Annotated in this window: 35 protein-coding genes and 1 pseudogene (1 of these 36 only partly in view); 28 read left to right on the top strand and 8 right to left on the bottom strand. The window is 70.6% G+C overall.

Annotated elements, in window-relative coordinates; all coding sequences use genetic code 11:
• From ACFC09_RS07495 to ACFC09_RS07470, 6 genes and pseudogenes are all read left to right on the top strand, one after another.
• A pseudogene (locus tag ACFC09_RS07495) lies at nt 1-183 on the top strand (ABC transporter ATP-binding protein); the annotation flags it as partial.
• Nucleotides 183-1541, top strand: a complete 1359-nt coding sequence (locus ACFC09_RS07490; RefSeq protein ID WP_376524716.1) for an ABC transporter permease — start codon at nt 183-185, stop codon at nt 1539-1541. The pseudogene ACFC09_RS07495 and the gene ACFC09_RS07490, both read left to right, overlap by 1 nt.
• 447 nt (nt 1542-1988) lie before the next feature.
• A complete protein-coding gene (locus ACFC09_RS07485) occupies nt 1989-2165 on the top strand; it encodes a hypothetical protein (protein WP_376524715.1) in 177 nt (58 codons plus the stop codon).
• 554 nt (nt 2166-2719) lie between these two features.
• Nucleotides 2720-3496 carry a polysaccharide lyase family 7 protein gene (locus ACFC09_RS07480; protein ID WP_376524714.1) on the top strand — a complete coding sequence of 259 codons (777 nt, stop codon included), beginning with the start codon at nt 2720-2722 and terminating at the stop codon, nt 3494-3496.
• A 147-nt stretch (nt 3497-3643) separates the two neighbouring features.
• Entirely contained in the window at nt 3644-4516 is an 873-nt protein-coding gene (locus ACFC09_RS07475) for a prephenate dehydratase (protein WP_376524712.1), read from the top strand.
• A gap of 195 nt (nt 4517-4711) precedes the next feature.
• Nucleotides 4712-6856 (top strand): SpoIIE family protein phosphatase, encoded by a 2145-nt coding sequence (locus ACFC09_RS07470; protein WP_376524711.1) that lies wholly within the window; start codon nt 4712-4714, stop codon nt 6854-6856.
• A 53-nt stretch (nt 6857-6909) separates the two neighbouring features.
• Here ACFC09_RS07470 and ACFC09_RS07465 read toward each other — a convergent pair whose 3' ends face one another.
• Complete coding sequence (locus ACFC09_RS07465) at nt 6910-7254, bottom strand: ArsR/SmtB family transcription factor (protein WP_376524709.1); 345 nt, start codon at nt 7252-7254, stop codon at nt 6910-6912.
• A gap of 214 nt (nt 7255-7468) precedes the next feature.
• Here ACFC09_RS07465 and ACFC09_RS07460 point away from each other — a divergent pair, with 214 nt between their 5' ends.
• A complete protein-coding gene (locus tag ACFC09_RS07460; protein WP_376524707.1) occupies nt 7469-8644 on the top strand; it encodes an MFS transporter in 1176 nt (391 codons plus the stop codon).
• A gap of 216 nt (nt 8645-8860) precedes the next feature.
• Entirely contained in the window at nt 8861-12313 is a 3453-nt protein-coding gene (locus tag ACFC09_RS07455) for a phosphodiester glycosidase family protein (protein WP_376524706.1), read from the top strand.
• A 320-nt stretch (nt 12314-12633) separates the two neighbouring features.
• Here ACFC09_RS07455 and ACFC09_RS07450 read toward each other — a convergent pair whose 3' ends face one another.
• Nucleotides 12634-13434, bottom strand: a complete 801-nt coding sequence (locus ACFC09_RS07450) for a GNAT family N-acetyltransferase (protein WP_376524705.1) — start codon at nt 13432-13434, stop codon at nt 12634-12636.
• 255 nt (nt 13435-13689) lie between these two features.
• Between ACFC09_RS07450 and ACFC09_RS07445 the strand changes: the two genes are divergently transcribed.
• Nucleotides 13690-14472, top strand: a complete 783-nt coding sequence (locus tag ACFC09_RS07445) for a hypothetical protein (RefSeq protein WP_376524703.1) — start codon at nt 13690-13692, stop codon at nt 14470-14472.
• Nucleotides 14473-14546: 74 nt separating this feature from the next.
• Here ACFC09_RS07445 and ACFC09_RS07440 read toward each other — a convergent pair whose 3' ends face one another.
• The 3 genes from ACFC09_RS07440 to ACFC09_RS07430 form a co-directional block, all read right to left on the bottom strand.
• On the bottom strand, nt 14547-15413 hold the full coding sequence (locus ACFC09_RS07440) for an LLM class flavin-dependent oxidoreductase (protein ID WP_376524702.1): 867 nt from the start codon (nt 15411-15413) through the stop codon (nt 14547-14549).
• Nucleotides 15414-15517: 104 nt separating this feature from the next.
• Nucleotides 15518-15712 (bottom strand): DUF2180 family protein, encoded by a 195-nt coding sequence (locus ACFC09_RS07435; protein ID WP_376524701.1) that lies wholly within the window; start codon nt 15710-15712, stop codon nt 15518-15520.
• A gap of 52 nt (nt 15713-15764) precedes the next feature.
• Nucleotides 15765-17237 (bottom strand): catalase, encoded by a 1473-nt coding sequence (locus ACFC09_RS07430; protein WP_376524699.1) that lies wholly within the window; start codon nt 17235-17237, stop codon nt 15765-15767.
• A 763-nt stretch (nt 17238-18000) separates the two neighbouring features.
• Here ACFC09_RS07430 and ACFC09_RS07425 point away from each other — a divergent pair.
• The 4 genes from ACFC09_RS07425 (at nt 18001) to ACFC09_RS07410 (ending at nt 22862) form a co-directional block, all read left to right on the top strand.
• Complete coding sequence (locus tag ACFC09_RS07425) at nt 18001-18960, top strand: GlxA family transcriptional regulator (RefSeq protein ID WP_376524697.1); 960 nt, start codon at nt 18001-18003, stop codon at nt 18958-18960.
• Nucleotides 18961-19148: 188 nt separating this feature from the next.
• Nucleotides 19149-19982, top strand: a complete 834-nt coding sequence (locus tag ACFC09_RS07420; RefSeq protein ID WP_376524696.1) for an endonuclease/exonuclease/phosphatase family protein — start codon at nt 19149-19151, stop codon at nt 19980-19982.
• A 248-nt stretch (nt 19983-20230) separates the two neighbouring features.
• Nucleotides 20231-20989: a hypothetical protein gene (locus ACFC09_RS07415; protein WP_376524694.1), complete on the top strand. Its 759-nt coding sequence runs from the start codon at nt 20231-20233 to the stop codon at nt 20987-20989.
• Nucleotides 20990-21515: 526 nt separating this feature from the next.
• On the top strand, nt 21516-22862 hold the full coding sequence (locus tag ACFC09_RS07410) for a hypothetical protein (protein WP_376524692.1): 1347 nt from the start codon (nt 21516-21518) through the stop codon (nt 22860-22862).
• Here ACFC09_RS07410 and ACFC09_RS07405 read toward each other — a convergent pair.
• Nucleotides 22792-24918 carry an AAA family ATPase gene (locus tag ACFC09_RS07405; RefSeq protein WP_376524691.1) on the bottom strand — a complete coding sequence of 709 codons (2127 nt, stop codon included), beginning with the start codon at nt 24916-24918 and terminating at the stop codon, nt 22792-22794. The two genes, ACFC09_RS07410 and ACFC09_RS07405, sit on opposite strands and share 71 nt — an antisense overlap.
• A 569-nt stretch (nt 24919-25487) precedes the next feature.
• Between ACFC09_RS07405 and ACFC09_RS07400 the strand changes: the two genes are divergently transcribed.
• The 4 genes from ACFC09_RS07400 to ACFC09_RS07385 all read left to right on the top strand — a co-directional run bounded on the left by ACFC09_RS07400 (nt 25488) and on the right by ACFC09_RS07385 (nt 31958).
• Nucleotides 25488-28697: a hypothetical protein gene (locus ACFC09_RS07400; protein ID WP_376524690.1), complete on the top strand. Its 3210-nt coding sequence runs from the start codon at nt 25488-25490 to the stop codon at nt 28695-28697.
• A 4-nt stretch (nt 28698-28701) separates the two neighbouring features.
• Nucleotides 28702-29736, top strand: a complete 1035-nt coding sequence (locus ACFC09_RS07395) for a hypothetical protein (protein WP_376524689.1) — start codon at nt 28702-28704, stop codon at nt 29734-29736.
• 270 nt (nt 29737-30006) lie between these two features.
• Complete coding sequence (locus ACFC09_RS07390) at nt 30007-30981, top strand: zinc-binding alcohol dehydrogenase family protein (RefSeq protein ID WP_376524688.1); 975 nt, start codon at nt 30007-30009, stop codon at nt 30979-30981.
• Between the two features lie 53 nt (nt 30982-31034).
• Complete coding sequence (locus tag ACFC09_RS07385; RefSeq protein ID WP_376524686.1) at nt 31035-31958, top strand: MIP/aquaporin family protein; 924 nt, start codon at nt 31035-31037, stop codon at nt 31956-31958.
• A 29-nt stretch (nt 31959-31987) separates the two neighbouring features.
• Here the strand turns inward: ACFC09_RS07385 and ACFC09_RS07380 are convergent, their stop codons facing one another.
• Nucleotides 31988-33466: a multicopper oxidase family protein gene (locus ACFC09_RS07380; protein WP_376524684.1), complete on the bottom strand. Its 1479-nt coding sequence runs from the start codon at nt 33464-33466 to the stop codon at nt 31988-31990.
• Nucleotides 33467-34140: 674 nt separating this feature from the next.
• On the opposite strand from ACFC09_RS07380, the gene ACFC09_RS07375 reads away from it, so the two are divergent.
• The 4 genes from ACFC09_RS07375 to ACFC09_RS07360 are packed head-to-tail and all read left to right on the top strand — an operon-like array spanning nt 34141 to nt 38286.
• A complete protein-coding gene (locus ACFC09_RS07375; protein ID WP_376524682.1) occupies nt 34141-35121 on the top strand; it encodes a GNAT family N-acetyltransferase in 981 nt (326 codons plus the stop codon).
• Nucleotides 35118-36461 (top strand): ABC transporter substrate-binding protein, encoded by a 1344-nt coding sequence (locus tag ACFC09_RS07370; protein WP_376524681.1) that lies wholly within the window; start codon nt 35118-35120, stop codon nt 36459-36461. The genes ACFC09_RS07375 and ACFC09_RS07370 overlap by 4 nt, the downstream gene beginning before the upstream one ends.
• A complete protein-coding gene (locus ACFC09_RS07365) occupies nt 36455-37420 on the top strand; it encodes a carbohydrate ABC transporter permease (RefSeq protein ID WP_376524679.1) in 966 nt (321 codons plus the stop codon). The genes ACFC09_RS07370 and ACFC09_RS07365 overlap by 7 nt, the downstream gene beginning before the upstream one ends.
• The gene (locus ACFC09_RS07360) at nt 37417-38286 is read left to right on the top strand and encodes a carbohydrate ABC transporter permease (RefSeq protein WP_376524678.1); all 870 of its coding nucleotides are present in this window, start codon (nt 37417-37419) and stop codon (nt 38284-38286) included. The genes ACFC09_RS07365 and ACFC09_RS07360 overlap by 4 nt, the downstream gene beginning before the upstream one ends.
• A gap of 13 nt (nt 38287-38299) precedes the next feature.
• On the opposite strand, the gene ACFC09_RS07355 is transcribed toward ACFC09_RS07360, so the two are convergent.
• Complete coding sequence (locus tag ACFC09_RS07355; RefSeq protein ID WP_376524676.1) at nt 38300-39805, bottom strand: PucR family transcriptional regulator; 1506 nt, start codon at nt 39803-39805, stop codon at nt 38300-38302.
• A gap of 189 nt (nt 39806-39994) precedes the next feature.
• Between ACFC09_RS07355 and ACFC09_RS07350 the strand changes: the two genes are divergently transcribed.
• The 7 genes from ACFC09_RS07350 to soxR form a co-directional block, all read left to right on the top strand.
• Nucleotides 39995-41545, top strand: coding sequence for an APC family permease (locus tag ACFC09_RS07350; protein WP_376524674.1), 1551 nt, complete (start codon nt 39995-39997; stop codon nt 41543-41545).
• Nucleotides 41542-42255: an SDR family NAD(P)-dependent oxidoreductase gene (locus ACFC09_RS07345; protein WP_376524672.1), complete on the top strand. Its 714-nt coding sequence runs from the start codon at nt 41542-41544 to the stop codon at nt 42253-42255. The genes ACFC09_RS07350 and ACFC09_RS07345 overlap by 4 nt, the downstream gene beginning before the upstream one ends.
• 2 nt (nt 42256-42257) lie before the next feature.
• Entirely contained in the window at nt 42258-43031 is a 774-nt protein-coding gene (locus ACFC09_RS07340; protein WP_376524671.1) for an SDR family NAD(P)-dependent oxidoreductase, read from the top strand.
• Nucleotides 43019-43990 carry an agmatinase gene (gene speB, locus ACFC09_RS07335; RefSeq protein WP_376524669.1) on the top strand — a complete coding sequence of 324 codons (972 nt, stop codon included), beginning with the start codon at nt 43019-43021 and terminating at the stop codon, nt 43988-43990. The genes ACFC09_RS07340 and speB overlap by 13 nt, the downstream gene beginning before the upstream one ends.
• Entirely contained in the window at nt 43990-44865 is an 876-nt protein-coding gene (locus tag ACFC09_RS07330) for a polysaccharide deacetylase (protein WP_376524667.1), read from the top strand. Before speB ends, ACFC09_RS07330 begins: the two co-directional genes overlap by 1 nt.
• Before the next feature lie 222 nt (nt 44866-45087).
• Nucleotides 45088-46566: an MFS transporter gene (locus ACFC09_RS07325; RefSeq protein WP_376524666.1), complete on the top strand. Its 1479-nt coding sequence runs from the start codon at nt 45088-45090 to the stop codon at nt 46564-46566.
• A 30-nt stretch (nt 46567-46596) separates the two neighbouring features.
• Nucleotides 46597-46805, top strand: the 5' end (the start) of a protein-coding gene (gene soxR / locus ACFC09_RS07320; protein ID WP_376524664.1) for a redox-sensitive transcriptional activator SoxR. 277 nt of this gene lie beyond the right edge of the window; 209 of the gene's 486 nt are visible here — the first part of the coding sequence; its start codon is at nt 46597-46599; the stop codon falls past the right edge of the window.

The raw sequence follows: 46805 nt of genomic DNA, 5'->3' as shown, positions 1-46805 counted from the left end.
GTGGACGAGGCCGGTCCCCGGCAGGACGGCGGCGTACTCGTCGTCCGCGCACTGGTGCCCGCCCTCGACGACCTGGTGGTGAAGCTCGTGCAGTCGGGTGTCGCGCTGCGCGAACTCGCCCCCGTCATCTCGCCCCTCGAAGCCGCTTTCCTCGCCCTCACCGACCAGCAGGAGGCCAACTGATGACCGCGATAGCCGCCACCGGCGACGTCGCTGCCGCGCGCCGCGTCCCCGTGACGCGCGGCTACCGCTTCGAGCTGGTCAAGCTCGTCTCGCAGTGGCGGATCCGCCTGCTGGTACTGGCCTGCTGGATCGCGCCCGGGATCTTCGTGACGGCGGTGAGCCAGCAGAGCACGCTGCCCACCGACACCCTGTTCGGCCGCGAGATGCACGCCACGGGATGGGCCGGACCGCTGGTGCTGCTCGGTTTCGCGGGCACCTGGGCCCTCCCGTTGCTGACCTCGGTCGTCGCCGGCGACGTGTTCGCCTCGGAGGACCGGCTCGGCACCTGGCGCCACCTGCTCGTGGCGGTCCGCTCGCCGCGCCGGATCTTCCTGGCGAAGACGCTGGCCAGCCTCACCGTGATCCTGCTGCTCGTGGTCGGGCTCGTCGCCTCCAGCGTGGTCGGCGGGCTCGCGTCCGTCGGCAACCAGCCGCTGGTCGGTCTCGACGGCCATCTGCTGTCACCGGGAGACGCCGCGACCGGCGTCCTGCTCGCCTGGGCCTGCGCCCTGGCCCCGACCCTGGCGCTCGCCGCGATCGGGCTGCTCGGCTCCGTCACGCTGGGACGCTCCCCGATGGGGCTGCTGCTGCCCGCACTCGTCGCACTGGCGATGCAGCTCGCGCAGATGCTTCCGCTGCCCGTCGCGGTGCGCCTCGCCCTGCCCGGCTACGCCTTCATCTCCTGGAACGGCCTGTTCACCGAGCCGGGGCAGCTCGGCCCGCTCCTGACCGGCATCGCGGTCAGCCTGGTCTGGGCCGTGACCGCGACCGTACTGGCCTACCTGCTCTTCGTGCGCCGCGACTTCACCAACCTGACCGACGAGGGCTCGGGCCGCCGGGCGATCCTCGCCGGAGCCCTGCCGCTCGCCGGCCTGATCGCAGTGGCGGTCGCGGTTGTCGCCGCGTCGACCGGGGCCACCGGCTCCGGGATCGACAAGGACAAGGTGCAGCGCTCGGTCGCCACGGCCTTCGCCCACCTCTACCGCCAGCAGACCGATCAGCTCCACCGGCCCGCCGTCACCGAAGCGCAGCTGAAGGCAACGGCGGCCTGCGACAAGGGCAGCATGGACGCCGCGGCCGAAGGTCCGGGCAACGACTGGCACTGCGTCGTCTCCTGGAATCTTCCCGGTGTCAAGGTCACCGGACAGGCCATCTACCAGCTCGACGTCGCTTCGGACGGGCGCTACGTCGCCGACGGGGACGGGCCGAAGGAAGTGAACGGCTACTTCCTGCTGCGCACCCCGACCGGGGACGCGCCGAACCCGCTGTGGCAGTTCGACGGCAACGTCGAACTGCTCCCCTCCGATCACCAGGGATGACTCCCCGACCGCTACGGCGCCCGGCCGGCCGCAGCGCCACGCCCTGCTGACCTGAGCGCAAATCCTCCTCCGGGCCCCTGGCCGACGCATTCCGTCGCCAGGGGCCCCTTTGCGCCCCGTACTCCGCGCACCGGGACCGGCCGCCGGCCAGGATGTTGCCCGTCGACACACCGTACTGGCGGTTCTACCGGCTCTCCCCCGGCTGACCGTCGCCGAGGCGGCGACCCGGTACGACGGAGACGACCCCGGGACCTTTCCCGAACGCGGGCGGCCGGAAGCTGATCGGACGCGTGTGGTCGGGAGGGGCTATTCCTTCTCCTGGCGTGAAATGGTTCACGCATATGTGACGGAATGACGGCTTCGTCGTTGGCGCTTTCCCGATCACTCACGTGATCAACCGACAGGCGTGCGCCGCCCCCAGGGAGCCGCGCACCGACGGGAGCAGTCTTGAAACGACCTGAACCCACCCACGAGCCCGCTCGTCTGCGCCGCGTCCGGATCCCCGGTACGGTGATCGCCCCGCCCCGCCGGTCGCGCCCGCGCCCGCGCCCGCGCCCCGAGAACGTCACCGGCGCGAACGCCGCCGCCCCGGCCACCGACGTTCCCCGGACGACCGATGAGTGACCGCTGCGCCGGTGGGGCGGACCGCGCGGCCGGGCCCGAACCTGCGCAGTCCGGCTCGCCGTCGAGCATGCGGCGGTTGTGCTCCGCCACGAGGACAGGAGGCCGCCGCCCGTGACGTAACAGGCCGGCGCAGTCGACGACGGGGGCATCGCCCGCCCACAGGCAGGGGCACCGCACCCACCTTGTTGACAGGTTTGGTTCAGACCTTTACGGTCACCGCACGCCACCTATTCACAGGTACGCCCGTCATTCATATATGTGAAGACGCCTTCCCTCACCGTCTCCTCCAGACGAAAGGCTGATCACATCCATGAGCCGACACTCCCGTCGTTGGTACCGCCGCTACGCGGCAGGCAGCGAACTCACCACGGCACACCTCTCCTTGACCACAGGTGTCGGCAACACCACGGAGTCCGGCTGACGTTCCGGTCCGCCCATCGCGACCGCGACCCCCCTGTTCCGGCCACCCCGCCGCCCACCGCTCCGACGAGGACCGGGCCGGCCGGAAGCACCGCAGCGTCTTCGCCGATCACCCCGGCTGAAAGGAGCCTCCCGTGATCCGCTCCAAAGCTCTGGCCACGACCTCCGTCGCGGGCCTCGTCGCCGCCCTGACCCTGCTGAGCGCAACCGAGGCCGGTGCCGCGGACCCCGGCAAGGCGCCCGGCGGCAACTTCGACCTGTCCGTCTGGCAGCTCCAGGAGCCCGTCGGCTCCCCCGGAAAGCCCACCACCATCCCGTCGTCCCGGCTCCAGGGGGCGAACGGCTACCAGGACGACTACTTCTACACCGACAAGCGCGACGGCGCGATGACCTTCTGGGCGCCCGAGAAGGGCGTGACCACACCCAACTCCAAGTACGCCCGCTCGGAGTTGCGGGAGATGAACCGCAACGGCAGCGCGGCCGACTGGCCCCTCCAGGGCAATCACCGGCTGAGCGCCACCCTGCGCGTGGTCTCGGTGACCTCCAACGTGTGCGTCGGCCAGATCCACCTCGGCTCCGGGGGCAGCTCGACCAAACCCCTGGTGGAGCTCTACTACCGCGCCGGCGGTGACATCGTGGCCGGCATCGAGAACTCGCCCGACGGAGGACAGACGCCGCACACGGTGGGGCACGTCGCCATCGGCAAGACCTGGACGTACACCATCGCCGTCTCCGGCGGTCGTACCATCGATCTGACCGTCAACGGCAGCACCACGCACTACACCATCCCCACCTCGTTCGACCCGTACAAGCAGTACTTCAAGGCCGGCTCCTACAACCAGTCGTCCTCCGACAGCACCACGAAGGGCGCACGCGTCGCCTTCTACGGGCTGACCGTCTCCCACGGATGACGGCCACGAGGGTCCGGCGCCGACGCGGAACCGGGCCCTCCGGAGTCTCTCGTTGTGGACAGCACGCCCGTGACCGGCACCGGCTGGCTACGGTGGACCTTCCACCGAACGACGACCCAGACTCCCCCGGCTGAAAGGTGACACAAGGTGACGATCGTCGCATATCAGGGCGAACCCGGCTCCAATTCGGCGACCGCCACCCAGATCCTGTACCCCGCAAGCAACGAGCTGCCCTGCACCGGCTTCGAGCAGGCCCTGGACGCCGTGACCCTCGGCACCGCCGACCTGGCGGTGATCCCGGTGGACAACTCCGCCGCCGGACGGGTCGCCGACGTCCACCGCCTCCTCCCGGAATCCGGCCTGTTCGTCATCGCGGAGTACTTCCTGGCCATCCGCTTCGACCTCATGGGCGTCCCCGGAGCCGCACTGAGCGACGTGGAATGCGTACGCAGCCACGTGCACGCGCTCGGGCAGTGCCGGAAGGTGCTGCGGGAAGGCGGCTGGCGCACACTCGTCAGCGACGACACGGCGGGGGCGGCCCGCGAGGTCGCGGAACTGGGCGACCTGCGGCACGCGGCGCTCGCCCCGCCGGCGGCCGCACAGCGCCACGGCCTGGAGGTGCTGCGCGCCGGCGTCGAGGACGACCCGGACAACACCACGCGCTTCATCGTCCTCTCCCGTGAGTCCGCCGTCCCGCCACTGACGGCCGAGCCGACGATGACGAGCCTGTTCTTCGCCGTACGCAACATCCCGAGCGCCCTCTACAAAGCGCTCGGCGGTTTCGCAAGCAACGCGGTCAACCTCACCAAGATCGAGAGTTATCAGCTGGGCGCCGGTCTCAACCCAAGCTGTTTCTACGTCGAGGTCGAGGGCCATCCCGACGCGCCGGGCGTCGCGCTCGCCATGCAGGAACTGCGTTTCTTCTCCTCCGAGGTGCGCATCATCGGCGTGTACCCCGCCCACCCGCACCGACTGCGGGAAACCGCCCCTGACGGATTCCCCGGCGATCCGACTCGCTGAGGCGTGATCCCGGCCGGTGCGGATTCCTGACGTCGCGCCGCGCACTGACGGCGACGCGTTCCGTCCGGCGACGGCCAGGCGCGTGTCGCCGGCCGTTTCACCGCTCTGTCCGCGAACCGGTGCGCGCCGACGTGTGCGCTGAAACGCCGACATCGCTAAAATGGATGGTCCGTTCCCCACCCGCTGGCAGGCACCATGGACGACGGCCACGGTATCGACGCCGAGGGAACCCCCACACCTGAGGACAGCATCCGACACGCTGCCGAGGTGATGCTTGAAACCGTGCACCGACTCGGGGCGAGCAGCTCGGCGATATACCTCGTCGACGAACTGGAAACGACGCTGACCCCTGCCCTCGTCGTCGGCGGACCCATTTCATTGTTCATCACGCCGGACCATGTCTCGACGTCCGACGAGCGCTATACCCTGGCAACCGCTTTTCAGGCCAGACGTCAAATGGTAAGGGATTTCCCGGGAGCCGCGGCACGCAATATCACCATTCCCTTTCCTTATCTCGTGGCAGCGACTCCGATGATGCGCGAATATTCCCCCAATGCAATTCTCACGTTCGTCTGGACCATGCCGAAAGAGCGACGGACGATCACCATCGAGGACACCGAAATCTGCGCTGCCACGGCTGAAGGACTGAGGCACGAGAAGGGACTTTTCACCGCACTGGCGGAGACTCCCAATCCGCGCTTCTTCCTGGCTTCCAGCGGCGACGAGTCGAGGGACGCGACGGGCACGTCGTGGCTCTTTCGGACGCGCACACTGGAGTCGGCGCTGTCGGGGGCGACGGGACTCAGGGACGTCGTCAGCGCTGTCATAGAGCGCATGGCCCGACCGAGCGGCGCGGAGAAGATGGCCCTCATGTCCGTCGAGGGACACCGGGTGCGGGTGGTCGGCCAGAGCGGCTTCCCGCAGACGATGACGCAACCCCTCTTGGAGGCCAGGGAAACCGGCCTGGACCTGCCGGTCACGGGGCGTGGCCTCTTCCACGAGACCGAGAAGAGCGTCCGGGCGTCCGGGCTGAGCCCCGGGCTCAGGACCGGCCTCCGGGCGGCCGCCGTGCTGCCGCTGCTGAGCGGTGAACGGACCATCGGGGCCGTACTGCTCGGTTTCACACGCCCCCACCCGTTCTCCGCGGAGGAGCGAGCCTGGCTGGTCACCATGGCCGATCTGGTGTCGGCGGCATGGGAACGGGCGTGCCTGTTCGACGCCTCGCAGGCGACGGCCCAGGAGTTGCAGCAACGGCTGCTGCCCAGGCGCCTGCCCCAACTGACCGACCTGGACATCACGGCCCGCTACTTCTCGGCCTCCACCAGCGCGACCGGCGGCGACTGGTTCGACGTCCTGGCACTGCCGGACGACAAGGCCGGTCTCCTGGCAGGCGACGCCGAGGGCCACAACGTCGCGAGCGCCGCGCTCATGGGCCAGGTCCGCACGGCGTTGCAGGCGTACGCGGCCGAGGGACACGGTCCCGCCGAGGTGCTCACCCGGGCCAACACCCTGCTGTGGCAACTGGGTGCGGACAGGTTCGTCACCTGCTGCTGTGTCTGGGTCGACCGCATCCAGGGGACGGCGGAGATCGCGTGTGCCGGGCATCCCGGTCCCTTGATCCGTACCGCGCAGAACGACGTCTTCGCACTCCACGAGGAGCTCATCGGACCGCCGCTCGTGGTCGCGGAGAACACGGTGTACCAGGCCACGCAGGTGACGCTGCGGACCGGGGCCACGATTGCGCTGTTCACCGACGGGCTGGTGCACTCCCATTCGCCGGACTACTCCACGGGTCTGGCGGAGATCTCCGGACTGCTGTCCACGTCACAGGGATACCTGGAGGACATCGCCGACCGCATCTGCGCCCGTGCGGCAGGGGCACGGTACCGCGAGGACGACGCCGCCCTTCTCCTGGCCGGCTACCGGGACACCCTGCCGACCGTCGGGCACCGCGTGGTGCATCTGCGGGTGGACCGGCACGACCTTGAGGCGCCGCGGAGGGTGCGCCGGTTCGTGCGGGACCAACTCGACGCGTGGGGCTGGGGTTCGAGGAGCGACGAGGCCGAACTGCTCGCGACCGAGCTGGTGACGAACGCCCTGGTCCACGCCGACAGCGACGTCGACCTCTGGCTGCGCGAGCACCCGGACCGCATCCGGGTCGACGTCTGCGACTGGGACCCCAGGCCGCCGGTCCCGGCCCCGATCACCTTCACCGAGGAGTTCGACAGCGAGGCGGAGCACGGCCGGGGCCTGCTGATCGTCGAGGCCCTGGCATCGTCCTGGGGCAAGGCCCCGCGCGGACGCGGCAAGTCGGTGTGGTTCGAACTGGACCAGCCCTGAACGGGTCGCCCACACGGGCCACCACCCACCCGACACCGACCGCCCACCCCCGCTCACCGGCCGGAGACGACCTGCCGCCCCTGCGGAATGACGAGGTCGAGCAGTCCGGGGAAGCGCACGTCGAGATCGTCTCGGCGTAGTCGGTTCAGGCGCCTGGTGCCCTCGTCGCGCTGGCGGATCACGCCCGCTTCGCGCAGGACTTTGAAGTGGCCACTCTGGGTGGATTTGCTGACCGGCAGCTCGAACGTCGTGCACGCCTGTTCACCCTCGGGTCCGAGGTCAGCGAGCCGTACGACGATAGCCAGCCGGACCGGGTCACTGAGGGCGGCCAGCACGGTGGTGAACCGCAGTTGGTCGCGTTCGGGGTGGACGAGCTCTGTCGCGGTGCGGCTGGCCATGCCCACAGCATACTGCGCAATGTTCGACACTTCCGAACATCTGCTATGTTCGCATTTCCCGAACATGATGCCGGAGGAACGGATGCCACTCAGGCGCCTCACTGCCGCCCACGCCGACCGACGACCACAACTCGCCCGCCGGGCCCTGCGCTCCGGTCCGCCGCCGGATTCGCGTGGGCAATCGACCCCAGGCCGGCGATGGCGGTTCTGGGCCATGGCCTACACGTTGTTGATCCTGCTCACCGGCACCAATCTGCCCACGCCGCTGTACCGGGGCTACGCGGAACGTTTCGGATTCTCACCTCTGTTCGTCACGCTGGTCTTTGCCGCATACGTGGCCGTACTGATCCCTTCCTTGTTGTTCGCCGGGCCAGTCGCGGACGCGGTGGGCCATCGCGGCGTGCTGTTTCCCGCGGTCGTCGTGGCCGCCCTGGGATCACTGGCCTTCGCCCTCGCCGAGACCACGTGGTGGCTGTTCGCCGCCCGCGTCCTGCAGGGCCTGGCACTCGGAACGGCATCGGGGCCGCTCACCGCGGCGCTCACGGAACTCGAACCGACCGGCGACCACCGCAGAGCGGCCCTGGTGTCCACCGTTGCCTCCGTCGGCGGTCTCGGGCTCGGCCCGGTGCTGGCCGGACTGCTCGCCCAGTACGCCCCGGCCCCGAGCGTCCTGCCCTTCGCGGTCGAGATCGTCTTACTGGCGCCCGCGGCGGCTGCCGTCCTCGTCCTTCCCGCATCCCGCTCCAGGCGGCCGTGGCGCTCCCGCCGCCCCGAGATTCCCGGCACCATGCGTACGGTGTTCGCCACGAGCGGGGCGGCCGCCTTCCTGGCGTTCGCCGTGATCGGACTGTTCCTCACTCTCGTCCCCACGTATGTGGCGACTCTCTCGGACAGCGACAACCTGCTTCTGGGCGGTGCGGCCGTGGCGCTGATGCTGACTTGCTCCGCCCTCGCCCAACTCATCGGCCACAGCGCGCCGGCGCGGACCCTGGAGTTGCTCGGTCTGCCGCTGCTGGCCGCCGGGCTGGTGCTGCTCGCCGTCGCGGGCGGCTCCGCCTCCCTGATTCTGCTGCTCACCGCGATCGTGATCGCCGGCACCGGTCAGGGCCTCGCGTTCCTCGGCAGCCTGACCGCGGTCAACCAGGCGGCGCCCGCCGACCGCCGGGCCGGCGTGCTGTCCGGTTTCTACGTGATCGTTTACCTCGGCGTCGGCCTCCCCGTCATCGGCGCGGGTTTCCTGGCCGCCTCCGCCGGACTGCTCGCCGCCGTGCGGTACTTCGCCCACGGCATCGCCCTGCTGTGTCTCGTGGTGCTGTTGCTGCTCGCTCGGGCACACCGCCGCCTACCGGTCGCGCCGCCACCGGCCCCTGATGACGCCGCCGTCGGCTGATCGGAGTTCCGTCCGTCGGATGTGCGCGGTGCCCTCTTGAGAGTCTTTTCAGCTCATGAAAGTTGATTTTTGCTGCAACTTGACCAAATGCGGTGCTGGGGAAGTGCTGATGGTCATCTGCGTCACCCGGAACGGAAACCTGTGATCCGCCGGACAGGTGTGCGGTGGCTGTGTGCGCCGGGTTCACCGGCGCACACGTCTGTAAGGAAAGACGCAATGAGACTTCGTGCACAGAGACCCGCGGGGGTCCGCGTTCGCCGTACCGCGCTGGTGACCGCGGCTGCGTTGGCGCTCGCCGGTGCCGTGACCGGCACGCAAGCCGCCTTCGGTGCCGCCGGTGCCACGGCCGCGGACAGCCGTCCGGCGACGGGCCGGAACTGGCTTCCGGACACACCGGAGAACTGGCCGCAGGTGGTCGACTACACCCGTACGCCGGCCGAGACGGTCACTCACGGTCTGCAGCACTACAGCGAAACCTATGACACCGTCGGCGGCCGGCAGCACATCCAGGTGCTCAAGGCCGACCTCGGCGACCCGAACCTGCGGGTCGGCACGGTGGAGGCCGGCAACACCCTCACCAACCCGGCGGACGAGACCCCGTCGTCGATGGCCCACCGCACCCACGCGGTGGCAGGTGTCAACGGAGACTACTTCGAGATCCACGCGAGCGGACGCCCGCTCGGCGGCATCGTCTCCGACGGGCACATGCTGAAGAGTCCCAAGCCGGGCTTCGCCTCCCAGTTGGGCATCAAGCCCGACGGCAGCATGGTGATGGGACCGGAGACCTTTTCCGGGACGATCACCGACGGTTCCGCGACCCACTCGCTCACCTCGGTCAACACCGTCAACGACATGGCCACCGGTGGCATCACCGAAGTCACCCCTGACCTCGGCGAGACCCCGGATCTTGCCAAGGCGTCCACTCTGGTGCTCGGCCACGCCACTGACGGCGGCTTCGTGGTCGACGGCGTGCAGACCGGCGTCACCACGGTGCCGCGGCTGACCACCGGTCAGCTCGGTCTCCTCGGCGCGGGCGACGGCGGACAGTGGCTGGGTGACAGCCTGCACAGCGGCGACAAGGTGGGCATCACCACCCGGCTCTCACCCGATAACGGTGTCACCCAGCTGGTCAGCGGTGTCGACACGCTGGTGCAGGACGGCAAGGTCTACAAGGATCCGACCGGTACTCCGCCGAGCGGCGCCAACCCGGAGACCGCCGTCGGCATCACCAAGGACGGCAAGCACGCCATCGTCGTCGCCGTGGACGGCCACGGCGGTGCCTCCACGGCCTTCGGCGTGACGTCGGACCAGGTGGCCGGCTACATGGTCGCCCACGGCGCGTACTCCGCGATGCTGTTCGACGGCGGTGGCTCCACCACCATGGTCAGCCGCGCTCCCGGCGCGGACCGGGCCGACGTCGTCAACACGCCCTCCGACCTGCCCGGCAACACCGAGCGTCCGGTCGCCAACGGCATCTTCTTCTACTCCACCGCCAAGCAGGCCGGAAAGGCCGTCAAGGTCGTGGTGAACGGCGGCAAGACGGTCACCACCGTCAACGGCGGCTCGATCCCGCTCCCGGTGTACTCCCTCGACAAGCTGGACAACCCGGCGGCCGGCCAGGTCCAGGTGCGGATCGAGCCCTCGAACCTCGCCACGTACGAGAACGGCAAGCTCACCCCGCACCGCACCGGCACGGGCCGGATCATCGCCTCCGACGGCAGGGCCTCCACCTCCGAGAAGCTGGAGGTCGTCAGCGGCCTCAAGTCCCTCACGGTCTCGCCCGGCCAGGTGGACCTCGACAACGGCGCCACCCAGCAGCTGGCCCTGTCCGGAACCGCCAAGGACGGCGCCACGGTGCAGATCCCCGCCGAGGCGGCCACCTGGAAGGTCACCCCGGACGACCTGGGCGGCGTCGACGCGCACGGCCTGTTCACCGCGGACGCCGAGAACGGCGGTCTCGCCGGGGTGAGCGCGACGGTCGCGGGCACGACGGCCGGGACCTCCATCGCCGTCGGCAGCGTCACCAAGACCATCGACCCGATGACCAGCACGGACGTCTGGCAGCTCAGCAACAACACCACCGGCCGGCCCGCCGCGCTGACCGCCGACCCCGGCGTGGTGCCCCCGGGTTCCACCGCGTCGGGATCGCTGAAGCTCGACTACTCGATGCCGGCCGGTTCCGGTGTCAAGCAACTGGTGCTCTCGCCGAAGACCACCCTGAAGACCGACACGAACAACGGCCAGGTCCCCACCGGAATCGGTGTGTGGATCAAGGGTGACGGCAACGGTATCGAGCTGGCCGAGAAGTACATCGGCGTCAACGGCTCCTCGACCACCCTCTACCCGACCACCGTCACCTGGAAGGACTGGCACCTGGCGGTCGCCCAGCTGCCGGCGGGCATGCAGTTCCCGCTGACCATCAGCTTCATCGACTTCCTGGCAATCAGCCCGAGCACCTCCTACAGCGGCTCGCTCAGCCTCGGGGGCCTGGAGGCGCTGTACTCGCCGCGGCCGGTCACGACGCCCGCCTACCAGGCCGTCCCGCAGAACCCGAAGTGGCTGTCCTTCGAGGAGGACTCCGCCGACTTCGCCAAGCGCGGCACCACCCTGCTCAGCGGCGACGACGCACACATGCTCGCCAATGACCCGGGCTCGGTCAGCAGCAACGTGATGGACTCGATCGCGGGGCGGCTGCCCACCCTCACCCCGCAGGCCGAGCCGGACGCCGCCCAGTTCCTCGGCGACATGTCCGACGACGGCAAACTCGCGGACCTGCAGTTCGCCAAGTCCAAGATGGACGCCCTCGGGATCCCCGAGCGGGACATCGTCGGCAACCACGAGATCACTCAGGGCGCCGACTCCGAGAACGGCAACTACAGCGCCACCTTCGGTGACACCCACTACGCCTACACCGAGGGCGCGGCGCGGCTGATCGTCACCGACAACTCGCACGGCAGCCTGCAGTCCTCGGACCCCTTCCAGGATCCGGCGGGCGAGCAGTACCCCTGGCTGGTCAAGCAGTTGACGGACGCCACCGCCAAGGACGTACTGGTCATCACGCACATGCCCGCGTACGATCCGCACCCGGCCGCGAACAGCCAGTTCACGGACCGCTGGGAGGCGCAGATGTATCTGCGGCTGGTGCAGCGCTACCAGGAGACGCACCCGAAGCAGCACGTGATCATGATGTACGGTCACGCGCGCGGCTTCTCCGAGCAGATCCTGAACCCCGAGGGGCAGAGTGTGACCACCGCCGAGGGGGGCATCCCGCAGTTCACCTTCGCGGACCTCGGCATGCCGGCCTACGCCCCGGCAGACCAGGGCGGCATCTACCACTTCGGTCTGATTAGGATCGGTGACGACGGCAACCTGCAGTACTCCGTCGAGCCCGCGCTCGCGTCGATCGGTGTCAAGGCCCCCACGGACCCGGTCGACAAGGGTGCCCACGTCACGGTGACCGCGACCGGCGACCAGGTCGCCGGTGACAACATCGCTCCGCTCACCATCCCGATCGCGGACCCGGCCTCCCACGTCTGGACCTCCAGCAACCCCAAGGTGGCCTCGGTGGACCGTGCCACCGGAGTCCTGACCGCCCACCGCGCCGGCACCGTCACCGTCTCGGTGACCTCCGGCGGTGTCACGGGCAGCGCCAAGGTCACCGTCAAGTGACCTGACCCATGGCAGGGTGCCCGAGCGACTTCGGGCACCCCGTCGGTGTTCGTGTCAGCACGACCGATGGGCGGCAATCCCCTTATTTCCCGGCACGGTGCCGGGGTTCTCCGACGCCGGATTCACCCCCGTGATCGACTGGGTGATCCCGGACCGCGCACAACTGGACTTCTTCGTCTCTCTCCTGTCGGCTCGGCAGGTCCTGTTCGTCGTTCTGGCACCGGGCATCGACCACAGGTCAGTCCCGCGAGCCACAGGTCAGGTCCTCCAGGCCCTTGGTCAGTCCGGCAGGCCGTTGGTCAGTCCCGCAGGCCCGTTGGTCAGTCCCGCAGGCCGTAGAAGTGGATCGGCGAGTTCGGCTCGAAGCCGATACGCGGGTACACGGGAGCGCCGGCGGCGGTCGCGTGCAACGTGGCGCGGGTCAGTCCGGTGGCCCTGGCCCCTTCATAGAGCGCCTTGCGGGTCACTGCCTCGCCGTAGCCCCTGCGCTGCCACTGCGGGTGGGTGGCGACGAGTACGACGAAGAGGCGGCCCGCCGCCTCGACCGTGCCGGCGCAGGTCACCGGGACACCGTCCCGCAGGCCCAGGTAGGCATGGACCTCGTTCTTCCACCGTGCCGATCCGGCGAGCCCGTCGCGGCCCGTTTCCAGGGGGAAGCCGTAGCCGCGCGAGTTGAGGTCAGCGTAGGCGCGCAGGTGCTCGTCGGTCGTGACACGTACGAAGGTCAGATCGGGGTGGTCAGGTTCGGGGATCGGGAGCAGGTCACCGGCCATGCCCGTACCGGCGAAGGCGTATTGCAGGCCGGCCCGCTCGGCCGCTGTCTCCAGTGCCGGGCGGGCCTCGTCGTCGAGCAGGTCTTCGAAGACCCACAGGAAACCCTGGTGCTTCTTCGCGCGCATGATGTCCGTCGCCTGGCCGAGCCGTCGTCCGAGGAGGGCCGCGTCCGTGCCCACGTCGGTCAGGGTGACGCAGTTCCAGAACGCGAACCGGCAGTCGGCCCAGCGGACGGCGATACCGGGGAGGTCCCGGACATCGGCGCCGGCGTCACGGTCGAGCACCATGGCACGCCAGACCACGGCGAGTTGCTCCACCGATTCGACGGACTCCGCACGATCAGTCACCCGTAACTCCCACATGTTGTCGAGCCGACGGAAACTCCTGGTCAAGTAGTATCCGACTCCGGCGGCTCCGCGCCGGTGGTTTCCTCCGTACGGCCTCGTCATTCGGGGTGTCCCGGTCGTGCAAGGGGCGCGGGTCGACCGGAATGCGCCCTCAAGCGGTGGGTCACCAAGCGAAATCACAGCGAAACCAAAGCGGTCTCACATGACCGGGCAGCACCCTGTGCGGTGTTCGTTACTCGACCGAGGAGCGGCCCCATGCTTGACAATGACATGACACAACACGAGCCCGCTGGAGCACCCCTGGCGCCCGCGGCCCCGCGGGCGCGCCGAGGCGGCGCGCCGCGCGTGCTGTCGAAGAAGAAGGGCGCGTGGATCGTGGCCGCCGGGCTCACCTGCGCGCTGGCCGGTGTCGCCGGCATCAGCACGTCGGCCGCGGCGGCCACCCCGACCGCGGCGACGGTGCTGCCGTCCGACACGCCCACCCCGCCCGGCGGTGGTCCCCGGTCCGACCCGTCCGACGGGGGCGCGACCGGCATCGTCGACGCCGTCTCCGACTCCGGCTTCACCTTCGCCACGGCCACGGGTGTGGAGGTGACCGTCGACGAGACGTCCACGACCACCTACGCGAAGAAGAACCGCGACGCCTCCGCGAAGATCGTGAAGGAGGGCGAGAGCGTCCTCGTCCTGGGCCTGGTCGACAGCGCGACGATCACGGCGACGCACGTCGTCGTCCAGCCCGGCGGCGACGGCGGCGCCGCGGCGGCCGAGGCGGCCGGCGTGATCGCCTTCCAGCAGGGCACCCCCTCCCCCGACAAGTCGGTCGGCCAGATCCCCGACTACACCGAGGGAGAAGGCACCATCGTCAACGGCACCACGGCGTACAAAGCCACCAAGGCCGCGCAGGCCCTCGTACCCGGAGGCATCGCCGACCGCGTGGTGCAGCTCAGCAACGGCGAGTACGAGGTCCACAACATCGCCATCAACTGGCCGCACCACGTCTTCGTCAGCAAGGACTTCAAGCTCCTCGGCTACAACTGACCGAAGGGCTCCGGCCTCGTCCGCCTGCCGTGACACGGCGCCCCTGGTGAGGTGCCGCCAGGGGCGACCGGGCGTCACAGCACCGGCGGGCCCTGCTCGATGCGGCGCAACACCGGTGTGAGCCGGTCGAGGGAGTCGCTGGTCTGGATCTGCCGCTCGTCCCACCAGGTGGCGCCCGCCTCGGCCAACGGGCCGATCAGAGCACGGGCCTTGGCGGTGTCTTCGCCCGGCGTGGCACCGCCCAGGACGATCTCGAAGGGCGCGCCGGACCGGTCCTGGCACTGTGTGCGAACGTATGCAACCAGGTCACGGACCTGATCGACGGGCGGCACGTGGCCGTGTCGGGCATCCGTGAACAGCGGCACCACGCCGTCCCAGCGAGCGGCCCGGCGCATGGGCGGGCGGTTCGGCCAGAAGCCGGCGACCCAGACCGGCGGCCGGGGACGTTGCACGGTGGCGGGCGGCAGCGTCACGTCCCGTACCCGGTAGTGCCGTCCGTCGTGGCTCACCGGATCACCCGACCAGTAACGCCGCAGCAGGTCCAGGCCCTCGTCCAGCCGCTCGGCCAGGACCTTGGGGTCCGTGGTGTCGCCAAAACTCCCGTACTCGTCCTCGATGGGCCCGCCCAGCCCCGCGCCGAACGTGACCCGACCACCGCTCACGGCGTCCAGGGTCGCCACCTGCCGGGCGAGTTGCTCCGGACGCCGCCGGGCGACCGGAGTGACCAGCGTGCCCACCCTGATCCGGGAGGTCGCCAGCGCGGCGGCCGTCAGCAGCATCCAGGGATCACCGAAGGGCCTGCCCGCGTGCTTGCGATGCAGTACGTGATCCCAGACGAACAGCCCGTCCCACCCGGACTCTTCCGCTGCCGCTGCCACCTTCGCCACGGTCCTTGGATCGGCGAAGTCACCGAAGTTCGGGATGTTGACGGAGAAGCGCATCCCCGCATCCTTCTGCACGGCAGCGGGACGGGCAACCGATCAGCTGATCCGCCGAGAATCGCTCGACCGGGCTGCCCGACGGTCACCGGAGCGTGCTGCGGGAATCAGGCGGCCGTCTGAACCCCGGAGCACGTGTTGCACGCCACCAGGCGTGTCACCACGACCACGCCCGCCGTGTGTTTGCCGGCGGCCGTGTCGACCCTTGCGTGGGTGGCGCAGACGGCCAGACCGCAGAAGGAACAGATTCCGATGGCGGACCTGCCTCCCGCCCCTGTCCGGGCGCAGTCGTAGCAGTTCATCTCTACCTCCTGTTGGCGTGGGGGCGCTGGGCATCCGGGCCGCGACCCCGGTTCAGCGGCGCCGTTCCTTGACCGCCGCCTCCAGACGGCTGCCGAGGTCCGAGTCCGCCTGGCGGAAGTTGTCCACCGCCCGCCTGACGATGTCGTCGCGGTCGGCCGAGACACCTCCGATGGCATTCGCCAGGTTGTCGATCAGGCGTTCCTGCTCGGCCCCGGACATCAGGCGGTAGAGGTTGCCCGCCTGCACGAAGTCGTCGTCCTCGGCGTGCGCGGGTGCCTCGTGGGTGCCCGTACCGCCGGACACCGCCGTGGACTGCCACAGCGGACGGTCGGTCTGGGCCGGACCGCCGAAGCTGTTCGGCTCGTAGTTCTTCGCGCCCTTGTGGCGGCCGTCGTACAGGTGGCCGTCCCGGGAGTAGGTGCGCGCCTCGGCGGCGTGCGGGCGGTTCACCGGGAGGTGGTCGGCGTTGATGCCGACGCGGTAGCGGTGGGCGTCGCCGTAGGCGAAGAGGCGGCCCTGGAGCATCTTGTCCGGGGACGGGCCGATGCCGGGCACGAAGTGCGCCGGGCTGAAGATCGACTGCTCGACCTCGGCGAAGACGTTCTCCGGGTTGCGGTTCAGCTCCAGCCTGCCGATCTCGACCGGCGGGTAGTCCTCGTGCGGCCACACCTTGGTGAGGTCGAACGGGTTGAAGCGGTACGTCGCCGCGTCGGCCGCCGGCATGATCTGCACCTGCACGGTCCAGCTCGGGAACTCCCCGCGCTCGATCGCCTCACGCAGATCCCGCTGGTGGCTGTCCGGGTCCTTGCCCGCCAGCACCGCCGCGTCCTCGGCGGTGAGGTTCTCGATGCCCTGGTCGGTCTTGAAGTGGTACTTGACCCAGAAGACCTCACCGGCCCCGTTCGTCCACTGGTAGGTGTGCGAGCTGTAGCCGTTCATGTGACGGTACGAGGCCGGGATGCCACGGTCGCCGAACAGCCAGGTCACCTGGTGCGTGGCCTCCGGGCTCAGGCCCCAGAAGTCCCACACGTTGTCGGGCTCCTGCGAACCGGTGTACGGGTCGCGCTTCTGCGTGTGGATGAAGTCCGGGAACTTCAGGGCGTCCTTGATGAAGAAGACCGGGGTGTTGTTGCCGACGAGGTCGTAGTTGCCGTCCTCGGTGTAGAACTTCAGCGCGAAGCCGCGCGGGTCACGGACGGCGTCCGCCGCGCCCAGGTTGCCGGCCACCGTCGAGAAGCGGGCGAACACCTCGGTCTGCTTGCCGACCTCGGAGAGGAAACCGGCGCGCGTGTAGCGGGTGACGTCGGCGGTCACGGTGAACGTGCCGTACGCGCCGCCGCCGCGCGCGTGCACGATCCGCTCCGGGATGCGCTCCCGGTTGAAGTGCGCCAGCTTCTCGAACAGCAACTGGTCCTGGACGAGCAGCGGTCCGCCGGGACCGGCCGTCTCGGTGTTCTGGTTGTCTGCGACAGGCGCGCCCGTCTCGGTGGTGAGCGTGGGACGCCGTCCCTCGTGAGTGGTCATCTTCTCTGCCTGCCTCGTGTGGGGGTGCGGATCGGGGAAGCGGGTCGACGAGCGCTGCACGGTGTCGGTCCCGGGCGCCCCCGGTCGGCCGGGGCCGGACGTGTCCGGTCGGCCGGGGCCGGACGTGTCCGGTCGGCCGGGGCCGGACGTGTCCGGTCGGCCGGGGCCGGACGTGTCCGGCGGTGACCGCTTCCGGCCTGGTCGTTCGGGTGGGTCGGAGTTCTCCCCGGCCTCGGAACAGGCGCGTCGGAATCAGGGTGCGTGATGAGCCCGCACATCGGTCCTGACGTTCCCGCAGGCGGTGTCGGGACGGTCCTTGTCGCCTTCGGTGAACGCAGTGGTGAACGAAGTGAGGAGTTGGTTCGCGAGGTCCCGGCGCTTCCCGGCATCCGGCCGCGGGTGCGCCGCGACGACCGACGCGGGGTGAGCGGCCGGGACCTGAGACCACCGATCCCCCGGATGTCCGGCCGGACACCGCGGGTGACCAGCACGGTCGTGGGTGCCGGGTACGGCCGCCCCCGTCCGCGCGGCGCGGTCCCGCAGGCAGACCCGCCCGGGGCGGCGGACCGGCGGCGAGCGGGGAGACATCGCGGAGCGGTTCCGTAGCCTCCCGTGCCGGGGCGGCGTACCGGATCGCCACGTCCGCGATCGCTTCGCACATCGTTCGTCTGCCTCCTTCCGGGACCGGTGATCTGCCTCCAGGGTTCCGTGACGGCGTAAGCTGGGCCATGTCTCTGCTGCCAGGAAAACCACGGATTCGGACATGACGCATCGGGTTGGCTTTGTGGTCTTCGAGGGGATGACCATGCTCGATGTCAGCGGCCCGTCGGAGGTGCTGCACCAGGCGAGCCGGCTCGCTCCCCCGTACGAGCTGGTCATGGTCTCCCCGGACGGTGGAACGGTCACCACCTCCACCGGGCTCGCGCTGACCGGCACGGTCCGGGCGGCCGACGCGGGCCCGGTCGACACCGTCGTGGTCGCCGGGGGCGACCGACTGGCCACGCAGCCGATCGAGGAGGGCTTGCTGGCCACGGCCCGCGACCTCACCTCACAGGCCCCGCGCGTCGCCTCGGTGTGCACCGGTGCCTTCGTCCTGGCGGAACTGGGGCTGCTCGACGGCCGCCGAGCGACGACGCACTGGCGGCACGCGGCCATGTTCGCCCTCCGCTACCCCCGGGTACACGTCGAGCCGGACGCCATCCACATCCGCGACGGACGGTACGTCACCTCCGCGGGCATCAGCGCGGGCATCGATCTCACCCTCGCCCTGGTGGAGGACGACCACGGTGCCGACACGGCACGGGACATCGCCCGCGAACTGGTCGTGTTCATGCAGCGTCCGGGCGGGCAGTCGCAGTTCTCCACGGCCATCACCACGCCCCCAGCCCGCGGTGACCTGCTGCGCTCGTTGATCGCGTCGGTGCTCGCCGATCCGGCCGCGAACCACAGTCTGCCCGCGATGGCCGCGTCCGCCGCCATCAGCCCGCGCCATCTGGCCCGGCTGTTCCGCACCGAACTGGGTACCACACCCGCGCGCTGGGTCGAACGGGTCCGGCTCGACCGCGCCCAGCAACTGCTGCTCGAAGGGCACAGTGTCACCTCGGCGGCGCAGCGCAGCGGGCTCGGTACGGACGAGACCCTCCGCCGCGCCTTCGCCCGCCATCTGGGCACCACACCCACCCACTACCGCAAACGCTTCGCCACGACCCGCCAGGAGCAGTAGGTGCCCCTCCGGGGAGACCGACCCCGCTCGGGCGGGACCCCACTCTGACGCCCTTCCCGAACGGCCTCCCGGAGGGCATCGGACGTGCTTCGGGCTCGGCAAGGATCTACCTGACGCCATACGGCCTTCCGGCTCGACGAGGCCGATGATGGAAGACGGCGGCCCGGCAGCGCGAAGAAGGGGGACACGTGCGGGTGTTGACATGGAACCTGTGGTGGCGGTTCGGCCCCTGGGAGCAGCGGCGCAAGGCGATCCTCGCCGTGCTGCGTGAGCTGCGACCGGACGTCGTCGGGGTGCAGGAGGTGTGGGCCGGCGGCGGGGAGAACCTTGCGCGATGGCTGGCGGACGACCTGGACATGCACTGGGCCTGGGCCCCTTCACGGGCCCCGCAGATCTGGCAGCGCAGGCTCGGCGATCAGACGTTCGACATCGGCAACGCCGTTCTCAGCCGGTGGCCCATCGCGGAGCGGGCCGTGGCACAGTTGCCCCACGGGCCGGGCATGGACGACGGACGTCTGGCCCTGTACACACGACTGGCCGCCCCCGGACACGACGTGCCGTTCTTCACGACACATCTGACGTCGTCCACGGACGCCTCGGCGGTGAGGTGCGCACAGGTCCGGGATCTCGCGCGGTTCGTCGCCGCCCACCGCACGGGAACCGCGTTCCCACCGGTCGTCACCGGAGACTTCAACGCCTGGCCGGACTCCGACGAGATCCGCCTGTTCGGAGGCTACAAGACTTCACCCGCGGCCCCCGGGCAGATCTTCTACGACGGCTGGGAATACGCGGACCCCGCACAAGCCTCGGCAACCTGGAACCCGGCCAACCCCTTCGTCGCGCCCGGCGACCCCGAAGTCCGCGTCGACTACATCCACGTGGGACCGCCGGGTCCAGGCGGCCTCGGACACGTCAAGACCATCCGTCGCACCGGCGACCGGGCCGTCGACGGCGTCTGGCCGTCCGACCACGCGGCCGTCCTCGCCGAGTTGGAACTCCCGATCGGGAGCGCCCACGCGTAGGCCGGGAGATTCCGGGAGACATGAGGTGGGGATGTCTCTGACGGCGACCGCCTCGGCCGTACGGGGCGCAGTCAGACCGATCCCAGCCGAGTTCCAGGACCGACCACCCTGGTGACCAGAAACTCCGACAGGAGCAGTACATCCCGGTGGCAGGTGACAGCGGCTACCTGGCCCGCTGCGAAGGGCCACAGGACGATTCGCTCGCCGTCGGAGCGTCCGATGTCGTACAAGGCAGGAGAACGAAGCCGATGACCAGCTACAAGAACCAGGCGGACGGCACGGTCTGGGACCCGTTCGGTACGCTGCGGGGCGCGTTGTGGATCGGGGGCGGTCAGTGGGCCGGTAAATCGACCGTGGCCCGCCTGCTGGCGCACCGATACGGTGTCACCGCATACCACTACGACTACCACGACGCTCGCGCTCACCAGGATCGCCGGACCGCCCGTCGTATCAGCCTCGGAGAGCCCGCCGGCGAGGCCGATCCGGACAAGGTGTGGGTCCGGACACCCCCGGAGGAGATGGCGGCCGACACGCTGGCCGGCTTCCCCGCCCGGTTCGAGTGGGCGCTGGACGACCTGCGCGCGCTCGTCTCCGGCCGTCCGATCGTCGCCGAGGGCTGGGGGCTGCGCCCCGAACTGGTCGCACCCATCGTCGACTCGCCCCGCCGGATGGTCGTCATGGTCCCCACACCGGAGTTCCGCCGACGCCAGATCCGCGAACTGCCACGAGCCGCCGCGCTGGAGCACCGCGTCAGCGACCCGGCCCTGGCCCAGGCCAACCGGCTCGCCCGCGACCGGCTCGTCGCCGAGGACGCCACACGCGCGGCTCGTCGGCTCGGCATTCGCGTGATCGAGGTCGACGGCTCCCTCGACGCCGTCGGCGTCGCGGAGACGGTCGCCGACCACTTCGGTCCCTGGCTCCCGCCCCGGCAGGACAGCGAGACCGACCGCCCCGCTGCCCGTACGGCCGGCCACTCGGCCTGGGAGCCGCCGCACCACGCTGGTTAAGGTGGGCCTGCTCGATCACATCGCCCCTTCAGGAGGTGCCCCATGAGGCCAGCCGAGCCTCTTCCGATACGGGTGCCGATCGGAACGGGCTCCCGGCAGTGGGTCAGCCGGCACGTGCGCCGGCACGTGCTGCTGGTGGTGCACAACGTCACCTCCGCCGGACGCCTGCTCGATGTGCTCCCCCTGTTCCACGACGACTTCCGGGTACAACTGCTGGTCACCTCGACCGGGTCCTCGGTGTTCCAAGGGGGAGTCCACGAGTTGTTCGGCGAGCTGGGCCTGCCCGTGCTCCCCTGGGCCCAAGCGCTCTCGACGCCCGTGGATCTCGCGATCTCAGCGAGCTTCGGCGGGCAACTCCCCTATCTTCATGGCAAATTGTCTGTCCTGTCGCATGGTGTCGGATACACTAAAAAACTCGCCACGCCGGGAGCCGGGAGCCGGGAGCCGGGAGCCGGGAGCCGGGAGCCGGGAGCCGGGAGCCGGGAGCCGGGAGCCGGGAGCCGGGAGCCGGGAGCCGACCTTCGGTTTGTCGTCGCAGTGGCTCCTGGCCGATGGCAAGCCCTTCGTGGACGGCCTGGTCCTGTCCCACCCGGAACAGTTGGAGCGGTTGCGCCGTGCCTGCCCCGAGGCCGTCGAGGCTTCCGTGCTGGCCGGGGATCCCTGCTTCGACCGGATGCTCGCCGCCCGCGCTCACCGAGCCCGCTTCAGGCGGGCATTGGGTGTACGGCGGGGCCAGCGGCTCGTCGTCCTGAGTTCCACCTGGAACCCGGAGGGGTTCTTCGGCGACGGCGGTCAGGACGTCCTGCCGGGCCTGCTTCCGCGACTCGCGGCCGAGTTGCCGGCCGACGACTACCGACTGGCCGCGGTGCTGCACCCGAACATCTGGTACGGACATGGACCGGGGCAGATCCGCGCCTGGCTGGATGATGCCTGCCGCAACGGGCTGGCGCTGGTCGATCCCGTGCACGCCTGGCGACAGGCCGTTCTCGCGGCGGATGCCCTCATCGGCGATTTCGGGTCGGTCTCCTACTACGCGGCGGCTCTGGGTGTGCCGGTGCTGCTGGCGGCCGAGGGCCGAGACCGGCTGGACCCCGAGGCACCGCTCGCGGCCTTCGTCCGGCAGGCGCCGCGCCTGGATCCGCACGGCCCCTTGCGTGCCCAGGTGGAGAAATTGCCGACCGAGCAGCCTTCGGCGGTCGGCACGGCGGAGTTCGTCACGTCGGTGCCAGGCGCTTCGGCGACACTGCTGCGACGGCACTTCTACCGGCTGCTGGACCTGCCCGAACCGTCGGCTCCGGCGCTCTTGGAGCCGCTACCGTTGCCCGCGTACGATCCACCGCGCCGAACGGCCCTGCTGCGTGTCCGGACATGTGTCGACGGGCCGGAAGTGCGGATCGAGCGGTCCGCGGAGGCCCCGTACCACGCGAGGGGCGACCTGCATGTCGCCGTGCACGAGGACACCCGGGATCCGGGCGGCCTGGAGGTGGCCGACGTGATCGTGCGTGACGGGCAGCCGGACGATCCCCGCCTGGGCGGCTGGCAACTGTGGACGGCGGAGGTGCTGCGCCGCTACCCGCAGTGCGCCATGGCGGCGTTCGTCGGCGGCCCGGACGAGTGTTTCGTACGGACTCGGGACGGCGGCGTGTTCCGGTTGTCCGCCGGCCCGGATGCCGACGCCGATCCGGCGGCCTACGCCTCGTCGCTCCACGCGTGGCTGTCGGCAGGCAACCGTGTTCCGCGCGACGGCTGCACACTCCGGGTGCACGCGGCCGGAGACGGACACCCGGTGGCCGTGGTACCCGTCACCCCGCGGCCTCGCAGCGCAGCCGCAGACCTGCGAGGTACTGAAGGTGCGGGACCGCGGCCGGCGTGAGCAGGCGTTCCGCCGCGGCGATCCTCGTCAGCGCCTCGGTGTTCTCGCCCGCGTCGTGGAGGGTTTCGGCGAGGTCCGTGAGCACCCGTGCGGTGTTGTACGCCTCCCCTTCCCGCTCGAAGAAGTCGACGGCCGACTGCAGCAGGTGCCGGGATTCCTCCAGGCGGCCCATGCCACGCAGCGCGCGCCCTTGGTGGCGCTCGACCAGCGCGAGGGCGCGGGGCAGGTCCGCGGCGCCTTCCTGGCCGGAAGTGATCTGCTGGTAGACACGGCGGGCCTCGGTGAAACGCTCGTACGCCGCCGGAAAGCGGAACCGGTACAGACCGAGCAGGCCCTGTAGTTCGACGGCCGATGCCTCTCCCCGCAGATGCCCTGCCGCCTGCTCGCAGTCCACGGCGGCGCGCGCCTCGCGGTTCGCTTCGTCCAGGTGGCCCAACTGGTCCAGGCAGAAGGCCAGTTGGAAGTGGAGCGCCCCGGCCATCCGGGTGCGGGGTCGGTGTACGTCGGCGCAGCGGGCCGCCACTCTCAGTGCGGGCAGTGCCTCGTCCTTGTGTCCGGCCTTCAGTTGCAGCGGCCACAGGGTGCGGGCCAGGCGGAGGGCCGTGGTGATGTGCTGGTGCTCCTCGGCCAGTGACACCGCCCGGACCACGTTGCCCGCTTCGGCCGCGAGGACCGCCAGCCCCTCCGCCTCGTCCTGGCAGGCGGTCCCGCTCTGCGGTTTCGGCTCGGTGCGCCAGCTCTGCGGAAGGGCGGCGTGCGCGGCGTGCAGGGCCCGGTTCAGTACGGCGTCCAGGGTGCGGGTGACGGCGGCGGAGCACTCGGCGATGCCGTGTTCCGGTCCCGCGGTGTCCACCAGGTACCGGCGTACCTCGGGCCGGAATCGGTAGCGTTCGTCCGCCAGCGGCTCCAGCAGTTGGGCGTCGGCCGCTTCGGCGAGCATCAGGGCGGCTTGTTCCGGCCCGGTGCCCGCCGCGGCCGCGGCCAGGTAGGGGTCGAGGCTGGGCCAGCCGCCCAGCGCCGCGAGCCGGCACAGGCGCACGGTCGACGACGGCAGGCGACTGCCGGCCCGTTCCACCGCCTCGCGCACCGGGTCGTGCAGGTCGGGTCCCGCAGTCGGCCGCGGGAGGGTGGAGTGATCGGATTCGGCCGCCAATTGCATCGCCGCGGCCTTCAAGGCGAACGCGTTGCCCGCGCACCGGTCGAGCAGGTACGGCATCCGTGCCCTGGCCCGGGTGATCTTCTCCCGCCCGGCCAGGTTCCGCATCATCCGCACCGCGTAACGATCGCTCAGCGGCTGGACTTCGACGCGCTCCGCCTCCAGGGCGAAGGGCCGTCCGGAGACGACCACGAGCAGGAGCACGTCGGGTGTGCCGGGCGTGAGGCTGCGGACCTGGGCGAGTGAGGTCGCGTGGTCGACGACCACCAATGCCCGGCGGCCCGCGGTGAGTTGCCGGTAGAGCCGCTCCCGGTCCGCTCCGGTGGAGGGGATGTCCTCGGGCTCGACGCCCATCTGCCGCAGCAGACGCGCCAGGACCGCGGACGGTTCGAGTCCGCTGTCCGACGCTGTATCACGCAGGTCGACGTAGAACTGTCCGTCGGGGAACCGGGCGTGGTGCGCGGCGCCCAGGTGCAGGGCGACAGCGGTCGTGCCGATGCCGGGCGGCCCGTGGAGCAGCGCGACGCGGGGGCGGCCCGCGGCGGGCCGGGTCGCTTCCCTCGCCAGTTGCTTGAGGACTTTCTGACGGTTGGTGAAGTGATGGGGGGCGGGCGGCAGTCCGGCGGCGCGGGAGAGGGTCGCCGCCTGCTGGGTGTGGGTGCGCAGGAGGAGTGCCCATTCGCCGGCCAACCGGGCGTCATGACCCAGCCGCGCGTGCACCAGGCCGGCCAGTGCCGCCTGCTCCTCCGGGTCGGCCGGCAGTGGTGTCTGCTGTCCGGTCGTCCTTCTGAGCAACGCTCCTGTGGACAGGAGGAGTTGTCTGCCCATCTCCCCCGCGGCGCCGTTGCCCACTGAGGTGAGAAACGCGGTGAGCGCGCTGAGCGCCACGACCTCCAGCACGTCGGCCCCTCCTGGTCCCCGATCCCGGCCCTGGCCGGACTGTATCCCCGGATCAGCGGTCCCGGAGAACATTTCGGCCTTCGGGGTGCAGGTCCTGTCGGCGCACACCGGACGGGGCCCGCGATCTCCTGCTCGGCGTCCACGCCGCGCAGACCGGCGAGTGCGCGGGCGACGTCGATCACCGCTTCGGCACCGCCGAGGAGACTGCCGCCTCCGCCGTCCGGGCGGCCCGCTTCTTCCTCATGGTCCACATCTACGTCACCGGTCGGGTCGTCACGGCCGACGGCGGCGAACCCCTCTTCCGGCTCCGGCCGCGTGGCGGGCTCCGGCCCCGTGGCGGTTCCGGCCCCGTGGCGGTTCCGGCGCCGGCCTGGGGCGGCATGCACCGCCGGGCCGCGCACGCACCGACTGAGATGCCCCTGTCAAGACAGAACGGTCCTTCGGCACCGAGGAACACTCACGAGAGTGAACTTCAGCCCTGGGCCCGGTGGACCACCGCATAGTGAGTACGCCAGAAGGCGCCGGATCGGGCTGCGAACGGCGCCTGGACACCCCCCGCAGGAGGCACCGTGGAACCTCTTTTCCGTCTGGCCCTGTTACGTCCCGCCATTGCGCAGGACCCCGAGAACCCGAGCGTCGAACTGTCCCAGCAGACCGACTTCCAACGGGCCCTGTCCGTCGCGTCGAGCACGCCGGACCCCCGCCCCGAACTGCGGCGGGTGGTCGGCGAGTACGTCGCCGGTCCACTGTTCGTCGGGAAGCCCGAACAGGCCCCCCTCGCCAAGGAGACGGCCAGGTTCGCGGCCACGCTCGACCGGCTGCCCGCCCTGGCCTCGGCGAGAGCGGCGGCGGCAGCGGTCGAGACCCGTCCGGGCCCTGCCGCGCCGTCACCGCCCTCGCTGCGGGACACGGTGATCGCCGCCGTCCGGGACGCGTTCGGCGTGGCCCCGGCGGACGTCGTGCAGAGCGCGCCGTACAAGGATGCCGTGGCCCGGCTCCGGGACAGTGTGCTGGCCATCAAGTACCTGCCCGCCGAGCACACCAGACCGCTGGAAGAACTCGTTCGCCGGCTGCGTCACCTGGAGATCGTCTCGCGCCTCGTGACGCACACCGCCTTCCCGGCCGGCCCCCAGGAGTTGCGGCGGGCCCGCAGGCGTCCGCTGCGGCTGCCGGGTGCGACCGGGCTCGAACCCGTTCTGTCCACCCTCCAGGCCCGACGCAGGCAGCGGGAGAAGGAGGCCGAGGCCGCCGGGGTGCGGCGCGCACGGGCGGAACAACTGCTCAGCGTCTACCGGCAGTTGCGTACGGCGATCGGCGAACTCACCGGCCTGGGCGGCGAGCACTTCAGCGTCTCCGCGCAGAGCGAGTCGGCGGAGGTGCTGCCGCCCGCCGACTACACCCCGCCCGCCGAACTGGCCCGTCAGATCAGCTTCCACAGCCGTCTCGCGGAGGCCAACCTGCGGGCCCTGGGCGCTGGTACGGGAACCGGCGGCGGCGCGGTCGGCGGCACCAGCGCTGAAGCCGCGGCCGAGGAGCCCCCGCCGGATCCCGCGCAGCCCACGGTCGTGGCCGGGGCCGCGCAGCTCGCCGGCGAGGTCTTCGGCGCCAAGCCGGACCTGCTCGCGGGCAGCCCCGGCTTCATCCCGGCGGTCCTCAAGGAGCTGAGCTTCCGGCTCGGCCCCAACGCGGCGCAGCAGTTGTCGGAGGCCACCCGGACCCTGCTGACGGCACGCGGCATCGACGTGAGCGCCCAGCCGCTGGACCGGATCGTCGCCCTGCTCCAGAGCGAGGTCGACCGGACGGCCGCCGAGTTGGAGAAGCTGTTCGGGAAGCCGGCCAGACGCAGCGTGCGGCGCATCGGCGGCACGCTGGTCACCACCTCGACACCGCTGCCGTCGGTGTGGAACGCGATCACCGTCAGCGAACTGGATCCGATCGAGCAGATCCCGCTGGAGGGTGAGCGCGTTCCGGCCACCCAGGGCAGCGTGAAGCCGTCCGGAGTCGCCGATCTCCTCGTGGTCCGGCAGCAGTTGATCGGCTACGAGGGCGCGGACATCGCCCACATCGAGAACGTGCTCAAGGGCGAGACCAAACTGCGCGAGCACACCCGGCGGGAGGAGACCGAGCAGATCACCGTGCGGGAGACGGAGACGACCACCTCCGAGGAGCGTGAGCTGGAGTCGACCGACCGCTTCGAGATGAGCCGGGAGTCCAGTGCCGTCATCAAGGAGGACGCGGCGCTGAAGGCCGGGCTGACGGTCTCCGGGAAGTACGGACCCACGGTGGAGTTCTCGGCCTCCGCCGAAGGCTCCGTCTCCCGGTCGAAGGAGGAAGCGACCAAGTCGGCCTCCGACTTCTCCCAGGACGTCACCCAGCGCAGTGCCGGCAAGATCGCCGAGCGAGTGCTGGAGCGCACCTCGTTGCGGGTCACCACCGAGGTCACCGAGAAGAACACCCACACCCTGGACAACCACCCCGGCATCGAGCACATCTCCGGGGTCTACCAGTGGGTGAACAAGGTGTACCAGGCGCAGATGTTCAACTACGGGCTGCGCACCATGTTCGACTTCATGGTCCCGGAACCCGCCGCGTTCCTCATCCACACCCTCCAGTCGGCGCACGCGGGAGCCGTCCGGTTGGACAAGCCGCCGTCCTTCACCCTCCAGGCGAACCAGGTCGACGAGACCAACTACCACTACTGGGTGCAGGCGTACCAGGCGACGGACGTCACCCCGCCGCCCGAGATGTACGTGACCAAGTCCTTCGACTTCAAGGCGGGCGGCGGGGACAGCAAGACCAACTACAACCACTCCGGCCAGATCACCGTCGACGAGGGCTACCAGGCGTTCCAGGGGTCCGTGGCCTACCTGTGCGACGTCTGGGAGAGCCAGCACTCCCTGGACGTCGCGGTGGGTCGCAGGACGCACCGGTTCGGCCCGGGGGACAGCTGGGTGTGGATCACCATGCTGGACGAGGAGCAGGGTTCCCTTCCGGTCGCCGTCGACACCTTCCGCCTCTCCCAGGTCGCGGTGGCCGTCGAGGTCAAGTGCAGGCGCACCGAGCACGCGATGGAGAAGTGGCGGGCGGATACTCACGCCAAGCTGACCATCGCCTACCGCGCCCGGCTCGCCGAGTACGAGGAGAAACTCGCCGCCCTGACCCTGGAGGCCGGTGTCGGCATCGAGGGCCGCAACCCGCAGGCCAACCAGGAGCTGATCGCCCACGAACTGCGCAAGAACTGCGTGAGCATCCTGACGGCGCAGCACTTCGACCTCTTCGACGCGCTGGACATCGGGGCCGACGGCATCCCGCAGATCGACGTCGACGAGGCCGCGGCGGAGGGCGCCTACGTGCGCTTCTTCGAGCAGGTCTTCGAGTGGGAGCACATGACGTGGGTCGCGTACCCGTACTTCTGGGGCCGCAAGAGCCAGTGGGACGAGCGCCTCGCCTACGACGACCCCGATCCGTTGTTCAACCAGTTCCTCAAGGCCGGGTACTGCCGGGTCACGGTCCCCGCCCGCCTCGGCTTCGAAGGCGCCGTCGACCACTTCATGAACTTCGGCGAACTGTGGAACGGCGGCCCCCTCCCGACCGTGTCGAGCCCGCTGTACCTGCCGATCGCCGACGAGATCGCCGAACGGCTCGACCGGCCCGGTGACGAGATCCCCCAGGGCGAGCCCTGGACCGTACGCATCCCCACCAGCCTCGTACGGCTCCGCGCCGACGACCGACTGCCCCGCTGGGTGCAGAACGCCCAGGGCGAGTGGGTCGAGGACTGAGCGGATGAAACACTTCGTCCTGGTGGCGGGGTACGAACTGCCGCCCAAGAACCTTCCGTTCCGGGCCTACTGCGAGAACCGGATCAGACGGCTGGTCGCGGCCAACAAGGCCGGCGAGGACCTGGTCTTCCAGATCTTCGACGTCGGAAGCGGGGAGGTCGTCGCGCGGACCTTCACCTACCCGGGCGGCACCCGGACCGAGTCGGTCGCCGCGGTCCGCTCCTTCCTGCGGGTCACCCGGGCCCGGTACGACGGCCACGCGTTCAAGGACGGCCAGGACGGCGTCATGTCGGTCACGGACGTCTACGCGGCAGTACGGACCATCGGGGCGCGCGCACCCGGCACACTGATGGAACTAAGCTTCGTCTCACACGGCTTCTACGGCGGCCCGGTCCTGGTCAACAGCTATGACGACGGCATCGCGGAGCGGCCGTCCACCGTCCCCGGAGGCCGGCCCGTCCTGGTCCAGATGGGCAGCATGGCCCGTGACCCCGACGACAAGGATCCGCGTGCGAAGGACTTCCACGCGGCGAACATGGAGCCCGCGGAACTCGCCGCTTTCCAGGCGGCGTATCACCCCGACGGCATCAACTGGACCTGGGGTTGCGCGTTCGACGAGACCGTCCACCAGATCCTGACCAAGCTGGAGTTCCACCCCGAATACCGGTCCGCCGGTCTTCCGGACAGCAAGGCCCTGGCGTTCCGCAATCTCACCCAGGGCCAGGTCTACGTGCTCGAAAAGGGTCTGGGCACCACTTTCCCCGACCATCGGGAGGTCGACGTGACCTTCGGTGAGATGAAGCGGTTCTTCCGCAAGTACCTCCTGTCCTCCTACAGCCACGCCCTCGCGGTCGCCTCCCGGCGGAGGACCTTCGGCGGGCTGGTCGGCACCTACGCCGAACCGGACACCGGTCCCCGGCCGCTGATGCACATCAACAGCGGCTTCAGCAGGCACTTCACCTTCTACAAGAACTACTTCGGCTTCGCTTTCGACCCGGAGGGACGCCGGTACGGCCTGTACGACCCGGCCTTCGCCTGAGTCCCGATTCCCGGCACGGGCGCACGGCCCCTCGTCGGGCGGTGACGGAACCTGAGGATGGCCAAAAAGCACCACAGGTTCCGTCACCGGACCGGGCGTGGCTGCGGTAATCCAAGCCTCCGTAGGCCCCAGACCCTCACTATCTTCAATCAAGATGTTCTTCATCGAATCCTTTCGCTGGACGCGATGAAAAGGACGCGTCATGCTGGTTGGTGTGGGGGGCGTCATACGGCGGACTGAAAAACCTGCCCAGCCCAGAAAGGTCCCGTCATGCGTGCTCTGCGTTTCGATCACTTCGGCGATCCCCGAGTCCTGTCGCTCGCCGAGTTGCCCGACCCCGTGGCGGGGGACGGCGAGGCCGTGGTGGCCGTCCGGGCCGCCTCGGTGAACCCGTCGGACCTGAAGAACATCGCCGGCCAGTTCGAGGACACCACCCTTCCCCGGATTCCCGGCCGCGACTTCGCCGGCGTCGTCGTCGACGGCCCCCGTGACTGGGCCGGCGTCGAGGTCTGGGGCACCGGAGGCGACGTCGGCTTCACCCGCGACGGCTCACACGCTGAGACGATCACCGTTCCGGCGGCGGCGCTGGCCCGCAAGCCCGAGCGGCTGAGTTTCGAGGAGGCCGCGACCGTGGGCGTCAACTTCGTCACCGGCTGGCTCGGTGCCGTCGAGGCCGCCCAGCTGGCCAAGGGCGAGACCATCGCCGTGTTCGGTGTCTCCGGCGGCGTCGGCCGCGCCGTGGCCCAGATCGCCCACGCCCTCGGCGCGCATGTGATCGGTCTGGCCCGGTCCCACCCGGCCGACGGCAGCCCGACCGCATCCGTCATCGACGAGTTCGTGGCGCTGGACGGCGCCCCGCAGGACATCGCCGGCCAGATCAAGCAGCGCACCGGCGGCAGGGGCGCGGACGTGGTGTACGACGCCGTCGGCGGTGTCACCACGCCCGCCGCACTGGCCTCCCTGGCCCCGCGCGGCCGACTCGTGGTGATCAGCGTCGTGGGCACCCGGACCGTCGAGACCGACCTGGTCGCCCTGTACCGCAACGAGAGCCGTGTCCTCGGCTGCAACAGCGCACGCTACGACGTCGTCGAGTCGGGCGCACGGCTCCAACGGCTCACACCCTTCTTCGAATCCGGACAGTTCACCCCGCCGCCCATCACCGGCCGCTACGGCCTGGAGCACGGCCAGGACGCCTACCTCGCGGTGGAGAACGGGATCCGTGGCCGCGTCGTCATCTGCCCCTGAAGCCGACTCCTCGTGACATCCGCGCTGGAGGACCCACCCCGGAACCCGCCCTCATGAGCCTGACCCCCGGACCGAACGGTTCACCGGACCGCACCGCCCCCGCCACCGCGCTCACCTGGCGAACGGTGGCACGGGGCAGTGCCTTGGAGTGCCTGCTGGCGACGGTGCTCCTCTTCGGCGTGACCACGATCGTGCGCTGGGTCGCGGGCCCGTCGCCCGTGTCGGCGGCGATCCCCCGGATCCACCAGGAACTGCTCGTCATCGGCGCGTGTGTCGGGGTGCTGCTCGCGCTGCTGATCCTCAGCCCGGCCGGAAAGGCGTCAGGTGGGCACATCAATCCGGCCATCTCGCTCGCCATGTGGCGCTTCGGCCTCTTTCCCGGTGCGGCGGTCGTCCCGTACAGCGTGGCGCAGCTCGCCGGATCCCTCCTCGGCACGCTGGCGGGGCGCGCCGTATGGGGCCCGGCCCTGGGCAGACAGCCGGTCGGCGACGCCGCGTTGCAACCCGGGCCCGGCTGGTCCTCCGGAGCGCTGTTCGCCGGCGAGGCCGCCTCGATGGGGATCATCGTTCTGCTCGTCGGGGTGTTCCTCGCGGTGCCCGGACTGGTCCGGCTGGTCCCCTGGCTCGTCGGGCTCCTGATCGGGGCGGCGATCGCCCTGCTGGGGACCACGACCGGTGGGTCGGTCAACCCGGCCCGCCAGTTCGGACCGGCCCTCACCGCCGGGCGGCTGGACTTCCTCTGGGTCTACCTGCTGGCACCCCTGGTGGGCGCGTTCGTGGCAGCCGCGTTCCGCAACGTCCTCGTCCGCCGCGGGTCGGGCAGGCCACGCCGAGGCGGAGCGGACCCGGGCGACGCCGCCCGCCCGCGGGCACGCCACCGCCGTCCCGACGCGTCCGCGACTCCTCCTGCGGACGGCGGCCCTCGGGACGGTGTCCGCCGACGGACCGGGTTCGCGGCCCCGGCCCACGGCCCCTGAACGGCACCCGGCCGATCCGGGGCCCGCGATCACTTCTCGTCGCCCTTTCCAGGACCCGTGCCGCCGTCGACGATGTCCAGGACCGACATCATCCCCATGTCCTCGTGGTTGAGGAGGTGGCAGTGCAGCACGGTCCGCCCGGTGAAGTCCTTGAACCGGATCCGCAGGACGAGCTTCTGTCCGCGCAGGATGTTGACCGTCTCGTGCCAGGCGTAGGCGGGGTCCACGGGCTTTCCGTTGAGGGACATCACCTGGAACTGGTTGGTGTGGACGTGGAAGGAGTGGTCCTCCTGCGTGTCGTTGGTGACGGTCCACTCCTCGACGGTGTTGAGCCGGGAGACGAAGTCAATGCGGTTCGGGTCGTAGTACTTGCCGTTGATGTAGTACTTGTCAGGGTTCTGTTGCTCCGTGTACACCATCGTCTTGCGGTCGGCGATCCGGGCGTGGGTGAGGTCGTCGAGGGGCCCGAAGAGGGACGGGAGAGCGGCCCGCGCCACCGGAGAACCGCCGGTGGCGACCGTCGCCAGGTTCACCTGCGGGAAGCTGTTGCCCGCCGGCCCGGTGTAGAACGGCTGCGTCTCCAGTTGGGCGGTGCCCGCCTCACCTCCCTGCACCAGCACGTCGTACCGGGCGGCGGCCGGGATGATCAGCGTGTCCGTGGAGTAGATCCGGTGGACGGGATAACCGTCCTGCGCGATCACGTGGAAGGTGGTCCCCTTGAGGTGCAGCTTGTAGTAGATGTTGGCGCCGATGTTGGCGAGCCGCCACAGCTGGGTCTCCCCCGGACGGATCCGGATCACGGGATTCTGCTGGCCGTTGACCGTGCGGTTGGTCGGGGGCTGGATCTTCAGCGGATAGACATGGATCTCGTCGCCCTGGATCTGATTGTCCTTCAGGGCGACCACGCGCTCCGTGATGTCGCGCAGGGAGGGCGGCAGGTACGTCCGCAGCCCGTCGACGATGATGAGGCCCGATTCACCACCGGCCACTTGCGGGGCCGAGTACATGTCGATGTGCGAGTGGTACCAGTACGTGCCCGGCGTGATGTCCCGCGGCAGCTGGTAGGCGTAGTTGTAGGTCGTGTTGGGCTTGATGGAGAGGAAGATGTCGTCGGCCGGCGGGCGCGGGGACACGTGCAGCCCGTGTGTGTGCAGGTTGGTGTCCGGTGTGACGCCCTGCCACTTCTTCCCGACGCGGTTCACCATGGCCAGCTCGATGCGGTCGCCCGGCCGGACCCGGAGCGTGGGCGGCATGTAGCGGCCGTTGTAGGTCAGCGCCCACAGCTTCCGGTCGCCCACCCACACCTTGCGCCGTTCCACCACGAGGGTGGTCCGCAGCACTCCGTTCCGGCTCACCACCTCCGGGGGGTTCTGGAGGTCGGCGCCCCTGGTGTGCTCCCCGGCCGGCGACACATCGGCTCCCGTCCGTTCGGACTGGGCCGCGTCACAGCCGGACAGCCAGGTCATGGCAAGCGCCAAGGCAACCAGGAGCCGAGCCACCTTGGACATTGGGCGCATGACAGTCTCTCTCTCGGCGGACGGTCCTCGGGCGGGCCGAAACCGGGCGGGCCGGACATGACGGACCCCGGTCCGTGTGCGTGGCGCGCTGGGACCGGCAGGGCAGGGCTGTCAGGCCCGTCAACCGTGGAAGATAGTGCGCAATTGTCATTTTTAGTGATCTGACACTCCGTCGGATCCCGGACACCTGACCCGAAAGAGGCAACCGCCAAAGCCTCTGAACGCCGTCCGGTGAATGACCTTCGAAGGCATTCCCGCCGCCACGCCGCTCCGGCCGGCACACGGAGATTCTTACGGCTCTCCCGGCGGGTGACACCGGCAGATCATTGCACAATTACCGGACATACAACTAAATTTGCTACCACTGCTTCGAGAGGTCACCGGCAGACGGGGGCAAGGGATGAGCGCGGACGCCCGATTCGCGGTGCCGACCGGGAAGCCGTTGGGCCCCGGGACCGGGCCGTACGGAACCGGCCGGAGCGACGACAGGTCCGGGTGCCGTACGTGCGCGCGCGTGCCGATACCCGGGCCCGCCCCTATCTCCGTGCGGGCGGTCTCAGCGGCGGTGAACCAACCCCGCGGCGCGACGACTCGCCCCTGTCCCCAAAAGGCATGCGGTGGCGCTGACTTGGCGGTGACCCGCGCAGGGAAGGACAGACCCGTCGATGACCGATCGCACGACGAAGACCCGGGCCAGGACGCGTGGCTTTCGTGCGGGCGACGGCCCGCAGCTGGTGGCGGCGTGGTGCCGCGCCGCGCCCGCCGACCCGGTCACCCCGGACCGCTTCCGCTCGACGGTCCTGCTCGACGCCAACTTCGACCCTGAAGGACTGCGGATCGCGGTCGACGGCGACCGTGTCGTCGGCGCCGCCTACGCGGTGCGCCGACTGACACCGATGTCCGGCACCGACCTGGAACCGGAGCAGGGCTGGATCCCGTTCTTCTTCGTCGACCCGGCCGCCCGCGGGCGCGGCCTCGGCCGCGAACTGCTGACCGACGCCCTCGACTGGCTGCACGGCCACGGCCGTACCCGGGTCGACTTCTCCTCGTACACCCCGAACTACGTCCTGCCCGGCCTGGACGGAGCGGCGTACCCGGAAGCAGCCGGGCTCCTTGAGTCCCTGGGCTTTCGCACGCTGTACGAGGCGGCGGCGATGGACCGGTGCCTGGTCGGCTACCGCCTCCCGGACGACGTCGCGCGCCGCTTCGACGAACTGACGGCGCGGGGCCACCGGTTCGCCACCCCGGCCGACGACGACCTGGTGGAACTGCTGGCGCTCGCCGGGCAGCGGTTCAGCCCGGACTGGGCGCGCGCGATCCGGGAGTGCCTGGCCGCGGGCACGCCGCTCGACCGGATCGTCGTCGCCCGGGACCCCGCGGGCCGCCTGGCCGGCTGGGCGATGCACGGCGCGTACGGGTCCGTGGACGAGCGGTTCGGCCCGTTCGGCGTGCTGCCGGAGCTGCGTGGCGCCGGACTCGGCAAGGTCCTGCTCCACCTGGTGCTGGAGCGGATGCGGGCGCACGGTGCGCACTCCGCGTGGTTCCTGTGGACCGGCGAGCGGTCCCCGGCGGGCCGGCTGTACCGCACGGCCGGTTTCACCACGACCCGGTTGTTCCGCGTGCTGCGCCGGGAGACCCCCCGATGACGTCGTCCCGCCGCACCGGCGGACTGAGCCGCCGTCACTTCTCGCTCGCGCTGCCCTCGGCGCTGCTCGCGGCCGGCTGCGCCGCGCCCCACCGGGGCACCGGGCGCCCCGGTGATCCGATCGTCCTCACCCTGCTGTCCCACTATGCGAGCGGAGCGCTCAAGGCGGCGCTGCAGGGCCCGGTCGACGAGTGGAACGCCACGCACGACCGGGTCAGGGTCGAGACGAAAGCCGTCGAGTTCACCGACCTGCTGACCACGTTCATGGTCCGGCAGGCCGCGGGCCAGGGCACCGACATCCTCCACCCGTACTGCCTGTGGAACGGCCAGCTCGTCCGGGCCGGTGTCCTGCGCCCCGCTCCGGCCGAGCACGCCGAGGAGATCACGCGCCGCTACGGCGGAGCCGCGGCCCGCTCCTCGTCGGTGCGGGGCACGGTCTACGGCTACCCCACCGAGGTGCAGACGTACGCCCTGTACTACAACAGGCGACTGCTGCGTGAGGCCGGCGTCGACGGCCCTCCGCGCACCTGGCGGGAGCTGGAGGAGACGGCCTACCGCACCACCGAACGGGACCGGTACGGCAACACGCTGGTCCAGGGGTTCGGGCTGTCGACCATCGACGACTCCACCACCGTCGGCCAGACCCTCGCCCTGCTGGGCGCCGCCGGCGGGACGTTCGTCTCCGCGGACGGCAGGAGCACCACCATCGACTCCGCGGCCGGCCGGGCCGTGTTCGACCTGGAGCACCGGCTCGTCGCCAACGGCGCGAGCGCCCCCGGCGTCAATGTCTACAAGGCGTTCCCGTCCGGGCAGGTGGCCATGGTGGTCAGCGCGGGCTGGTGGACCGGGAGCCTGAAGGCCCTGATGGGCAACGACTACCGTGACGTCGGCGTCGCGCCGCTGCCCCTCCCCGACCTGGCCGACGCGCGGGCCACCCTCGCCACCGGCTTCATGCTGGGGGTCAACGCGGCCAGCGAACACCCCCGCGAGGCATGGGAGTTCCTGCGCTGGCTCAACACCGAGAAGGTGGGGGTGCAAAGCGCCCGGAAGGGGGCGGCGGCAACCCGGATGAGTTCGCTCCAGGTGTCGGCCGGTTCCATGACCGGCCGTGCCGACGACATGCGCACGCTCCTGAGCGCGGGCGGCGGCGACCCCAATCTGCGCCCCTTCCTGGACGCCCTGGAGTACGCGGTGCCGGAGCCGAACGGGCCGGGCGCGCAGCAGGCCAAGTCGCTGCTGCGCAAGAACATCGAGGCGTTGTGGACCGGTCAGCAGTCGGTCGACGAGGCGCTGCGCACCACTCGCCGCCAGGTCGATCAGGAGATGTCCCGCGCATGGTGAACACGCTGACGTCGGTGACGACCGGGCGGACGCACGACCCGCGCTCCACCGGGGCGGCCGTCGACGACCGCGGCCCGGCCCGGCGCCGGCGCCGCCAGGCCGTCGTCGCCTATCTCTTCCTGGCGCCGACACTGCTGTTCTTCGCGGTCTTCCTGATCCTGCCGCTCGGCTTCGCGCTGCTGCTGTCGCTGTCCCGCTGGACCGGTTTCGACCTCGGTGACATCGATCCGGTCGGCCTGGACAACTTCGCCGGTCTCTTCGCGGACGGGTCGACGTTCCTGACGCCGATCCTCACCAACACGCTGCTGTTCGCCCTGGGCACCGTGGCCCTCACCCTGGCCGGCTCGGTGCTCGTGGCCGTCTGCATCGACAGACTGCGGTTCCAGGGGTTGTGGCGCACCCTGTACTTCCTGCCGATCGTGACGACCGTCGTCGCCGTCGGCAACGTCTGGAAGTACATGTACGAGCCGGGCGGCCTGGTCAACGGCGTGCTCAACGCCCTCGGACTCGGCTCGGTGGCGTTCCTCCAGGACCCGGACACCGCGCTGCCCTCGGTGGTGGTCGTCCAGGCATGGGCCTCGGTCGGCTCGGCGATCCTCGTCCTGACGGCCGGGCTGAAGTCCGTTCCCGAGTCGTACTACGAGGCAGCCGCGCTCGACGGCGCCGGGCCCGTCACCGTCTTCTGGAAGATCACGCTGCCGCTGCTGCGGCCGTCCCTGCTGTTCGTGTGCGTCACCCAGTTCCTCACCGGGCTCCAGTCCTTCGCGCTGATCATCGTGATGACCAGGGGCGGACCGGGTGACGCGACGAACGTGGCCGCGCTGGAGATGTACCGGCAGGCGTTCTCGTACGGCGACTGGGGCACCGCGAGCGCCGCCGCCTTCGTGCTGTTCCTGGTGGTCCTCGTGGTCACCCTGGCGCAGTTGTGGTTCTTCCGGCGCAAGGGGGAGGACGCGTGAACCGCCGCCGTTTCCCGTGGCTGTCGTATCTGGTCGTCGTGACCGGCGCCGTCCTCACGGTGGTGCCGTTCCTCGACATGGTGATGACGTCCTTCAAGGGGCCCGGCGAAGCGGGCACGCTGCCCTACCGGTTCCTGCCCGAGGCGTTCGACCTGTCCAACTACCGGGCGGCGATCGACCAGCTCGACCTGCCGGTGCTCTTTCGCAACAGCGTCGTCGCCACCGCCGTGATCACCGGATCGGTGCTGCTCACGTCGTCACTCGCCGGCTACGCGCTCGCCAAACTCCGCTTCCCCGGCCGGGACCTGGTCTTCCGTCTCGTGCTGTCGACGATGATGTTCCCGCCGTTCCTGTTCTTCGTCCCGCACTTCCTGATCCTGGTGCACTGGCCGCTGGCGGGCGGCAACGACCTGTTCGGGCGCGGCGGGGCGGGTCTGACCGTCAGCATCGCGGCGCTCGCCATGCCGTTCCTCGTCAACGGCTTCGGGATCTTCCTGATGCGCCAGTTCATGGTGTCGATCCCGGACGAGGTCATCGAGGCCGCGCGACTCGACGGGGCCGGCGAGTTCGCCGTGTGGTGGCGGATCGTGGTGCCGCAGACCAGGCCGGTGGTGGTGACGCTCGGGCTGCTGACCTTCGTCGACGCCTGGAACGAGTACATCTGGGCACTGCTCGTCTCGACCGCCGACCCGGAGGTGATGACCCTGCCGGTCGGCATCCAGCTCCTTCAGGACTACGTCGACCCGACCCGCACACTGCCCGTCGTCATGGCCGGACTGGTCCTGAGCGTCCTTCCGGTCCTGGTCTTCTTCCTGCTGCTGCAGAAGTACTACATCCGCGGCGTCATGCTCAGCGGGCTGAAGTAGACCGGGCACCGGATCAGGACGTCGCGGTGCCGGAGAGCAGAGCCCTGGCCTGGAAGGCGATCCACAGTTCGGTGAGGTCGGCGGTCTCGGCGAGCAGGCGGCCGGTGAGCTGTTCCACTCGCTGCATCCGGTACATCACCGTCTGCTTGTGCACGTTCAGGGCGGCCGCTGTCCGCTGCCACGACCGGCGGTGCCGCAGGAAGGTCTCCAGCGAACCGGTCAGGTCGGTCCCGTTGGCCTCGTCGTAGTCGAGCAACGGGCCGAGGACCCGGTCCGCGACCGCCTGTGCCTCCTCGATGCTGCGCAGCACCGTGTAGGTCGTCTCGTCGCCGTAGCGGGCCCTCCGCCCGGGTGCGGTGCGGGCCAGGGACAGCGCCCACACCGCCTCGCGCCGGGCCGCGGGGATCCGCTCGGGGCTGCCGACCGTGGTGCTCACGCCGAGTGCCGTCCGCGGTCCGAGCCTGTGGTGCAGGGCGGCGAGATCGCGCGGGTCGTCGCGGAGCAGGGCGAGGAACAGGTCGCCGCGTTTGAGGAGCAGGTGGGGGATGCGGCGGCGGCTCAGCGTCAGATGGAGGTCCCGCTGTCCGGGGCCGTCGTCGTGGTGTGCGGCCACGACGAGGGCGTGGGCGCAGTCGAGTCCGGTGGCCGCCAGTTCCCGGCGGGCGGTGGGGCCGTCGATGCGGGTGTCGAAGAGATGGGCGAGGAGTTCGGCGCCCAGGCGGCGCTCGTGTTCCCGGACCATCGCCTGGTGGGCGGTTTCCACGGCGGCGGCGGTGGCCAGGTGGTGCAGCAGAGAGGTGTCCATGCCGGGCAGGTCCACAGCGACGAGGACCGCGGGTTCCGCGGCGGGGACCTCCACCGCCAGTGCCGTGGCGCGGCCGGCCGGCTGGAGGTGCAGCACTCCGGGGATCCGGCCGTCGTGTGCGCCGACGCCGGCGAGCAGCGCCTCGCGCAGCGCGGGGTCCGGTTCCGGGGCCGTCGGGTCGACGGGGTGGCCGGTGGAGGTGTCGAGCAGCAGCAGAAGGCAGCCGAGATCACGGCCCAGCCGGGCGATGGGTGAGTCACCGGTCCGGCCGCCCAGGGTGTCCCTCAGTGCGCCGTAGATCCGTTCGATCTGGCCGAAGCGCGCGGAGTCCTCGCCCGAGTTGGCGTCGGCGACGGCGCGCGCCACCGCGGCGAAACTGACCGAGTACGACGCGGTGAGCACGGCCAGGTCCCGTTCCTCCGCCGCCGCGCGCAGCGCGCCGCGCAGTGCGGGCATCTGGGGGTCCTCGCCGACCACGATGCCGCTGGCGCCGGCGTCGGCACAGCTGTGCAGCAGGGCGGCCTGGGCGGCGCCGTCCGCCGGGAGCGTGCGCCCGTTGCGCATCAGCAGTTCGCCGCCCGCCATCCAGTCCCACGGGCTGTCGAGATCGGAGGCGTGGGCCCAGGAGACGGTTCTGTCCAGGCCCGACGCACCGGCGAAGAGGACGAGACGCAGGTGGGGCAGGTTCAGCACGTCTGCGACGGTGGCACGCACGGCTCCTCCGTAGGGTTTGTGTGTTCCCAGTGATTGTGTTGTGCGATCACTCAAATGGCAATCTGCGATTGTGGTTTTCGCGCGGTGGAGCTTCCGCCTGCCGCGCCGCAGACTCCCTGCAGTCCGGCCTCCCGGATGGACGGACAGTGACGTGAGGCCCCCTGGACGGGGCAGGCAAGGAGACGGCGGATGACCGAGCATCCGGCTGCGTCCCGGACAGCGGGCGCCGGAGCGACGACGGACTACGGGGGCGAGAGCCGCCTCAACCGGGGGTTCAGCCTGCGTTCGGCCTTCTCCCTGGCCTTCGCGGACGTGTCCCCCATCGTCGCGCTGTACGCGATCTTCACCCTGGGGCTGTTCTCGGCGGGCCCGGCCTTCGTGTGGGCCTTCCCGATCGTGCTGGTCGGACAGTTGCTCGTGGCATGTGTCTTCGGTGAGCTCTCCTCGCGGTGGCCGTACGCGGGAAGCGTCTACCAGTGGGCCCGGCACGTGCGGGGCACCTCGTGGGGGTGGGTGGCCGCCTGGGCGTACGCCTGGGGGCTCACGATCGCCCTGTCCACCCTGGCGTACGGGGCAGCCGGCTTCCTGTTGCCTGCGCTCGGGGTGGACGACCCCGGACGCACGGTGACCGTCGGCGCGGCGATAGCGATCCTGGCCGTGGGGAGCGTCGCCAACATGGTGGGCCGCAGGGTCCTGAAGGTGATGGTCGTGGCCAGCATCGTCTGCGAGGTCGTCGGCTCGGTGGGCCTGAGCACCATTTTGCTGCTGTTCCACCGGGTCAATCCGCTGCACGTGCTCGTCGACGGCTTCGGCACCCAAAGCACCGGCTCCTGGCTGGGCGGGCCGCTGCTGGTCGCCACCGCCTACGTCGGGTGGTCGTTCGTGGGCTTCGAGGCGGCGGGCTCCATCGCCGAGGAGGTGGAGGAGCCGGAGCGCAACGTGCCCAAGGCGATCATCCTGTCGCTGCTGTGTGTGGCGGCGATCGTGATGTACTCCAGCGTCGCCCTGGTGCTCGCCATCCCCGACCTCCAGCACGTCATGGCGGCCAAGACCGGCGACCCGGTGACCCGGACGCTGGTCAGCCAGCTCGGATCGGTGATCGCCCGCCCGCTGCTGGTGCTGTTCGTGATCGGGTTCCTGTCCAGCTTCCTCGCCGTCCAGGCGGCCGTCTCGCGCTGTCTTTGGGGTTCGGCCCGGGACGACGCCCTGCCGGGTTCGAAGAAGCTGGCGAAGCTGGCCGGTCCCGAAAGACTCCCGGTGAACGCCATCGCGCTGACCGGCGTCGTCGCCGCCGTGCTCGTCCTGCTCGCCGGCTCCAGCCTCTACGGGGTGCTGGTGAACTTCACCACCATGGGCTTCCAGATCGCCTTCGGTGTTCCCGTCGTGGGCGCGGCCATCGCCCGGCTGCGCGGGAAATGGCGGCCCGGGGCCTTCAGCCTCGGCCGCTGGGGCACCCCGGTGACCCTGCTCGCCGCCCTGTGGGCGGTCGCCCAGACCGTCAACATCGCCTGGCCGCGCTCGTCCATGGGCGACACCTGGTACCTGCGGTGGAGCATGATCCTCACGACCGCGCTGCTCGCGGTCGCCGGTGCCCTCGTCTTCGCCTTCGTCCGCAAGCAGATCAAGCAACCTCTGGCCGACCGCCTCCACGCGGACGGTCCCGGGGCGGCCCCGGCCGCCTCCACACAGCCGGTCACCAGCCCGGGAGTACCGGGAGACGTGCGAAAGGGATCAGCATGAGCACGCGCACCTCGCAGCGAGTGGCCCTCGTCACCGGCGCGGGCAGCGGCATAGGCCAGAGCATCGCGGCGGAACTCGGCGCGGCCGGATGGGCCGTCGCCGGCCTGGACCTCCGCCCGCCGCGGGACGCGGCGACCGCCCTGATGCTCGCCGCCGACGTCGCGGACGCGGATTCCGTGCGCACCGCGGTGGGCCGCGCGGAAGCGGCACTGGGTCCCATCGACGCGCTGGTGAGCGCGGCCGGTCACTACGCGTCCGCACCGGTCGCCGAGATCACCCCCGAGCAGTGGACGCGGATGCTGCGGGTGCATCTCGGCGGGCTGGCCAACACCGCGCGGGCGGTGCTGCCTTCGATGGCCGAACGCGGTGGCGGCAGTGTCGTCGCGATCACGTCCGAGCTGGCGATCGGCGGCGGCGAGGGCGAGGCGCACTACGCCGCCGCCAAGGGCGCGGTCATCGGGCTCGTCCGCAGCCTGGCGGCCGAGTTCGCCGCCCGCGAAGTCCGCGTCAACGCGGTCGCCCCCGGCCCGACCGACACCCCGCTGCTCGCCGCCGACTCGCCCTGGCGGGCACCGGAGTACCTGGCGACTCTGCCGGCCCGGCGGCTCGGGCGTCCCGACGAGGTCGCCGCCACGGTGCGGTTCCTCCTTGAGGAGGGCACGTTCTGCACCGGTGAAGTCCTCTCCCCCAACAGTGGAGCCGTGATCTGACCATGGGAAACCCGACACGAACCCTGGCGGGCGCGACCGCCCTGGTCACCGGAGCGGCACAGGGGATCGGGCAGGCCGTCGCCGTCCGCCTGGCCGAGGCGGGAGCCCGCGTCGCCGTCAACGACCGGGTGCGCACGGCCGCCCTGGACGCCGTCGCCGCCGCGACGGGCGGCGTGCCCGCTCCCGCCGACATGGCCGACCGGGAGGAGGTACGCGCCCTGGTCGACGGGCTGCACCGGGAGATCGGTGACATCGACGTCCTGGTGTGCAACGCGGCCTACATGACCATGGGCGGTTTCACCGGGCACGACGAGGACGACTGGTGGCGGGTCGTCGACACCAACCTCAGCGGCACCTTCCACCTCGTACAGGCCGTGCTGCCCGGCATGCGCCGCCGCGGCCGGGGCCGGATCGTCGTGCTCGCCTCCGAATGGGGCGTCACCGGCTGGCCCGAGGCAGGCGCCTACGCCGCCTCCAAGGCCGGGCTGATCTCCCTCGTCAAGAGCCTGGGCCGGGAGCTGGCACCGGAGGGCATCGTCGTCAACGCCGTCGCACCGGGCGTCGTCGACACCCCGCAGCTCCAGGTCGACGCGCGGGCCGCCGGACTGCCCCTGGACGCCATGCACCGGCGCTACGCGGACGGCATTCCGCTCGGCCGGATCGGCCGCCCGGAGGAGATCGCCTCCGCGGTGGCCCTGCTCGCCGACTTCCGCATCGGCTCCTTCGTGGGCCAGACCATCCAGATCAACGGAGGAACCACCCGATGCCGCGTCTGAACGACCCCGACGAGCGCACGACCGCACCCGTCGGCCAGACCGACGGCCAGTCCAGCCCCCGCTACGCGGGCCTGACCACCTTCGCCCGGCTGCCCCGCATCCAGGACGTACCGCGCCACGACGTGGCCGTCGTCGGGGTGCCGTTCGACAGCGGCGTGACGTTCCGGCCCGGAGCCCGCTTCGGGCCCTCCGCGATCCGCGAGGCGTCCCGGCTGCTGCGTCCCTACAACCCGCGGCTCGACGTGATGCCGTTCAGCGACCAGCAGGTCGTCGACGCAGGCGACCTGCCGTGCAACCCGTTCGACATCGCGCAGGCCGGCAAGGAGATCGAGGAAGCCGCCCACGCCCTGATCCGCGACGGGCAGCGGCTGGTCACCCTCGGCGGCGACCACACCATCGCGTATCCGCTGCTGCGGGCGATGAACCGGGTGCACGGGCCGGTGGCCCTGGTGCACTTCGACGCCCATCTCGACACCTGGGACACCTACTTCGACGCGCCCCTGACCCACGGGACCCCGTTCCGGCGGGCCGCGGAGGAAGGGCTGTTCCTGCCCGGATCGAGCGCGCACGTCGGCATCCGCGGCTCCCTCTACGACCCCCAGGATCTCGCGGACGACGCGGAGCTGGGCTTCACGATCGTGCACTGCGCCGACCTCGACACGCTGACGGTGCGTGAGGTCGTCGACCGGCTGCGGCAGCGGATCGGCGACGCCCCGCTGTACGTCTCCGTCGACATCGACGTACTGGATCCCGCCCATGCGCCGGCGACCGGTACCCCCGAGGCCGGCGGCATGACCAGCCGGGAACTGCTCGGCATCCTCCGCGGGTTCAAGGGCCTCGATCTCGTCGGGGCGGACGTCGTCGAGGTCTCCCCCGCCTACGACCACGCCGACATCACCAGCGTCGCCGCGGCCAACATCGCCTACGAGTTCGTCTCCCTGTGCACGAAAGGGTCCTGATGACACCTCAGCCCGCACAGCCGGTCGTGTGGCCGCGGGGCCGGCGCGCGGCCGCCTGTTTCAGCTTCGACGTCGACGCGGAATCCGCGGTGCTGCACGAGCATCCCCAGGCGGCACACCGCATGTCCGTGATGTCCCACCAGTCCTACGGGCCGCTGGTCGGCGTCCCGCGACTGCTGCGCATCCTGGACCGGCGGGGAGTGCGCGGCACCTTCTTCGTGCCGGGCTTCACCGCCCGCCGCTACCCGGACACCGTGCGCGCCATCGTCGACGGCGGTCACGAGATCGCCCACCACGGCTATCTGCACGAGCCGCCGGCCGGGGTGGACGCCGGGACCGAGGCCGGCCACCTCGACCGCGGCCTGGACGCCCTGGAGGCGGTGGCCGGGGTGCGGCCGGTGGGCTACCGGGCACCGATGTGGGAACTCAGCTACCACTCCCCACGCCTGCTGGCCGAACGCGGCTTCCTGTACGACAGCAGTCTGATGGACGCCGACGTCCCCTACGAACTCGCCGTGCCCGGCGGTCCGTCGTCCCTGGTCGAGATTCCCGTCCAGTGGGCCCTCGACGACTGGGAGCAGTACTGCTACCTGCCCGGGATCTCCGGCAGCGGCCTCATCGAGAGCCCTCGCAAGGCGCTGGAGATCTGGACCCTGGAGTTCGAGGCGATGCGCCGGGAGGGAGGTTGCTTCGTCATGACCTCGCACCCGTTCCTGTCCGGTCGCCCCTCCCGCGCCGCCGCCCTGGACGAACTGATCGCGCGGGCCGTGGACAGCGGGGACACCTGGGTGGCTCCGCTGTCCGAGATCGCCCGGCACATCCGCTCGCTCGGCCTGCGGCCACGTGTGCTCGCCCCGCCCGACCCGGCTGCTTGAGCGCGGCGGGCCGGGGTCCTCGTCCGTGTCGGCGGACGGTCCGCGGGACAGCGAACGCCGGGCCGGGACCGGTGCCGACCCGGCGGCGGTGCCGGACCGGGAGCCGCACGCCCGGCACCCGTGTCACCGGACACCAACCCCACCTGGTCACTTGCCCTCAACCGCGGTTGAGCTGGTGGGCTTCTCGACGACCCGTCCCGTCGAGGAGAGCGAGCGGACAACGTGGAATCCACAACAGCAGAGGGCGCGAAGGCCCCGGCCGCGGCCCGGCCGTCGCCGCTGACCCTTCCGGTGGTCCTGGCCGGAGTGGTGCTGGTGGCCATGTCGATCTCCGGCACGGCCGTGGCCCTGCCGGAGATCGGGCGTGAGCTGAACGCCTCCGGCCCGGCCCTGAACTGGGTCGTGGCCGGCTACAACCTGGCGTTCGCCGCGATGACGCTGGTCGCCGGCTCGACCGCGGACCGGGTGGGCCGCCGCAGGACCTTCGTCGTCTCGGCACTGATCTTCTCGGCCGGGTTCCTCGCCACCGCGGTGAGCCCGTCGATCGTGCTCACCGACACCGCGCGCATAGTTTCCGGCGCGGGCGGCGCCGGGATCATGGCGGCGGGCGGTGCCCTCCTCGCCTCCGGTTACCAAGGAGCCGCCCGCAACCGGGCGTTCGCCCTGATGGGCACCATGGCGGGGGTCGGCATCGCCGTCGGTCCGACCCTGTCCGGTCTGCTGATCTCGGCGACGGGCTGGCGGGGCAGCTTCGCGGTGTTCACCGTCATCGCGCTGCTCGTGGCGCTCGGCGGGACGCGGGTCCGCGAGTCCCGGTCCGCCGCGGGGCGGACCGACTGGGTGGGCAGCGTCCTGTTCGTGGCCGCTCTCGCCCTGCTGATGTTCGCCCTGCTGGAGGCGCCCTCCCTCGGCTGGACCGACCCTGCCGTGGTCGGCACGGCCGGCGGCGGACTCGTGGCGCTCATCGCCTTCGCCGCCGTGCAGCGCCGCAGCGCCTCGCCGGTCCTGGACCCGGCGCTGGTCGCGAACCGCGGGTTCCTGGGATGGAGCCTGGCCACCCTGACGACCTCGATCGGGTTCCTGGGAGTGCTGGTCTTCCTGCCGACGTACCTCCAGTCCGCCGCCGGCCTCACCCCAGCCGCGGCGGGCGCGGCGATGCTGTTGCTGACCGCTCCCGTGCTGGTCATGCCCATGGCCGCGGTGACCCTCGTCGCCAAAGGAGTCCCGGCACGCCTGCTGATCGTCCTGGCTCTGCTCCTGGTCGCCGCGGGCAACCTCTGCCTCGTGACACTGGGTCCCCGGGGCACTGTCGTGATCGCCGCGCTCCCGCTGCTGATGATCGGGGTCGGCATGGGCATGTCCTTCGGCATCACCGACGGTCAGGCCATGTCCCTCGTCCCTGCCGATTCCGTCGGCATGGCGGCGGGCTTCCTCAACACGCTGCGCGGCGCTGCCGAGGCCATGGTGATCGCCGCGTTCGGCGCCGCGCTGCTCGGTTTCCTCACCAGCCGCCTGGGAGACAGCGGCCAGGCCGCGGCCGTCAGTTCCGGACGGCTCACCGCTGCCGACCGGGGGTCAGAACTGGCGGCGTTCACCCGGGCGTGGCACCTGACCCAGCTCGGCATCGGTGTGCTGTGCCTGGTGCTGTCGGCCGTCGTCGTGGTCCTCGTCGCGGGCCGTCGCCCCCGGCGGACGGCCTGAACGAGGTCATACTGGAACCAGGAGGTCGCGTTGCGCACCAGCCCGGAGGACCACCTCACCATCGGCGAAGTCGTCCATCGGACCGGCGTGTCCGCCTCCGCCCTGCACTTCTACGAGCGCAAGGGCCTGATCTTCTCCGAGCGCGACGGCGGCAACCAGCGCCTGTACCCCCGCCACATGCTGCGCCGCATCTCACTGATCATCGTGGCCAAACGCCTCGGCATCCCCCTGGCCGACGT

Origin of the sequence: Streptomyces sp. NPDC056161 (genome assembly GCF_042268025.1) — a bacterium.
Taxonomy (GTDB): domain Bacteria; phylum Actinomycetota; class Actinomycetes; order Streptomycetales; family Streptomycetaceae; genus Streptomyces.
This window is presented reverse-complemented; position numbering and strand designations above follow the sequence as displayed.

Bases quoted from the DNA above. Each gene is read 5' to 3' on its own strand.
- ACFC09_RS07490 (WP_376524716.1), top strand. From the start codon at position 183: ATGACCGCGATAGCCGCCACCGGCGACGTCGCTGCCGCGCGCCGCGTC.
- ACFC09_RS07470 (WP_376524711.1), top strand. From the start codon at position 4,712: ATGGACGACGGCCACGGTATCGACGCCGAGGGAACCCCCACACCTGAG.
- ACFC09_RS07465 (WP_376524709.1), bottom strand. From the start codon at position 7,254: ATGGCCAGCCGCACCGCGACAGAGCTCGTCCACCCCGAACGCGACCAA.
- ACFC09_RS07460 (WP_376524707.1), top strand. From the start codon at position 7,469: ATGGCCTACACGTTGTTGATCCTGCTCACCGGCACCAATCTGCCCACG.
- ACFC09_RS07455 (WP_376524706.1), top strand. From the start codon at position 8,861: ATGAGACTTCGTGCACAGAGACCCGCGGGGGTCCGCGTTCGCCGTACC.
- ACFC09_RS07445 (WP_376524703.1), top strand. From the start codon at position 13,690: ATGCTTGACAATGACATGACACAACACGAGCCCGCTGGAGCACCCCTG.
- ACFC09_RS07440 (WP_376524702.1), bottom strand. From the start codon at position 15,413: ATGCGCTTCTCCGTCAACATCCCGAACTTCGGTGACTTCGCCGATCCA.
- ACFC09_RS07435 (WP_376524701.1), bottom strand. From the start codon at position 15,712: ATGAACTGCTACGACTGCGCCCGGACAGGGGCGGGAGGCAGGTCCGCC.
- ACFC09_RS07430 (WP_376524699.1), bottom strand. From the start codon at position 17,237: ATGACCACTCACGAGGGACGGCGTCCCACGCTCACCACCGAGACGGGC.
- ACFC09_RS07425 (WP_376524697.1), top strand. From the start codon at position 18,001: ATGACGCATCGGGTTGGCTTTGTGGTCTTCGAGGGGATGACCATGCTC.
- ACFC09_RS07415 (WP_376524694.1), top strand. From the start codon at position 20,231: ATGACCAGCTACAAGAACCAGGCGGACGGCACGGTCTGGGACCCGTTC.
- ACFC09_RS07395 (WP_376524689.1), top strand. From the start codon at position 28,702: ATGAAACACTTCGTCCTGGTGGCGGGGTACGAACTGCCGCCCAAGAAC.
- ACFC09_RS07390 (WP_376524688.1), top strand. From the start codon at position 30,007: ATGCGTGCTCTGCGTTTCGATCACTTCGGCGATCCCCGAGTCCTGTCG.
- ACFC09_RS07385 (WP_376524686.1), top strand. From the start codon at position 31,035: ATGAGCCTGACCCCCGGACCGAACGGTTCACCGGACCGCACCGCCCCC.
- ACFC09_RS07380 (WP_376524684.1), bottom strand. From the start codon at position 33,466: ATGTCCAAGGTGGCTCGGCTCCTGGTTGCCTTGGCGCTTGCCATGACC.
- ACFC09_RS07375 (WP_376524682.1), top strand. From the start codon at position 34,141: ATGACCGATCGCACGACGAAGACCCGGGCCAGGACGCGTGGCTTTCGT.
- ACFC09_RS07370 (WP_376524681.1), top strand. From the start codon at position 35,118: ATGACGTCGTCCCGCCGCACCGGCGGACTGAGCCGCCGTCACTTCTCG.
- ACFC09_RS07365 (WP_376524679.1), top strand. From the start codon at position 36,455: ATGGTGAACACGCTGACGTCGGTGACGACCGGGCGGACGCACGACCCG.
- ACFC09_RS07350 (WP_376524674.1), top strand. From the start codon at position 39,995: ATGACCGAGCATCCGGCTGCGTCCCGGACAGCGGGCGCCGGAGCGACG.
- ACFC09_RS07345 (WP_376524672.1), top strand. From the start codon at position 41,542: ATGAGCACGCGCACCTCGCAGCGAGTGGCCCTCGTCACCGGCGCGGGC.
- ACFC09_RS07340 (WP_376524671.1), top strand. From the start codon at position 42,258: ATGGGAAACCCGACACGAACCCTGGCGGGCGCGACCGCCCTGGTCACC.
- speB (WP_376524669.1), top strand. From the start codon at position 43,019: ATGCCGCGTCTGAACGACCCCGACGAGCGCACGACCGCACCCGTCGGC.
- ACFC09_RS07330 (WP_376524667.1), top strand. From the start codon at position 43,990: ATGACACCTCAGCCCGCACAGCCGGTCGTGTGGCCGCGGGGCCGGCGC.